The organism is Corallococcus sp. RDP092CA, from assembly GCF_041903675.1.
In the GTDB taxonomy this organism is placed as follows: Bacteria; Myxococcota; Myxococcia; order Myxococcales; family Myxococcaceae; genus Corallococcus.
Genome location: NZ_JAYESI010000015.1, coordinates 115065 through 171284, shown reverse-complemented (window position 1 = coordinate 171284; position 56220 = coordinate 115065). Strand labels below are relative to the sequence as shown.

Sequence of the window (56220 nt, the reverse complement as noted above, 5' to 3'; positions counted from 1 at the left end):
CCTAGATGTAGTCGCAGGAGTTGAAGCCTTACTCAGCTCTTTCTCTGCGTGATGTCGAGAGCGGACCCGTCAGTGATGGTCACTGAATGCTTAGCTGGCCCGCCGCTACTCTCCTGCTTAATATTTCCTGCGTGAGATCGGAGCAGGACTACCTCCTGGACGGATGGAGCCCCTAGAATTGCCTGGACGTCGCGCGCAAGAGCAAGGTCAGCCATTAACGCAGTCTTGAGCTGCATACGAAGCGCCCCTATTGCATCGCCACTATCCGGCTCTACTGCAAGGACTTCGATGGCATCTTTCGCGCCAGGCCGGGCGAGCAGCTTATCACCGAGACGGTCCCAGAGCTGCTTTGCAGCAGCGAATGCCGTCTCGCCTACTTTCTTCGCCACTCCTTCAGCTGCCTTTGCCCCTAAACCAGCGAGGGTAGGCAGATATGGCGCCATGACCACTAACGACTGAGCAGCAAGAGCAGTCAAATCAAGTTCACTCACAGCACCATCCTTTTCCTGTGCAGGAAGAGCATTTGCAGCTCGTCCGGTGGATATTCCTTGCTGATCTACACGAGCAACAGTCGCTCCACTTGTCGCAAGAACCGCACTGACGGCGTCCACAATAGTTCTATGATCTCCACCGAAGCTACAATGGTCGAAGACTGCTGAAATTGACCATGGCCTCTCGCCAGCAAGCATTCCCAACGGGAAACGCTGAGTATTCGGCTCGGCTAGCGCTGGTGAAATGGTGTTTTTTTTTGAGTGTCTTCACCTGCAATTTGGCTTTGCCAGATACTCGTTATAAGAAAGCGCGGGAAGATGATATTTTCATATTCATCATCATCATCAGCAGCACCAATCTCATTAGTCGGACAGTCGATATATTCGCAGTGATGATTCAAGTACGGCGTTACAGAGCCGGGGCGCCCCTCTGCCAAAACGTGGCGATACGGGCACGTAAGGACGTCAAACTCGCGAAGTCGTCCCTCTTCATCTAAAGCGCGAAGCGCCTCCAGGACTTCCTCATCAGATCCCAGTTCCTGGTCTACGAACAACCCAGGAGTAAACACAGCGCAACCACTCTCGCGATAGGTGTCTTCGATGATCGTTGCGATACTCATGCGAATCGCCTCCGGGGTGCGAGTACCCATGCCCTCCATGATACGCGCTCATCTGACATGTTCGTAAACCATGGAAATCAGGTTATCCATCGCTGGCCGTGTCGCTCTACGGGGAAACCCGAACCTGGTCTGACGCACACCGAAAAGGAACTCAGCCTCACTGACCTCCTCAAACCCGTCTTCTACATGCAAGTACCTGAAATTATAGGTCCGCGACTCGTTTCCTGGGATGTCCTGCGCCTTTACGCGAACGTCGCTCATGTCTAGTTGGGCGCGCTTAAGAGGGGTCGGTGTTTTCCCGGAATAGCCGATTCGGCCCAGCTTGCCTGCCGCGTCAGCGCCACTTACATCCACCCACTCCCATTTTTGCTTGAGCGCAAAAGCACGCAGCTTCAGCTCCGAGATAATTACCGGCCGCATAAACTTAGGCACGCTTGGACCACGCTCAGGAACATCCAAGCCCAGGAATCGTAGGACCGTCCGAAGAGCCTTTCGTCCGTCTGTCTGTGCGCCGAAGACTCGAGCAAGCTTGGAAGGAGACTCGAAGTCGATGACCACCTGAACGTCATAGGTTATCGGAATAGAGATTTCTTCGTCTTCTTGAACGACCGTGATTGTGCGCCGAATTCGCACGATGGCGGACAGGATAGACTCTTTTAGCGCCACCTTGTGGACGCGCTCCTTTGAGAGCACTGGGGCAGCTACTCCGAGCGTTCGAACGCCTGTGATAGTGCCACCGTTGGTCTGTAAGTTGTCGGGTTCGTCGTCGAGACGAGCGACCTCCACCCAATTGCCATCAGACCGGAAGCCCCTTGTGTTCATGCCAACTAACTTTAGTCCCCGGAACAGCTCATTTTTCGCTTCGGTTATCGACCAATCTGCTAGACGGGGCACCTCAAAGAGGAAAAGCGTCTGCCTACCGTACGCTGTCCACAAGTCACGCAAACGCTTGTGAGTTCCAGCCTTGAGGTTTTCGAGTCGATCAATTGCATTCTTACGGGCAATGCCACTCGGGGCATCTGCCTTTAGCGCGGTAATGAGGTCTTTCTTCTCGCCAGGGTCCAGCTCCGCGACGTTGACGAGGTGCAGTAGATGGTCGATGCGCACACGATCCGAGCTCAACGGTCCCCCGAAAAACCCATCCCTTAGGAAGGGCGCTACGTTCAAAATCCGACCTACGCCATCCTTCTGTTTCTAGTCGATCTTAACCATCCGACTCAACGGTCGGAAAATTGGTCCTCGTTATGCGCTGTCGCCACTGTGTGTTCGGGTCGAATTCGACCCATTGGCGAATGGGTCGCCAGACACCTGAGAGTCTCCGCCGGCTGGAGAGGGAGCGCTCTGCATCTGCTGTAGTCCAATAGAACGTTCGGTGAGCATGAAGGCTAGTCGTCAATTGGGTCCTAACGCCATGCAGCTAGGTTCCAATGTTTACGCCGCTTGGTGATGAGGCTGCCCACCTTCTCACGGCCCATTCGTCCAGCACGTCATGACTTTTTCCCGCCTGGGGTAAAGGCCGGCGTGGCGAGGGCCGCGAGCCCGCGCAGCGGCCGGACCTGATCCTTCTTCGGCGCCTTCGGCTTCCGCTCCCTGGGCGCGCGGGGAGCGGCGGCCTCGGACGGCACCGGAGGCGGGGGCGGGGCCAGCGCGTCCTGGGCGCGGACGGCCGCGGCGAGGGCGTCATCCCCCCAGGAGAGCTCCACCAGGACGGACGGCGCCCCCAGGGCCTGGGCGTACACCCAGCGCACCAGCGGCGAGGCGTCGTCCAGGCGCAGCTGCCGCGCCACCTCGTCGCGGATGCTCTTGAGGGCGGCGGGCAGGTTGTCCCCGCTGTCGAGCGTCCCCGGGGACACGCGGGTGAGGCGCACCACCAGGAGGGCGGGGCCACTCCATCCGGGCCACAGCAGGTGGGTGGCGTCGCGCTGCCCCTTGGCGCGCCTGTGCGTCTCCATGTGGTGCTCGCGCCGGTTGGTGATGTTGACGGTGCGCACGGGCACCTCGAACTTGATGCAGCTCACGGACGGACGCCTCCCTCGCGGATCCGCTCGTGCAGGCCGCAGTTGCAGGCGAGCCGCCCGTGGGTACGCGGCAGGCGGCACCCGCGCTGGTGGGCGCCGTACCTGTCCAGGGCCTCGGCGAGGCGGCGGACGCGCGCGGAGAGCTCCTCCACGCGCTCCCGCTCGTGGGCCAGCGCCTTGTCCAGGTCGGGGTGATTCCGGCAGGCCGTCATGACTCCACCTCCTCGGGCAGCGGGACACGCTGGATGCGCAGCCACAGGCGGGCCTCCAGCACGTAGGACTTGCAGCGGCACGACGCGCACTCCACCTCCCGGCCAGGAGGGCCCAGGTGGTCCACCCACTCCGTCGCAGGGTGCTCCGCGGCGTGGGCGAAGTCGCCGAACTCGTCACACCAGGGGCACCGGAGGCTGTCCGCCTCGCCCTCCTGCACCGAAGCCTCGGCGCAGCGCTCGCAGAAGTCCGCATCGTCCAGCGCCGGCGCCGTGCAGCGCTCGCGGGGGCCGCTCTCCGGCGTCCGGACGGTGATGCAGCAGCGGCGCTGAGGAGCTGCCAGGGACGTCATGACGTCACCTCGCGGACGAGGTGCCCGGCTGAGTCCAGGATGAGCGCCCGCCCTGGCCACCCCTCCGCTCGGCACAGGCTCACCATGTGCTTCGTGCCGCGCCCCAGCCCCGGGTCCGTGTGCGCGGCCACCCAGCCCACGCGCTGGCCCTGGGCGGCGAGCGCGCGCAGGGCGTCCCGCATCGCCTCGTTGCGCTGCGGGCCCGCGCGGCTGCCGTCCCGCTTCCAGTCCGCCGGGTAGCGCTCCACGTCCTCCACGCGGAACCAGGGCCACTCCAGGTGGGCCGCCACCTCCCACAGCCGGTCCGCGCCGAAGGCCTCGGGCTCGTCCGTCTTCCGCGCGTCTCCCGCGCCGTGGAGGAGACGCATCCCCTCGTAGCCGGCGAAGCGCCGCATGTACGCGCGCAGCGCCTGCAGGTGGTTCAGCGTCAACCCGCTGCTGCCGCAAGCCAGGAGAATCACCGCATCACCTCCAGGGCGGCAGGGAGTGCTCCACATGCCCGGGACGCCACCCAGCCCGAGACGCTGTCCGTCGTGAGGCGCGGCACGTCCGCTTCCAGCCGCGCCGCGCAGGCCCGGCACAGCGGGTGCCCCCACACAACCAGGGAGGACACCCCCCCGCACCCGGTGGCGCAGGGGGCGCTCGGCTCCTCACCGCGGCCGACGCTCAGTTGCGCGCGGCGACGAGCCTCCGCGGGGGACAGCTGCGCCGCGCCCGCGCTGCCCGCCTCGGCCCCGCCCTGGCCCGGGACGTGCCGGCGCCACACCTCGGCGCCGACGAAGGCTCGGGCGGCGCACACCGGCTGGCGAGCCTGCCCCCAGGCGTCCTCCAGCCACGCCAGCCAGGCCGCGCGCAGGCGCCCCTCGTCGCCTCCAACGGCGGCCAGCGCGTCCGCGTACCAGGTGGCCCAACCCGGCGGGGGTGCCTCGGGGATGGCCCCCGGGAAGCGCCGGCAGCGCTCCTCCTGCGCCCACGCGAAGAGCACCTTGTCCGGGCTCGGCGCGTCGTCCTCCATCCACTTCGGCCGTGCCTTGCGGACGACGGGGGCCACCGGGACAGGGACTGCCGGGGACGTGTCCCCACCGACGGGGGACAGGGGGACAGGGGACATGTCCCCGGGGACATGGGGACGGGGGACAGGGGACGCCTCGCGCGCGCTTTCAGCAGCAGCACGCTTCTTCTGTCGCTGTCTCTGCTTCTTCAACCTCTCATACTCTCTACGCTTTTCGTCTTTCGACGCTGTTGCTGCTGCTTCCCCCCTACCCCCCTTCATGTCCCCCGCTGTCCCCGGGGACATGTCCCCTTTGTCCCCTTTGTCCCCGGGGACAGGGGGGACAACCAGGGGGACAGCGGGACGGGACACGCTGGGGACGGGCGCGGGGACGGTGAGGGACGGGGCCAGCAGCGCGAGGGCACGCGCGAGCCCTTCGGCGCGGCCCTCGCTGCGTGCCAGGGCCTCGCGCAGATGGGCCCTCTCCGCGCGCAGGGCGTCCAGTTCGTCGTGCAGCGCCTCCGGGTCGAAGGTGTGCGCGCAGCACGCGCCCACGGGCTCGCGGCGGTACGTGGGTGCCTCGGGCGCTTCCTCGGCGGGCGCGGACTCCTCCGGCCAGCGTGCCTCGGGCGGCAGCTCGCCGGGAATCCACTGGCCCGCCTCCTCCTCGCTGACGAGCTGGCCGGACAGCAGGCGCACCATGCCCTTCGGCACCGACTCCCCCTCGGCGATTTCCGGGGGCGGCGGAGGCACGGGGCGGCGGCGTGGGCGGGCAGGAGGCGTGGGGCAGGTGCTCATGGTGTGGTGTCCTGCGCAGGAAGAAGGGGCGACGCCTCTGGCCGAAGGCAGCAGGCGGGCGGGACGGGCCGGTCCACGCAGTCGGCCAGCGCCACGCGGCCGTGGCGGCAGGTGGGCCAGGGGGCGGGGTGCTTCGCGCGCACGGCCTCCGAGGCCACGCGCGGCGCGTGGGGCGACGGCCTGCCGTCGTCGGTAACGGCGTCGCCCAGGCGGATGGCGCCGCAGTGCTCGCAGCGCACGGCGGGCAGGCGGCAGCGGCTCAAGGCGACACCCCCGTGGCGCAGGTGTGCGGAGGACAGCCGGGCGCGGTGCACCGCCAGGCACGGCACGTGGGGCACTTCGTCATCGCCCTCCGGCAGGCACACTTCCGCAGGACGCGGTCGCGGAGGCTGGCGGGCTCACGGCCCCCGGAGCGCGCCGCGAGGGCCTCGTAGGCCGCCCAGCGCGCCGTGTCCGCCTGGACGACGGCGCCGAAGGCGAGGCGCACGCGGGCCAGCACCGGCGAGGGCACCTCCCACAGCGTGTCCGCCGGGCCGGGCTCGCAGGCCACCGGCTCCGGCAGCGCCACCACGTCCTCCAGCCACAGCCCTGCCGGGCCCACGTACCAGCGCGACTGCCGCTCGCCGTCCGGCCACAGCGACACCGCGGCGACGCGCGCCACCGCCACCACCGCGCTGGTGGGCAGCTCGTCCGCGGGCGGGGCGCTGACACCCGGGCCAGAGGGCGAGGCCATCCAGGCCTTGAGCTCCGGCACGTACTCCGCCGCGCACACCGCGACGTAGGCGCCCAGCACGTCCGTCGGTGGCGCCCGGTGCAGGTTGAGCACCGGCGCGTTGCGGACCTGCACCGCCCAGGCCCACGGCTGGGGCGCGGTGACGCCGAAGATGGGGACGCGCATGGGGGCGTCGCAGGGGCTCACCGGGCACCTCCAGTCATCAGCGAGTGGAGCGGCAGTTCCGGCTCAACCTCTTCGTCCGGTTCCGGCAGGTCCTCGGGGTAGTTGCTGAGGAAGCGCACCCATCGCGTCTTCGAGCCGAGCGAGGGCGTGTTGCGCGGGCGCGACGGCGTGTTCCACGAGCGCTCCTCGACGGCTTCGCGCACGCCCCACCAGCCGGCGCCTCGAAGGCTCGCGCCCGCCTCCGCGTCCAGCGTGTACGTGATGATGGCGTAGTACCCCAGCGCCTGGGCGACACGCGCCGCCGCGCCATAGAGCATGCTGCACGCGTTCGGAGTGCCGTCGGTGCAGCACCGGCTCACCTCAACGACGCGCTGCTCGTCGAAGCCGCGCGCCTTGGGGCTCTCGACGATGGCCACGCCGCACAGGCAGTTCCGGCTCGTGTCCCAGAGACCATGGCGCCATCGACACACCGTCACCGGGTCGTGGTGGCGGTGGTGCTTTTCCACGAAGGCGTTCGCCTGGTCTAGCGTCACAGGCACCAACCGGAGTTGAGAGGAGCACCTACTCACCGGGCACCTCCCGCGAAGTTGGCGAGCGGCAGCCCATGGAGCGGATCCGCCCGTGGCGCCAAGCAGTGAGGGCTGAACCAGATGCGCTCGCGCTGGGCGTTCTCGTGGTTCCCGCGCGCGGCCGCATACCCGCCCGGTGCCTTCCAGGACACGCAGCGCCACGTGGACGGCATGGAGTGCTCGCCCTCGTAGCCGCACAGCGCGATGCGCTGGCGGGGGTTGTCTCCGTTCTCCAGCGCCCACTCGCGCACGCGGTGGGCCACCTGCAGGTCCTCCTCCGCGTAGATGCTGGGGTCGCGGCCGGCCGCGTCGCTGTACGGCGGGTCCAGCAGCACGCCCGTCACGCCGATGCGCTCAGTGACGTTGGGCGAGAGGATGCGGCTCCAGTCCCCGCAGCACACGCGCACGTAGCGCAGGCGGTCCGCCAGGGTCTGCATCCACTCGCCGATGCCGCCCTGCTTCCCGCTGGCATGGACGCCTCGGCCAGCGGCGCCCGAGTCGCCCGACAGCACCGGCATCTGCTCCGGCAGCCCACGGCCATGCACACCCCGCCCGCCGCGTCCCAGGCTCGGTCGCTTCTCCCAGCCGGACGCGAGGCCCAGGTCCCGAGCTCGCTGCGCGTGCTCGGACGTCGCCGCGCCGCGCACGCGACGCCCGTGGATGCCACGGAGCCCGTTGCCTGGATGGGCGCGGCCCTCCCACGCCACGGCGTTCACGAGGGACGGACCCGGGCGCACCGCGAGCTGGTGGATGCCCCGGCCTGGCTTGTCGAGCATCGGCCGCTTCGCATACTCGGCCGTGGCAATGCCGCACGTCTTCTCGGCGCCAGCCGCCTCCTGCTCCTCCCACGCGGGCTGCGCGCACCAGCCGCTGCCAATCCACTGGCAGATGCCCCACACCCACCACCCCGCGATGCGCGCGTCGAAGTACTCCGGGTCCTGCCGCATCCGCGCGCGGAACTCCGCCTGGCCCACCAGCCACCGGTGCCGGGCGTGGAGGTCCGCCTCGTTCACCGGCCAGTCCGCGTGCTTCGCCACCTCTTCCGGTGCGAGCCGCACCGCGCGCCAGAAGTTGGCCAGGTACGTGTCCCGGTCGTTCACTGTCTCCACGCCGGCGGGCGTGGGCCGCCCCAGCATCACCGCGAGGCTGCCGGCGAAGGGCTCCACGTAGTTGGGGCAGTCGCCGAAGGCTTCCCACACGAGGTGGGCCGCACGGCTCTTCCCTCCAAACCAAGGAAAGGGAGCGCGCAGGGGAGTCATGCCGCCCTCCGGTTCTTCAAGAAGGCCTCGGCCAGCTTCCGCACGCGCCCCTCGTCCGTCTCCAGCCGCTCCATGAGGCTGGCCTGCGGATCGCGGATGCCCTCCATCTGGTTGCGCTTGATGCCGAGGACGTCCGCCACCACCGGGTCGGAGCCGGAGTCGGACACCAGGAAGTAGGCCATGACGGGGTCCGGCTGGCCGTCGCGGTGGACGCGGCCACACGCCTGCTCGTGCACGCCGGGGCTCCAGTCCAGCTCGCCGAACACCACCGTGCGGCAGCAGTGCTGGAGGCCGTCGAGTCCCGCGCCCGCGCGCAGCGACATGATGAGGATGGGCGTCTGGCCCGTCTTGAAGCGCTGGGCCTGCTCCTCCTTCTGCGCGGGGCTCTCCTGGCCGGTGAAGAGGGCCGGGGCGTACTCCGCGAGCCTCTCCCTCCAGATGCTGTACACCTCGTGGTGCCAGCCGTAGAGCAGCACGCGCTCTCCGTTTTCCACCAGCATGCGGACGAACTCGGCGACGAAGGGCGCCTTCGCGATGCCGGTGGCCTGCCGCAGGCGCCAGGACAACTCCCCCGACGCGTGGAGCCGCTCCTCGGGCTTCACCCCGCCCTGGGCGAGGATGATGCGGGCGAGCTCCGCGGCCTTGTCCTGCACCTCGTCGAGCACCCGCGTGTCCGACTCGACGGTGTGCACGTCGCGCGAGAGGGATGGCAGCTCCCGCCCGACGTCCTGCCGCGTGCGGCGCAGCATGAGGCCCGCGTCGCGCAGATACGTGCCGAAGGCGCGCGGGTCCTTGAAGTTGAGCTTGTCGTCGACGCCGGTGCACCACTCCCGGCTGAACTCCTCGCGCGTGCCCAGGACGCCGGGTTTGATTGCGTCGAGGACGTGAAACATCTCCCCGCCGTAGTTGTAGATGGGGGTGGCGGACAGGCCGATGACGAAGGGCGTGCGCTCCGCCAGGTAGTGGGCGGCCCGGTACTTGTCCGACTCCGGCCCGCGCCGCAGCTCCTGGCACTCGTCAAAGACGATGGCGCGCACGCCCGCGTTGGCCAGCGTGTCCGCCCAGCCCGACAGCTTGTGGTAGTTGAGGATGAGGACATCCGGCCACGGCAGCTTCCGCCCGCCGCGCCCGCGGGTGACGTCCTCCGGCGTCGCGCGTTTCGCCACGTGCACGCGCAGGCGCGGCAGGAAGCGCGCCAGCTCGCGCTGCCACTGCCGGGGAAGGTGCGTCAGCGTCACCACCACGGCCGGCAGCGTGCGCGCGTCCGTGAAGCCCGTCAGCGCGGAGGCCGTCTTCCCCAGGCCCACGTCGTCCGCGAGCAGCAGGCGCTGCAAGCGCAGCCACATGTCCGCCGCCTTCCGCTGGTACTCGCGGGGCGGGACATTCATCGCGAAGTCGGGTGCCTGGTACTCCGCCGCCAGCAACTGCGCCACCTGCGCCTCGCGCCGGGCGTGCTCTCGCGCGCCGTGCCGGAGGAAGTCCTTCGCCTCCTTCCCCACCACCTCCATGGGGTAGCGCTCCAGGAACCAGTCCAACTCCCGCGCCGTCTCCGCCGTGGCCGCCAGGAGGACTTCGCCGACGTCGCCCTTGTTGATGCGGTCGAAGACGCGCTTCAGGCGCAGGGCCACGTGGGGCTCCGCCTGCACCACCCACGCGGGCCTCTCACCACCGCGGCTGCCCAGCTTCCGCGCCTCCAGGCGCACCGTCCCGTACGTCTTCACAGCAGGCCTCCCTTCAACAGGGCCACGCGCACGGGCTTGCCCTGCATGAGGGCCGGCAAGCTGTCGTGGCGGGCGCGGGTGGTGACGAGCAGGAGGGCGTGGACGTCCTCCCGCTCGGCGTAGCGAAGAAGCTGGCGGGTGACTTCGGACAGGCCCCCGTCCACCTTCACCTCGAGGCCGACGTGGGCCTCCGTCAGCAGGAAGTCGATGCGGCCCGCCTCCCCCAGCCGCACCTCGCGCTGGAAGGGGATGCCCGCCCCCGTCAGCACCTGGGCGAGCGCCTCCTGCAGGAGGGCCTCCCCGGCGCAGCGGAAGCGGTGGCGGGTGACGAGGGCGCGGGCCTGCTCCAGCGCCACCATGGCGAGCGTGGGCGCGCTCATGCCGCGTACCCCTCGAAGCCTGGGCGGAACCAGAAGTCGCTCACCAGCGACCAGCCATGGCCCAGCTTCGACTTCAACGCGGCGAGGAGCTGCTCCTCCTGCCACACGAGGGCGCCAGCCGCGGGGATGCCGTCGCCCACCATGCTGCGCACGCGCGCGTCGCTGCTGGAGACGAACTCCAGCGGCTGCCCGTCCACCACCGGCGGCAGGCCCTGGAGGACGGCCAACTCCAGCGTCGTGAGCGGCCGGTGCCAGCAGCCCGACAGCGGCGAGAGGATGGCGGGGGCCAGCGCGCCCTTGGGCGGCTCCCAGCCCTCGGCGAGCAGCGCCAGGGCCAGGTGAATGCTGATGACGGGCCGAGGCGCGGGGCGTGGGTCCGCGATGGCCGCAGTGCCGTTGTCCACCTGGAGGCTGCCCGTCACGGTGCGCGCGGGCGCGTCCCACTCCAACACGCCGTAGAAGCCGTTGCGGCAGGTGGGCCCGACGCCCAGCGCGTCGAGCGCCGCCACCGCGCGCGAGTCCGCGAGCGCGGCCGGCGTGTTGCTGCTGCTCACCGTCGCGGAGCCGGAGACGGTGGGCGCCGGGGCGCGCTCGTCCATGACGCCGAAGAGTCCCGGGCGCCCGTGGTAGCTGTCCGCGCCCGTGGCCGTCTGGCCCAGGCCGACGAGCTCGAGGACGCGCTGGTCCGCCACCGAGGGGGCGCCGCTGCCCGGGCGCGAAGCGGCAGTCACCGTGCCCGCAGGCCCGGCCCAGTCCGTCACCGCGTACTTGTTGCGGTGGCGCAGGGGGTTGTCCGTCCCCATGGCGATGCCATCCAGCCGTGGGTCGGCCACGGAGACGGGCGTGCTGCCACCGGAGACGTAGGGCATGCCGATGACGGTGCCTGCGGGTTCGCGCCAGTCGATGACGCCGCAGGTCCCCGCGCGGCCGTCCGCTCGCAGCGCCAGCGCGTCCAGGGGGCGGGCGTCAGCCACCACAGCCGCGCCGGCCTGGACGTCCGTGGTGCCCGTCACCGTCTTGCCCGGAGCGGTCCAGTCCTGCACGCGGTACTGGTCCGCGAAGCGCTCGCCACGGGCATGCGTGAGGGCCAAGCCCTCCAGCCCGCGCGGATCCTCCACCGCGCACAGTCCCGCGCCCCCGGGCCCGGCCACCGTCGGCGCCGGCTCCGCCCAGGCCTGCACCGGGTGCCGGCGGTGCACCTCGCGCCGCTGCTGGCCCTGCCGCACCGGCGTGCCGAGCTGCTCCTCCACCAGGGCGCGGAAAGGGCCCGTGTCCACGCCCGCCGGCCACAGCCCGCGCGCCTCCAGCCACGCCACCACGCCCCCGCGCGGCGGCAAGTCCCTCCAGTCCCCGCCCGGCGGCACGAGTGCCAGGCGCACCGCGTTCAGCCACTCAATCTTCGGCAGGCGGTGGTGCTTCCCCGCGCGCGGGTCATCCGGGAAGGGCAGCGGCCCGAGCACCTCGCCGACGCCGCGCAGGCGCTTCTTCGAGGGCATCGCCACCGGCACCGGGCAGCGCTTCGCGTCGCGCCAGCAGATGGTGAGGCGCTGGCGGCGCTGGGCCAGCCCCGCCTCCTCGCCCAGGTCGTGCTCGACGACGGACACCTCGTAGCCCGCGCGGCGGCCCAGGCGCAGCACCTCCGCGAGGTTCTCCGGGCAGCGGTGCCGGTACGCCGGCACGTTCTCGATGACGACCATGACGGGCCGCTCGTCGCCCTTCCACGCCGCCAGCACCTTGCGCGCGGCCTTCACCGCCAGCCGGTTCATGTCCTGGTACTTCTTCGTGGCCGCGCGCTCCTTCGAGGTGAGGCGGCTGGCCCCCTTGCACGGGGGGCTCCACTTCATGAAGTACGGCGCGCGCTCGCCGAAGAAGGCACGCAGCTCGCGCGGGCGCATGCGGCCGATGTCCGCGCACAGGGACTTCGCGCCCGTCAGCTTCGTGAAGGTGTCGCAGCGCTCCTGCTCGAAGTCGATGCCGCCCACGTTGCGGACGGTGGCGCGGTGGCCGTCCACCTCCACCTGGGCGCAGTCCGCGCCGTACGCGCCGACGCCCGCGCCGCAGAAGAGGTACCCGACGGTGAATTCGTGCTCCTGGATGCAGCTCATGGACGGCTCCGGACGACAGCGACGGCGCAGAGCGCCGCGAAGAGGAAGAAGAGGGAGGCGCCCGCACGCAGCTCCACGCGGGCGAGGAGGTCGCCGGCGCACGTGCCGGCCAGGAGGAGGCGCGCAGGGCTCACGGCTACGCGCTCCCTGCGGCAGCGCCCGTCTCGACTGCGACGATGCGGACGCACTCGGGGCACATCGCCGCCCGGCGAACGAATGCGTTCGCCCAGTCCTGGTAGCGCCGGACATGCTCCACCTCGTCGCGGCGCAGCCCACATCGAACGATGAAGCTCAAATCCGCGCCCAGAGAGGGGAAGGAGTCCGGTTCGGCATGAGAGAAGTCGCCGCCAAAGTGGAGGAGGACGGCGCTCATCGCGTGCCCTCCACCGGGCGCATCTCCACCCGCCACACCCAGTCGTTGCGCTCCCACGCCTCCGCGCCGCCGGGCAGCGTCACGAAGTAGGCGATGAAGGCGTCCCGCGCGCTGTTGTGGATGGGCTCGCCGGTGAGGACGTCCAGCCACCGCACCCACCGCAACGGGCCCTGGTAGCGCTGCATCCCCTCCAGCCGCGCGTCCTCCTCGGTGATGTCGTGCAGGCGCTCTGCACGCACGGACACCACCTCGTCCGTCAGCCGGCTCACCCAGCGCGGCATGTGGATGGAGGGGCGGTAGCGGAAGCCGCGGTACTCAACGGACTCCGACTCCTCGCCATACATGGCGGCGTAGAGCACCACCCAGCCGTTGCCAGGGTGCTTCTCCGGCAGCGCGCCCTCCCAGTCCTGCCAGGCTTCGACGCAGCCGTCATCCGTAATGTCCGGGCGGACAAGCGCCCATGTCTCGCGCGCCCAGAGCTTGTCCCCGGGCTGGTAGGGACAGTCCTTGAGCATCGAGTCCGGGGGCGTGCCGTTGAGGCTCCAGCCGCCGCAGAACGTGCGGCCGAACCAGCGCCACGCGGCGATGATGTCCGACTGCTCCGGCTGGGGCTTGAGCAGCCGCCGCGTGACGGTCTTCCGGCCGTCAAGCCGCGCGCGGATCATCGGCGTGCTGTAGAGGATGGGCCGCTCAGCCACGGGACACCTCCGGCTCATCGCAGACGGGGCAGACGTCGCCCATGGGGCAGCCGTGCGGCTGGGGAGTGGTGGGCTTCGTCTTGGCGGGCGGGGCGGCGAGGGCGGCGAGCAACGTCCGGCAGTCCCCGACCGTGATGGCTGCCTCGCTGTCGCCGTCGCGCAGCGCGAAGACAACGTGGTCATCGCTGCGCTCCTGCAACACCGCGATGACCATCGCCTTGCGCGCCACGGCCGCGAAGGGAGCCATCTGCGGCCGGACCGAGTCGATGGGGGTTGCGTCCTGAAGCGCGGCGCGGAGCTCGGCCTTCTGCTTGCGGAGAGTGGCCCAGGCCGTCGCCTCGGACTCCACCGCGCGCTTCACCTTCTCCTCGGCAGCCCGCAGCAGCGCCTCCGGCTCCGTCAGCTCCGCCACCCGGGCCTGGAGCGCATCCACCATGCCGAGCAGGTCCTTCGTGTCCTGCCAGGACGCCGCGATGAAGCGCGCGTCCGGGTGGTTGATGTCGGTAACGCGGCCGCGCCCCGGCGTCGTATCGGGCACCGCGAGTTTCGACGCGTCGTAGAGGAGTCCGCGCGTGCAGAACTGCGGCTGCGCGCCGCTCATCCCCCATCGCTTGAACTCCATCACCGAGTCGCCTCGGCGGACACGCAGCGAGACGTCGTGCGAGCGCAGGTAGCCGAACCACATCCACGGCCCCTTCGTCGCAGCGGCGTGCCGCGCGCGGATGGCCTCCAGCTTGTCGTCCGTCTCAGCCATGGCGCTTCGCCTCCTCGCGCTGCGTGGAGAGGCCACCGGGCACCACGCGCAGCACGGGCCGGCCGGTAGTGGGGGTGGGCGTGGCGGGCGCTTCGTCGCGGTCCACCAGGTCGAGGAGCGCGGCCACGCCCCGGAGCGCGGCGAGGGCGACGAGGATGCCGCCCACGGTGAGCAGCTCACGCATGGCGCACCTCCGGGGCTCGCGCGAAGGTGGCCAGCAGCGCGGCCTTCGCGCGCTGGTGGAGCGAGTGCTCCCGGTAGAGCAGCCGGAGCCAGACCTGCTGGCAGCGCGGGTCAGCGCAGGTGGCCGCGGGGCGCTCCTTCACCTCGCCGAGTTGCATGTGGCGCGGCCGCAGCGTCCAGCACACCGCGCACCGGGCCTTGAGCCCGCCGTACCCGGCATCCTCCGGTGACGTGGGCGTCTCCTGGTAAAGCCGCAGGCGCAGCAGGCCGCGCTCGCGCTTCGGGCATGTGCGCACCAGCGCGCGAGCCTGCGCCAGGCGCTCCTCGGGCGTGGGCAGCGGGCTACCCATGGGACACCTCAGCCAGTTCCGGGTGCACACGGAGGTACGCCTCGGCCACCGCCTCGCCCGACGCCGTGAGGCAGGAGGAGCGGTGCACAAACGGAGCACGCGTCAGCAGCCGGGCCTTCTCCAGCCTGTCGAGGTAGTCGTAGGCGGCCGCCTTGTTCGACCATCCGAAGCGCTCGCACAGGTCGCTCGCGGCCGGGGCGATGCCGTTGCGCTTCTTGTAGACGTGGACGTAGGCCAGCACCTCCTGCTGGCGCAGCGTCGGGGCGCCCCCGGAGGGGCCGTGCTCGGGAGGGGGACGGCAGCTCATGCAGCACCAGCCTTTCGGGTGCGCCGGTGGGGTTTCGCCGCGCGGCGCTCGCGGTAGAGGGCGCCCAGGTGCTGCGCGAGCAGGGCCACCTCCTTGGGGGTGTTCTGGATGTCGTTCCACCGGCGGTCGCCGGCGGGGAAAGCCCAGGTGCCGGACGTCCAGGCGCAGGCGTCGCGCACCAGCGCGAGCTCGCACTCGAAGTCCGCCTGCGAGGGTGCGGCGTTGCCTTCCTGCGCGAGGAACTGGCACGCGGCGTCCATGAGGAGCGCCAAGGCGCGCACGCCCGCGCCGTGCGACAGACGCGACTCCTTGGGCTGCCGCGCCCACGCGCCCGGCCAGGTGCTGGCGACGGCGGCCCACCACGCGGACACGCGCGCCACCATGGCGTCCACGCCCGCGCCCGCGCGCTCCATGTCGTAGAGGGTGCCGTCCGCGAGGGAGTCCTCCAGCGCGGCCAGCAGGGACGTGTCCTTGATGACAGCCGTCCAGCCTCCGCCCGCCTTGCCCTTCGCGGCCGGGCACGTCTGGGTGATGACGAGCCCGCGCAGGCTGCTGCCCTCATCCAGGTTGAGCCGGGCGAGGAGCTGCGACGGCAGCCGCTTGCGCTCCAGCGCCGCGGGGAGCGCCGCCGTCGTACTGGGCAGCAGCTCGTGGATGAGCCCCTTGGGCAGAGGCTTCGTGGAGTTGACCAGGATGAACTGCTCCGCCTGCTGGCCGACCGTCTCCGCGATGAAGCCGGTACACGCCAGAGGGAAGGCCGTCACCGCCGCGTCGCGCACGGCGGCCAGGCGCTGCTGCCCGTCCACGATGAAGCCCGGAGCGTCCGGGCCGGCCTGGAGCGGGATGACGAGGTGCCCGTGGCGCGCCCCCTCCGCTTCCTCGGACAGCGCCTCGAAGCGCACGCGCGAGTCGAAGGCCAGCACCACCGCGTTGGGCACCAGCGCCCCGGCGCTCTCCATGTACTCGCGGATGGCGGCTACGTGGTTGAGCACCTCGGGGCGTTGGTAGCCCTCCAGCACGCCGCCGGTGCGGCGCACCCGCGAGACGGTGGCGAAGGAGGGCACCCGCTTGCCGTCCACCGCGAAGAGGTAGAGGCGCCGGCCGGACGGCTGCTCCACCTCCAGCGCAGGCACCCGCAGCGGAGCTCGCGCCGCCGCGCGCATCCGACTCGCCTCCGCGAGGATGCGCAGGCGCGCGCCCTGGCTGGCGCCCTTGAGCGGCTCCACGAGCGTCCAGCCTTCGCGCGGAGAGGCGGCGAGCGCGTCCTGGAGAGGCTCCGCGTACGCACGCCCCGCATAGACAAGCAGCTCGACGGCGCCGGCCGGGTAGCGGCGCGCGAGCGACTCCACCACCTGCCGCCCCCAGGCACCGCGCTTCTCGCCCGGCATGCCCCGAAGGGTGACGTCGTAGGGCTCCACCTCCTCGTCCAGGGTGAGTAGCCCGTGGAGGGCCGACAGCACGTAGACGTGCGACGTCGTGGCCTCGGCCTCGGCCAGGTGTGCGCTGAAGAGGTTGCCCGTGTAGAGGTGGCGCGCGGGAGCGCGGTGCTTCCGCTTCGCCTTGCCGCACCCCACCAGGGCCACCTGGACGGGGGGGCTCATCGCGTGGCCCTCCGGCTGACGGCGGAGGTGCAGGCGCTGGAGTCCCGGGCGGCGGCCTCCCGCTCGCGCTCGCGGCGCACGCGCTCCAGCTCGTCGGCCTTCGCCCAGGCCTGCCGCGCGTCCGCGTCCCAGACGCTGACGACGACGCCGGTGGGGTCGCTGATGGAGACTCGGTGGCCCGTGCCGCTGCGCAGCGACACCTTGGCGACGCGGGCGGGGTGGGTGCTGGTAGCGCTCACGCGGCACCTCCAAAGAGGTGGTGGAAGCGCTCCACGAAGCGGGCCTTCGCCTCCGCCTGGGACCAGGGCGTGATGATGTAGGGCGCAGGCAGCGGCTCGCCGTGCCACGTCCACGCCGGGTGCACTCCGGGGAAGAGGTCGCGAGCCTCCGTGTAGAGGAGCCGCATGTCCGCCTCGCGGACCTCCGCGGGCTCCTTCGGGCAGAGTCCGAACCGCTCGATGATGGCCGCCATCACGAGCGCCTCCGCCTCGCGGTAGGGCGCCATTCCCGGCAGGCGCTTCACCGGACGCGCAACGTCCACGAGGTATGCCTCGGACGCGTCGTGCAGCAGGCCCCAGCGGGCCACCAGCACACGGAGAGCCGCCGGTGCGATGCTCTCCGCGTACTCGCTCACCCGGACGCTGTGCTCCGCCACCGAGTAGAAGTGGTGCACGTGCCCGGTGAAGCGGCACATCATCGACAGCGCGTGGGAGATGTCCTCGATGGCCACGTCCTCGGCGCGCGGGTCGAGCGGCCAGAACTGGCGCAGCGAGTACGTCTGAATCCAATCCCCGAAGCGAGGGGTGACGATGGGCGCGCTCACGCGGCACCTCGCACCGTCTCCGGGGCCTCCCCGGGCACACGCACCACCAGGGCGGTGCAGTTGTCGCGGCTGCCGGCGGCGAGCGCGGACTCCACCAGCGCCTGGGCGGCCACCCGGGCGTCGGCGCCGTCCGTCAGCACCGCGGCCAGCTGCTCCGGCGTCAGCGACTCGTGCACGCCGTCCGTGGACAGCAGCCACACGTCCCCGGGCTGGACGTCCGTCTCCAGCACGTCCGGCGTGCAGTCGTCCGCCGTCGCACGCTCGCTGCCCAGGCTCCGCGTCAGGACGTGCCGGCTGGCACGGTGGTCCTCGGTGAGCTGCTCCAGCCTCCCCGCGCGCAGCCGGTACACCCGGCTGTCGCCCACGTGCGCCACCACCGCGCGCGCCCCGGCCACCAGCACCAGGGCCAGCGTCGTCGCCCCCGGCTTGCCCAGGGCGTCCATCTCACGGCGGATGTTGCGGTGCGTGTCCTCCACCGCGGTCGCCGCGTAGAGGGGCAGGTCGCCACCGTCCACGAGCGCCAGCGCCGTGCTGGCGATGGCGGACTCAACGGCGAGCACCGACGCGCGGTCGCTCCCCTCGTAGCTGCCCACCCCATCCGCCACCACGCCGAGCCACCCGGCGGGCCCCTCGCAGAACCCCACCGCGTCCTGCTGGTAGTCCCGGCGGCCCTGCTTGGAGTCCCAGCCCGCGTAGAGAGAGCGGCTCATCGGCCACCGCCCTTCTTGCCGCGCCGGGCCCTGGCGTCCGTCTTGGTGGACGGCAGGCTCCCGGTGGAGACGGGCTTCTTCGCCAGACGGCAGAAGGCGTCGCAGAACGCCTCATAGGCGTAGTGCCCCTTCCCCGTGGATGCGCCGGAGGCAACCCATCCGCCACCAGGGGCGCGCTTGAAGGTCAGCGTGAACTCATCAGGGATGGGGGACTGCACGTGGTTCACTGCATTGCGATTGGACGGCATGACGTGTTTCTCCTGGCCGCGCCCAGGGCGCGGTCCGAACGGGCGGCGGGCGGGCTACAAGAGAGAGGCGTTGACGGAGGCGACCGGGAGGCGGCCGACAACAACGTGGGTGGAGTTGACGCAACGCTGACTGCCGCAGGTCGGCGCGACCGGCATCGGCGGCAGCAGGACACGGTCGGTCTCAAGCTCGAGCGAGAGCCGGTGTGTAGACACGTCCGTCCCAGCCTCAAGCATGAGGCGCGGGGTGTCTCCCTTATCGATGCACCCCTGCCCCATCCAGCAGGCATCAGGGTCAGCCCGCCTCACGAGCAGACAGACGCGCCGCTTCAGGTCAGAGGATTTGCAGGCCTTCTCTTGAAGAACACGCTGCCAGCAAGCCCTGGGGGGCTGTCCGCATACGATGCTGGTGTCGCAGAGGGGGTAGCCCGTGACGCGCGAGGCGCGCAGTCTCAGGGCTATGGCTGAGCCCAGACGGAGGGAGGGAGATCCCTCCGAACTCACCCTGGACTCACCGCCCTGTTCTGTCGGGGAAGCCCCGCGCCCCGGCTCCGACGAAATCCTCAGTCGGAACAGGGGGTTGCGGAGTGACCCCGACAGGAATCGAACCTGTGGCCTGCGGTTTAGGAAACCGCCGCTCTATCCAACTGAGCTACGGGGTCGGAAGGTGGCCGGCGTTATAGCAGGCGACCCGGTGCGCGCAACGGGTCTGATGCCCGTCCGGGCCCGCGCTGTCCACCGCCTCCTCGAACGGACCCTGGAGCCGACGGGCGCTCCTCCCAAGTTCAGCCCGCAGTTGCTGGCTCCCGCACCCGAAGTGTCTGTCTTTGACGGGCGTGCCTCGGGACGAAACGGGCACGTCAAGTGAGATCCGCGCCCCACCCCGCTTCCGCGCCTGGCCTGGAAGTCAGCACCTTGAGTTCAGGCGCGGAATCATCAACATTGGCGACTCACGCGTGCTTCCGGGCTTGCCCGGGAGCCTGCTTGCCCACACTGGCAGCCACATCCCGCGCCGGGTCCCCTGGTTCCGGCGGGCGCCCTCGCGAGAACTCCATGCTCGACCGCCCGATGTACCTGAAGCCCGATGTCGCCATCGAGCCGCTGTTCAACCAGTGGTACGTCTGGTGGTACCTCATCTCCCCCGCCACCGCGCCGCTGTTCATCTCGCGCCTGCACCTGAAGCTGATGCAGTCGTTCGTCGCGAACCCGGACGTGCACGTCGCCGCGCTCCAGAACCCGGCGCTCATGGGCGGCCCCTTCATCAACCACCCCGTGTCGCGCGTGAACGAGGTGAAGGCCCTGCTCGAGCGCACCACCCGCGAGCAGGCGGACATGCTGGCCTACACCAAGGCCGTGTCGGACCTGGAGCAGCTGCTCGCCAGCGCCAAGGGCGACTCGCTGGAGCCGCTCTACGCCAAGGTGCCGGACATCCTCCGCGGCTACGTGGAGCTCCACTACGACCTCGCCCACCGCGCCAACGCCCGCATCATGGAGCCGCTGCTCTACCGCAGCGGCTTCTACAAGGAATCGTCGCAGAGCATCTCGCTGATGCGCGTGACCGGTGACGCCCGCAAGTACGTCTTCAGCACCCCGCGCCTGGAGGGCGATTCGCCCCTGTGGCTCCAGGTGCCCTACCGCCACGAGGGCATCGACGCCCTCTTCCGCATGCGCCACACGCCGGGCAGCCCCGGACAGGTCGCGGAGCTGCTGGGCGTGCCCTCCTCCGCCGCGGACGCGTTCGCGGACCTCTTCACGGAGCAGGCCCCGCGCAAGCCCGAGCCGTACACCGGCCCCGGCGTGCGCGTGCGCTACTTCGGCCACGCGTGCGTGCTGATGGAGACGCGCGAGGTGTCCGTCCTCACCGACCCCGTCATCAGCTACGAGTTCCCCACCTCGCAGAACCGCTTCACCCACGCGGACCTGCCCGAGAAGATCGACTACGTCCTCATCACCCACGGCCACGCCGACCACCTGATGATGGAGACGCTGCTCCAGCTGCGTCACCGCATCGGCACCATCGTCGTGCCCCGCGCGAACGCGTACTCGCTGGCGGACCCCTCGCTGCGCCTCGTGCTGGAGAAGACGGGCTTCCGCAACGTCGTGGAGATCGACGACCTGCAGGAGCTCCAGATCCCCGGCGGGTCGCTCATGGGCATCCCCTTCATCGGCGAGCACAGCGACCTGGCGGTGCAGGCGAAGACGGCGCACCTGGTGCGGCTGGCCGGCCGCTCCCTGCTGATGGCCGCGGACTCCAACGCCCTGGAGCCGCGCATGTACCAGCACCTGACGGAGCTGGTGGGCCCGCTGGACGCGCTCTACCTGGGCATGGAGTGCGAGGGCGGCCCGATGAGCTGGATGTACGGCCCGCTGCTCACCCAGCCCCTGCCGCGCAAGATGGACCAGTCCCGGCGGCTCAACGGCTCCGACAGCGCTCGCGCCACGGAGATCCTCAACCACCTGAGCCCGAAGGAGGTCTTCATCTACGCCATGGGCCAGGAGCCCTGGCTGCGCCACGTCATGGTGCTCCAGTACGACGAGTCCGCGCCCCAGATGATCGAGTCCAACAAGTTCATCGACGTCTGCAAGGGCCGCGGCATCCCCGCCGCGCGCCCCTTCCTGAGCATGGAGCGCATCCTGGAGTAACCGGCGGCCCTCCGCAGGGCGCCGGCCCTTGACGCGGGCCTCAGCGCTTGCGGCGCTGGAGCCTGCGCAGGCCCGCGAGCAGCGCCTCGCCGTCCGGCGTCCCCAGCCCCGTGCACGCGTTCCACAGCGTGGCGTCGCTGGCGAAGTACGCGCCGTTGCCCCCCTGGGTGATGCGCCGGACGACGGGCTCGCCCTCGGTGACGAGCGCGTACAGGCGGGGGTGGAGGAAGCCCACCCGCCCCCCCAGCGCCTCGTTGAGGCGGACGATGAGCGCGGCCCACATGGGCGCCGCGGCGCTCGTGCCCGCGGCCACGCCCTGCTGGCCCTTGAAGACGATTTGATAGCCGGTGTGCAGGTCCGCGTTCGCCGCGACGTCCGGCACGCCCCGGCCGGTGCTCCGGGAGACCGCGAACGCGCCGTTCTTCCATGACGACCTCACCAGCTCCGGCACGCCCATGCCCTGCTGGTACAGCGGCAGCGCGTTCATGGAGCTGACCCCGCCGCTGCTCGCGCCCGCGGCCGTGGACATGCTCCCGATGACGCCCATGGACATCGCCTCGCCCAGCCGGTTCCACACGCGCTCGTGGTGGAGCTCCTCCCCCGCTGCTTCCAGGGTCGTGCCGCCGCACCCCAGCACCAGCGCGCTCGCGGCGGGGTAGCTCGTCGCGGCCAGGGTGATGGCGCCCGTGGGCGAGCGGGCATTCACCGGCACCTGCGAGCCCAGGTCCCCGGACGCGGCGCACACGGTGATGCCCAGCAGCGCCGCCTCGACGAAGAGCCGCTCGAAGGCCAGCTCCTCGCCCTGCTGGATGAGCGACCCTTCGTAGAAGGACCAGCTGGTGGTCAGCACCGACGGCCGGTGCTCCCGGTCGCTGAGGGCGACCGCCAGCACGCGGTGGTAGTCGCGCAGCGAGTAGTCCTTCGAGCCGGCGTTGTAGACGACGACGCGCGCCGCCGGACACACCGCGGCCACCAGCTCCACGTCCATGGTGACCTCCGCGTCGGAGGCCGTGTTGAGGACGCTCGTCTTGTTCGGCCCCACGTTCACCACCGGCGCCGTGCGCTTCACCCCCACGGACTTCAGCGACGCCTCCAGGTCCGCCGGCCTGTAGCCACCCGCCAGCTCGATGATGCCCACGCACTGGCCCTCCCCCTCGTTCCGGGGATAGCGATAGAGGCGGGCCACCTGCGGCGCCGTGTACGAGCGCACTCCAGCCCGCAGCGCCATCTCCCGGGAGAGCGGCAGGGCCGCCACGTTGTGGGTGACGAGCGGCCGGGTGTCCAGGCCCAGGACCCACTCCGCCACGCCCTCCAGCGCGCGCGGCAGGGTCACCGGCTTCGTGTGGGTCAGGTAGGACATCCGCCCGTGCGTGATGCGCCGCAGGTCCACGCCAAAGGCCTTGCGCATCGCGGCCGTGGAGCCGCGGAGCGTGACGCAGGCGCGGTCGCGCTGCTCGGAGGTGACGGTCAGGCCGTGGGACTTCGCGAAGCGCCGCACGGCGGCCAGGTGCCTGGGGTTCGCGCCGTACTTCGCCTCGAACTCCTCGTGCGTGAGCGGGCGGCGCGGAGGACTCGCGCACAGCTCCTTCACCGTGGGCAGCGGCGAGCCGTGGCGCAGGAGCAGGGTCACCTCCAGGGTGCCGGTGGCGACGCGGCTCCGAAGCGGGGGGTGGAGGGACGCCGGGGACACACGCGCGCTCTGCGCCAGGGGGATGCGGGGGGCCATGGGCGTCGTTCTATCACGCGGCGTCCGGGTCCCCGGCAACCGGCCCCCCCGTCGTATCCAGGGACGCGGGCCCCGGTTAGGCTCGCCCGCCTGCTCATGGACCGCGTCCTCCGCATCAAGCCCCACCTGCGCGCCGAGGTGCTCGACTCGCGGCGCGTGTTCCTCGTCGGGGAGCGCGCCCAGTTCCTGCTGGAGGGCGAGCTGCACGCGAGCATCGTGCCCCTCCTGGATGGCAAGCGCACCCTGGCGAGCGTCATCTCCGCGCTGTCCGGGCGGGCCTCCGCGCCAGAGGTGCTCTACGCGCTGTCGCTCCTCGAGGAGCGCGGGCACGTGGAGGAGGCACATGACGTGTTCGACGCCAGCGTCGCCGGCTTCTGGGAGTCGCTGGGCGTGGGCGCGGCCACCGCCGCCGGGCGGCTCCTGGACATGTCCGTCGCCGTGCGCGCCGTGGACGGCGAGGACGCGGAGCGGCTGGCCGAGGCGCTGCGCGACACCGGCCTGGACGTGCGCGACGACGCCGGGCAGCACGCGCTGCTGGTGGACGACTACCTGTCGCAGGAGGCGCTCGCGCTGGCCCGGGAGGCGCGGCGCGCGGGCGCCGCGTTCCTCCCGCTGAAGGTGTCCGGCACCGCGTGCCACGCGGGCCCGGTGGTGGGCCCCGAGCGCGCCTGCTGGGCGTGCCTCACCGCGCGGCTGTCGGACAACCGCCCCATCGAGAAGTACCTCGCGCGCAAGGGCCTCTCCCCGCGCGCCACCCGCCCACCGCGCACGGGCCTGCCCACCACCGCGCAGGCGGGGCTGTCCTTCGCGGCGACGCTCGTGGCCCGCTGGGTGGTGGACGGCCCCGGCGGCGCGGGGCAGACGCGGCTGTGGACGCTGGACTTCGCCACCTGGAAGCTGGAGTCGCACGGGGTGACGCGCCGTCCGCAGTGCCCGGACTGCGGCGACCCACACTGGATGGAGGCGCGCGCGCGGGCGCCCGTGGAGCTGACCTCGCGCCCCAAGCGCTTCACCGACGACGGCGGCCACCGCATCCTCACGCCGGAGGAGACCTGGGAGCGGCACCGCCACCTCATCAGCCCGGTGACGGGCGTGGTGAGCGACCTGCGCGCGGTGCCAGGCGACGCGCTCCTGGGCCACATCCAGTCCGCCGTCTTCCGCGTGTGCCCGTGGACGGACGCGCCGGCCCCCGACGACTTCCACCGCGTGGCCAGCGGCAAGGGCCGCACGGAGGCCCAGGCCCGCGCGGGCGCGCTGTGCGAAGCGCTGGAGCGCTACAGCGCGGTGTTCCAGGGCGACGAGCCCCGCGTCCACGCCACGGCGTCCCAGCTGGGCAGCCAGGCCGTGCACCCGGACCTGCTCCAGCACTTCAGCGCCGCGCAGCTCCAGTCGCGGACCGAAGGCGGGGCCCGCCGCGACATGCGCACCGCGGTGCCCCGTCCCTACGCGGATCAACCCATGGACTGGAGCCCCGCGTGGTCGCTCACGCACGGGGTCCACAGGTACGTGCCCACGTCGTTCGCGTACCTCTTCGCGCCCACGCCCGCGGACGGGCCGTTCTGCCTCTTCAACTCCAACGGGAACGCGGCCGGCAACTGCGTGGAGGAGGCCATCCTCCAGGGCTTCCTGGAGCTGGTGGAGCGCGATGCGGTGGCGCTCTGGTGGTACAACCGCCTGCGCCGTCCGCGCGTGGACCTGCGCTCCTTCGACGAGCCGTGGTTCACCTCCGTGGCGGCGCACTACCGGTCGCTCGGGCTCCAGCTGTCGGTGTTGGACCTCACGCACGACCTGGGCATCCCGGTGTTCGCCGCGCTCGCGTGGTCTCCGGAGCACGGCCGGGCCTGGGCCGGCTGCGGCTGCCACTTCGACGCGAAGCTCGCCGTGCAGCGCGCGCTCACGGAGGTGGCCCAGTGCTACGACCCGAAGGACCTGTCCCCGTCGCCCTGGCACTCCGGCGCGCACGAGGACGTCACCTGGCTCTTCCCCGACGACCGGGTCCCCGCGCGCGTCCGCGCCGACTTCCCCCACCAGGGCCACGACGACCTGCGGGACGACGTGCGCGAGTGCGTGGCCCGGGCCGCGCGCGTGGGGCTGGAGACGCTGGTGGTGGAGCAGTCCCGGCCCGACGTGGGCGTCTCCGCGGTGAAGGTCATCGTCCCGGGGCTGCGGCACTTCTGGCCCCGGCTGGGCCCCGGACGGCTGTATGACGTCCCCGTGCGGCTGGGGTGGCTGAAGGAACCGAAGACCGAAGCGCAGCTCAACCCCGTGCCCTTCTACTTCTGAGCGATGGCATCGCTTCTCGAGCCCAGGCCCCGCATCCTCCTGGTCCAGTGCGGCCCCGACCGGCGCCACGTGGACCGCGAGACGGAGGACTTCGACCCCGAGCGCGGCCTGGTGAAGCGCGCGACGATGACGCCGCTGGCCTGCGCGACGCTCGCGGCGCTCACGCCGGACACCTTCACCGTGGACATCTGGGACGAGGAGCTGCACGGCCAGGTGCGCGCGGACACGGAGCTGCCGGACTACGACATCGTCGGCGTGTCGGTGATGTACTCGGCCCTCACCTACCAGGCGCGCTTCCTGGGCGGGCACTTCCGCGACCGGGGCGCCACCGTGGTCGCGGGCGGCCCCGCCGTCTCCGCCGCGCCCGAGGACTACCGCGGCTTCTTCGACGCCCTCTTCGTCAACGAGGCGGAGCGCACCTGGCCGCGCTTCCTCGCGGACTGGCTGGGCGGCGAGTACGCGCCCGAGTACCGTCAGCTGGACAAGCCGTCGTTGAGCGAGAGCCCCCTGCCCCGCTGGGACGCCGTCGCGGCGGACTTCCCGCGCTACGCGTGGGGCTCCGTGCAGACCACGCGCGGCTGCCCGTTCGACTGCTCGTTCTGCGACGTCATCTACCTGTACGGCCGCAAGCAGCGGCACAAGCCGGTGGAGCGCGTGCTGGAGGAGGTGCGCGCCCACGCGGCGCTCGGCGCGGAGGGCGTCTTCTTCGCGGACGACGAGTTCATCGGAGACGCGGCGTACGCGAAGGAGGTGCTCGCGGGGCTGGTGCCCCTCAACCGCGCCCTGCCCCGCCCGCTGCGCTTCTTCACCCAGGTGACGATGAACCTGAGCCGCGACAGCGCGCTCCTGGAAGGCATGGCGGACGCCAACTTCTACACCGTCGTCCTGGGCATCGAGTCCTTCGACCCCGCCGCGCTCAAGGAGGCGCAGAAGCACCAGAACGTGCGCGCGGACCTGGTGGGCGACCTGCTGCGCATCCAGGCGCACGGCATCGGGCCCCGGGGCAGCTTCATCGTCGGGTTCGACCACGACACGCCCGCCGTGTTCGACACCCTGCACGCGAACATCCAGCGCACGCACCTGCCCTGGGTGGTGGTGGCGCCCCTCCAGGCCCCGCGCGGCACGCGCCTGTGGACGCGGCTGCGCGCGGAGGGCCGGCTCGCCACGCCCCGGAGGGCGCCCGCCAAGGACCGGGGCGCCATCGTGCTCAACGTGCTGCCCCTGGGCATGACGCGGCCCCAGCTGCTCGAGGGCTTCCGCGACCTGGTGGAGCGCCTGTCCACCTGGGACGCCGCCTGCGACCGCATCCGCCGCTTCCTCGCCGACATCCAGCGCCCGCCCCGGGTGGAGGAGGCCCCCTGGCCGGAGGCCGTCACCGACCGCTTCCTGCGGGAGGCCACCGCCGCCTGGGCCCTGACGCCGCCGGAGCGCCAGGCCCTGGGGGACACGCTCGCGGAGGTGCGCCGCGCCGCCCCGGCGATGCTGCCGCGCGCGGTGTTCTTCCTCGCGCGCAACCAGAACGAGCGCCGCCGGCACGAGCGCCTCTTCACGGACTTCGACGCGGTGCTCGCCGCAGAACGAAGGGGCGACCTCGTCCCGGACACGCAGCCCGTCTACGTCCCGCCCGGCTTCGCCAGGGCGATGCGCGACGTGTTCCCGGATCTCTTCGTGCGCCTGAGCCGCGACCTGCCGGACCGCCGCGACGTGCCGGAGGCCTCGCGCGACGTGCTGGTGGACTTCGTCGCCCGCTGGGGCGAGGGCTTCCAGGCGCTCCAGCCGCAGCACCACGACTTCCTGCGCGAGCTGTGCGACCGCGAGGTGGCGGCGCGCGGCGGACAGCCGGGCACGCTGGAGGACGCGGAGGAGCAGGCCCTGCGCACCCAGGCCCGGCGCACCGGCCTGCTGGAGGCGCTGCTCAAGGACGTGCGCGACGAGCTGGCGAGCTGGGGCCCCTGACGCATGCGCGACGGCCTTCGCATCTTCGACGCGGACCGGCATGTCCTGGAGCCGCTCAACCTCTGGGCGGAGCAGCTGGAACCCGCCCTGCGCCGCCACGCGCCCCGCCTGGGGCGCCTCCCCGAGGAGCCCCTGGAGGCGCGGCTGGAGCGGCTGGGCCCCCAGGGCCTCCTCCCCGTGCTGCCCCTGCCCGAGGTGGACGGCAAGCCGCTGTGGAACCACATGCCGGAGAAGGCGTGGGTGGAGTTCTCCGCGCGATCCTACGCGCAGCTGGGGCGCAATGAACTGCTGCAACGGCCGGACGTGTACCTGGCCCAGATGGATCGCGACGGCGTGGACATGGCGGCACTCTTCCCCACCTATGCGCTGCTCCTGGAGGGCTTCTCCCCGCTGAAGCCCCACGTCGCCACCGCGTTCGCGTCCGTCTACAACACGTGGCTGCACGGCTTCTGCGCGCACGCCCCCGAGCGCCTGCGGGGCGTGGGGCTCATCAGCCGACACGAGCCGGAGGCCATGGTCGCGGAGGTCCGCCGCGTCGCCGGCTTCGGCTGGCGCGCCGTGATGGTCCGCCCCAACCCCATCGGCGGCCGGCTCCTGTCGGACGCCGCCTATGAGCCCTTCTGGTCCGAATGCGAGCGGCGCTCACTCGCGGTGGTGCTCCACGGCAGCGGCCACGTCTACGTGCCGTCCGCGGGCGCGGACCGCTTCGACACCCGCTTCGCCAACCACGTCTGCGCCCACCCCCTGGAACTGATGATGGGGCTGCTCGCGCTCCTCCAGGGGGGCGTGCTGGAGCGGCACCCCGCGCTGCGCATCGGCGCCATGGAGGCCGGCTGCGGCTGGCTGCCGTATTGGGCGTGGCGGCTGGATGAGGAATATCGCGCTGTGGGTGCAGAGGTCTCCGCCACCATCCGACAGCTCCCTTCCTCCTACCTGCGCCGGCACTGCTTCGTTTCCGTGGAGCCGGATGAGCCGTACCTGGCTGACGTGGTGCGCCACCTCCCGGAGGACCGCCTCGTCTTCGGGAGCGACTTCCCGCACCTGGACCACGGCGAGGACGTGCTGGGGTCCCTGCTGTCATTGCGTGACGTGATGACCGAAAGTCGTCTACGAAAGGTTCTCTGGGAAAACCCGACTCGGTTCTACGGTGTGGAACCGTGAGGCCGCACGAATGAGACTGTCGCTCGCCGAAGGTGTGGCGCTGCGTTGCCCTGACGCGGAGGACGCGCGCGTGGAGGGTCCTGGCCGCTCGCTGCGGCTGGGGCCGCTGGCCCCCGGTGTGCGCGCCGTCTTCGAGTCGCTCGCGGACGGAGGCATCCATGAGTCGGAGGTGCCCGACGTCGCGGGCCCGGACACGACGCTCGCGTGGTACTGGCTGGACCTGGCCGGCGACGGCGGCCTGCTGTCGTGGACGGTGGAGGAGCGGGGCAACCTGCTCCTGACGCTCACGCCCGCGTCCGCGTCCTTCGTGCGCCACCGCGCGACGTTCGACGCCACCCAGGCGCTCCAGCTGTCCCGCTTCGCGCACACCCGCATGGCGGAGGGCTGCGCGGTGCTGGACTGCCCCACGGTGCACGCCACCGCCGCGCTGCATGACCGGCGCGTCGTGTCGCTGCTCTTCGACATGGCCCGCCCCACGCTGCTGGCGCGGCTCAACCAGTTCAACACCGGCATCGAGTCCTTCACGCTGCGCGAGCTGGTGCGCCTCCTGGCGGAGACGGGCATCCTGGTCCCCAACGGGCTGGACGTGCCGGCGTCGGAGGAGACGCAGACGGCGCTGAAGCAGTGGGAGCCGCACGACCTGCTCTTCCACCTGCGCTCGCGGGGCTGGGGCCACCAGACGCGCGCGGGCGCCACGTACCGCTTCCGGGGCGAGCTGCCCAACCCGCCCGCCCTCAAGCCCTCCGTCATCCAGGAGGCGGTGGAGCTGTACCGGCCGGACATGGAGGCGCTGCGCGCCGCGGACCGCTCCTTCACGGAGGTGCTGGAGGCGCGCCGCAGCCTGCGCGGCCGGGGCGCCAGCCCCCTCACCGTGCGACAGCTGGGGGAGCTGCTCTACCGGGCCGCGCGCGTGCGCGACGTGCGCACCACGCAGGACGGCGAGGTCACCGACCGGCCCTACCCCGGCGCGGGCGCGGTGTACGCGCTGGAGCTGTATCCGCTGGTGGGCGAGTGCCAGGGCCTGGCCCCCGGCGCCTACCACTACGACCCGCTGGGACACCGCCTGGAGAAGCTGAGCGCCCCCACGCCGGAGTTCCACGCGCTGATGGACGAGGCCCGCGCGCCCGCGGAGCCCTTCGAGCGGCCGGAGGTGCTGATGGTGGTGGCCGCGCGCGTGCCCCGGCTCGCGTGGAAGTACGAGACGCTGGCGTACTCGCTGGTGCTACAGGACACGGGAGCGCTGGTGCAGACGCTCTACCTGGTGTCCACCGCGCTGGGCCTGCGGCCCTACGCGCTGGGCCGGAGCGACCCGGACTTCTTCCAGCGCGTGGCGGGCGTGGACGGCTTCGGCGAGGCCTCCGTGGGCGCCTTCGCGGTGTCGGGCGGAGACGCTCCCGCCCTGGGCCGCTGAAAGCGCCCCGCGGCGCCCTCACGCCGGTGTCAGCAGCAGGGGCTGCCGCAGCAGTGCGAGCGGCCGTAGGTGTCGGTGAGGCTGGAGAGCGCCACGGCGTGGTCCGCCACGTCCGCCGGCTTCTTCGGCAGGTGCAGCTCCACCTCCGCGCTGTTCACCTTCCAGGTGCCGTCCGTCGCCGCGTTCTTCTCCGTGGACGGGATGACCTTCAGGTGGATGCTGGCCGGCAGGTCGAAGTCGAAGCGCTTCTTGAGGGCCTCGCGCGGGTTCTTCTGCAGCGCCGCCTCGAACTCCGGCTCCTTCCACGCGAGCGCCACGGCGCGCATCCACACGGCCTGCCAGTCATTCACCGAGGCCTGGGCCCCCGTGCTCCGCGTGGGCTTGCGCGCCACCGGACGGGCCCGGGCGGGCGCGGCCTTTGACTCCGGCTTCTTCCTGCTCATGTCAGCACTCTCCTCCCAGCGCTCCCAACAGCGCGCGGGCCTCCGAGATGGGCGGGGTTCCCCAGCCTTCGGAGAAGGTACTGTAGACCGTTTGCAGCCGCCGCCGGGCTTCTTCCTGCCGTCCGGACGCCTGGAGCAGCCGCGCCAACGCGGTGACGGCCTGCAGCTCCCGCATCCGAGCCCCCTGCGCGTGCGCCACCTCGGCCGCCTGCCGGAAGCACGTCTCCGCGGAGAGTGCAGTGTTTCCATCCCGCTGGAGCAGCACCCGGCCCTTGACGCAGAGCAGCTTGGACTCGTGGTAGGCCTCGCCCAGGGCCTGCGCGCGCTGCCGGCCGCGCTCCACGGTGGCGAGCGCCGCCTCCAGGTGGCCCAGCTCCAGCTCCAGCTCCGCGAGCATGGCGTAGTAGGCCGGCTGGTCCATCTCCGTGCCGAACGCCTCGCGCAGCGCCACGCTCCGCCGCGTCGACTCCAGGTCCTTCATCGCCCACCCCCGCAGGATGCCCACGTAGGCGGACTGCTCCAGCAGGCCATGGCGGTGGGACAGCTCCGAGTGCTGCGCGATGAGCTGGAGCGCCTCCGTCCGGTCGCCGTGCTCCTGGGCCATCAGCAGCAGGTAGATGAACGACAGGCCGATGCTGGTGCCGTGGTTCAGCTCGCGGCCCCACGCCACCGCGGCCTCGCCGTGCGCCTTCGCCTGGTCCGGGAAGCCCAGCAGCCACAGCCCGCGGCACAGCACGGACTCGCCGCCCACGCGCGTGTCCTGGCCGTACAGGATGCGGTGCATCCGGTGCGCGACCGGGTCGAACAGCGCCAGGCACCGGTCCGCCTTCGCCTTCGCCTCGCCCAGGCGGCCCTCCAGCAGCTCGATGTTGGAGAGGATGGTGAGCGCCACCGCCTCCTGCCCCGCGTCGCCGGTGCGCTGCGCCAGCGCCACCAGCCGGTCCAGCAGCCCGCGCACCCGGCGCTGGTCTCCGCCCAGGTGGTAGTAGATGGAGAGGACCCACAGGGTCGGGGCCGCATAGGGGCTCTCCCCCACGGAGGAGAGCAGCTCCAGCGAGCGCTCGGCCACGGCGCGCAGGTCCTGCGAGCGCCAGCCCTGCGTGGACATCAGCGCCGGCGCGAGCACGCCGTTGAGGCTCAGCTCCAGCGGCGTGCGCTCCGCCGGCTCGTCGATGGCGTCCAGCCACGACAGGCCCAGCCGGGCGAAGAGGATGGCCTCCAGGTAGGCGGAGCGCACCAGCGCGGCGAGCGCGGCCTTCTGCGCGTAGACGATGGCCTTGCGCTTGAGGTTCGCGGCGGCCAGGTGGTGCGCGAGCAGGTCCGGCCGGGCCTCCACCTGCTCCGGGAAGTGCGCCTCCAGCGCCTCCGCCGTCTTCGCGTGCACCTGCTGCCGGTACCGCTTGAGCATGGAGTCGTAGGCCGCGTCGCGCACCAGCGCGTGCTTGAAGAGGTACACCGGCCCCTTCGGCCGGCGCTTGCGGTGCAGGAGCCCCGAGCCCACCAGCCGCTCCAGGTCCGCCTCCAGCGCCTCGGGCGTCAGCGGGCTCACGTGGCGCAGCAGCTCGTGCGTCAGCTCGCGGCCCAGCACGGAGGCCACCTGCGCGGTCTCCTTGGCGCGACCCAGCCGGTCCAGGCGCGCGACGAGCAGGTCGCGCAGCGTGCCCGGCACCGCGGGCCCCCCCTTGCCCGCCTCCAGCGCGATGCGCCCCTCGCGCTCCACCAGCGCGCCGGACTCGCGCAGCGTGCGCACCAGCTCCTCCACGAACAGCGGGATGCCGTCCGTGCGCGTGGCGATCTCCTCCAGCGCCTCCGGCGACAGCGGGCCGCCCGCGGCGGCGGTGGCCAGCCGCTCCACCTCCGCGCGCCCCAGGGCGCCCAGCTGCACCTGCGTCACCGACGACGCGGCCCAGGGCGGCTCGAACTCCGGCCGCGCGCTGAACACGGAGAGCAGGCGCGACGAGGACACCTCCTCCACCAGCGCCTTGAGCAGCTCCAGCGTGGACGGGTCCGCCCAGTGCAGGTCCTCCAGCGCCAGCACCACGGGCTGGCGCTCCGCCATGGCGGCGAGGAGCGAGAGCAGCGCGTCGCGCGTGAGCTCCCGGTGCTTCAGGGGCGACACGTCCAGCGGGGCCCAGCGCTCCGGCGGCAGCGGCAGGGACAGGAGCGGCGCGAGCAGGGGCACCGTCTCCGGCAGCTCGAAGCTATAGCCGGACAGGAGCGCCTCCAGGCCCGTGAGCCGGGCGTCCGGCGACAGGTCGCGGTTCGGGTCCAGCATCCGCGTGAGCAGGTCCACCACGGGGGCATACGCCTGGCCGGAGGCGTCCGCCGTGCAGCGGGCCTCCAGCCACGTGTGGGGCTCCGCGCCCAGGCGGTCCCCCAGCTCGCGCATGAGGCGCGACTTGCCGATGCCCGGCTCGCCGGAGATCAGCACCGCCTGCCCCTGCCCCGAGCGCACCTGCTCCCAGCGGGCCAGCACCAGGTCCAGCTCGCGCGAGCGCCCCACGAGCGCCAGCGCGTCGTCCGCGCCGCTCCACGTCGCGTCGGCGCCCTGGAGCACGAACGTCTCCAGGTCCGGGGGCAAGAGCTCGTTGGGGGCCGCGGGCACGCGCTCCAGCGGGAAGTGCTTGCGCACCAGCTGCTGCGTGTCGCCGGTGACGAGGATGGCCCCGGGCTGCGCGGAGGTGGACAGCCGAAACGCCAGCTTCGGCGTGGTGCCCACGACGAAGCCCAGGCCGGAGAGCGTGGGGTCCCGCTGCTCGCGCGCCACCACCAGGCCCGTGTGCAGGCCCACGCGGAGCTCCACCCGCGTGCCGCGCTCCGCCTCGATGGCGCGGCCGCGCCGCTTCACCTCGGCCACCATGTCCAGCGCCGCCTGCGCCGCGCGCCGCGCGTCATCCTCCCGCGCCGCCGGATAGCCGAAGTAGAAGAGGACGATGTCGCCCAGCGCGCTGGCGATGTGGCCGTTGTAGCGCCGGGCGATCTCGATGCAGACCTCCTGCTGGGCGCCCAGCACGTGGTCCAGCTCCTCGATGTCCACCGGGCCCGGCGCCGTCTGCGTGGCGGACAGCGTGCAGCACACCACCGTGAGCTGGCGGCGCTCGCCCTCCGCCCACCGGCGCGAGCGCGTGGACAGCGCGTTGGGCGTGCGGCTGGACAGCTCCACCGTCGCCGTCTCCGCGTTGGGGGCCGCGGGCTGGATGCGCACCGGCGCCGGCCGGCGCGGCAGGTTGGACACGTCCACCGCCTCCAGCTGGCGCAGGAGCACCTCCGCGGACACGGTGCGCTGGGACGGGTCCTTCGCGGTGACGCGCTGGAGCAGCCTCCCCAGCGGGTGCGCGGCGATGGCCGGCGGGAGGGGCACCGGCTCCGTGGACAGCTGCTGGAAGATGACCTCCGCCACGGTGGCGCCCTCGAAGACGCGCCGGCCGGTGAGGCACTCCAGGAAGACGAGCCCCCACGCGTACAGGTCCGAGCGCGGCGTGGGCGCCTGCCCGCGCAGCTGCTCCGGCGCCGCGTAGGACGGCGTGCCCAGCGACTCGTTGGTGGACGTGATGCGCGGCTGCCCCTCGCCGCGCGAGAGCTCGTCCGTCACCGACCCGATGCCGAAGTCCAGCACCAGGGCGTTGCGCCGGGCGCCGGTGGGCACGACCATGATGTTCGCGGGCTTCAGGTCGCGGTGCACCACGTTCTGCGCGTGCGCGCACGCCAGCGCGTCCAGCAGTTGGAGCAGCAGGTGGCGCGCCTCCACCGGATCCAGCACGCCCTCCTCCGCGAGCACCTGCGCCAGGTTCTTCCCCGGCACGAACTCGAAGATGGAGTACACGGCGCCGCCCTGCGTCCGGCCCGAGTCGATGAGCCGCACGATGTTCGGGTGGTGCATCTGCGCGCACAGCTTCATCTCGCGCTCGAAGCGCGCGCTGCGGCGCTCCACGGACTCCGGCGTCGCGCCGTCCGTGAGGCGGAGCAGCTTCACCGCCACGCTCTGGCCGGTGGTCACCTGGCGGGCCTTGTAGACGCGGCCGAAGCCGCCCTCGCCCAGCTCCGACAGGAGCTCATACCGGCCCTGGAAGGCCTCCAGCAGCGCAGGATCCATGGGGTTCTTCATCGCGTTCCCGAGCCTCGCTCCATTGCTGACCGTCCTCCCCGCCTGGGCAGGGTGATGACGAACTCCGTGAACTCACCCGGCGCCGTCTCCATGCGGAACGTGCCCTGGTGGCCCTGCACGATGATGTCATGACTGAGCGACAGCCCCAGGCCCGTCCCCTGCCCAGGCGGCTTCGTCGTGAAGAAGGGGTCGAAGATTCTTCCCGCGCTCTCCGCGGGGATGCCCGGCCCGTTGTCGCGCAGCCGGAGCTCCACCTGCTCTGGACGCGCGAGGGTGCGAACCTTGAGGACCGGCGCGTAGGTGGCGCCCAGCGCCTGGCGCTTCTGACGCATGGCGTAGAGCGCGTTGTCCACGACGTTGATGATGACGCGGCCCACGTCCGCGCGGCTGAGCTCCAGCCACCCCACGGCCGGGTCGTACTCGGCCTCCAGGCGGACGGCCAGGGGCTCGCCGCGCATGCCGCCCTGCCCCAGGGCCACGCTCTCCGCCACCAGGGCGTTCAGGTCCACCGGCTCGCGCGGGCCGGGGGAGCGGCGCGCGTGCTGGAGCATGCCCTGGATGATCGCGTCCGCGCGGCGGCCGTGCTCGCGGATCTTCTGGACGTTGGTGCGCAGGCTCACGAGCGCCTCGTCCACGTCGCGCACGGCGTCTGGCGTCAGCCGCTCGCGCTGCGGCTCCAGCACGCCGGCCAGGTCCTCCGCGAGGCCCACGGAGAGGCCGGCGAAGTTGCTGATGAAGTTGAGCGGGTTGCGCAGCTCGTGCGCCATGCCGCCCACCAGCGTCGCGAGCGAGGCCAGCTTCGCGTCCATGATGAGCTGCATGCGCTGCACCGTCTCCTGCTCGATGCGGCGGTAGAGCCGGGCGTTCTCCAGCGCGAGCGCCGCCTGCCCGGCGAAGGCGACGAGGAAGTCCAGGTCGTCCTCGGAGAAGCTCTTGGGCGTGGAGAGGTTGTCCACGTACAGCACGCCCAGCACCTCGTCGCGCGGCTTGAGCGGCACGCACATGGAGGCGCGGATGGAGCTGAAGATGACGGACTCCGCGGCGCCCAGGCGCGGATCATTCACCGCGTCGGAGAAGAGCGCCGCCACGCTCCGGCGCAGCACGAAGTCCACGATGTTCTGGCTGTAGATGGGCCCGCGCACGGCCGCGCCCTCCGCCGTCTTGGTGACGCGCGGCTCCAGCTTCCCGGTGGCCTCGTCCACCAGCAGGATGACGCCCCGGTCCACGTGGAGGATCTGGAACGCCAGGTCCAGCACCTTGCCGGGCAGCGCCTCCAGGTCGTCGGTGACGGACAGCAGCTTCGCCACCTCCTGGAGGATGCGCAGCTGCTCGCGCGAGCGCGCGGCCGCGCCCGGGGCCTCCACCGGGGACTGCTCCGCGCCGGACACCGCCTGCACCAGCGTCTTCAGCGGCACGCGGGTGAGCGCGCGCGTGAGCTGGGGGCGGGGCTCGTCGGGCGACGCGCCGGGCGGGCCCGAGGGCGCGGCCGGGGGCGGCTCGTAGGTGAGCAGGAAGACGAGCTCGCCCAGCGTCAGCGTGTCGCCGGGGCGCAGCTCCTTGCGGCGGATCTGCACGCCGTTGACGAAGGTGCCGTTCTTGCTCTGGAGGTCGGTGACGAAGAAGCGCCCGTCGGAGGGCTCGATGCGGGCGTGCTGGCGCGACAGGCTGCGGTGGGGGATGCAGATGCCCTGGTCGTCCGCGCGGCCAATGGTGATGGGCGCGTCCCCCAGCGGGTAGGACAGCTCATCCGGCTGCCCTGGGTTGTAGACGAGCATCAGCACGGCCTGCGGACCCCCTCCAGGGCCGCGAGCCTAGCCGAAAAGCGGCGGCCGTCTCAGGCGGCGCTCGCGGCGGGGGCCAGCAGCCCCCGGTCCCGCAGCGTGTCGAGGATGCGCTCCAGCCCCACCTCCACCGTCTCCGCGTCCGAGCGGACGATGATTTCGGGGGCCTCGGGCGGCTCGTAGGGGTCCGACACGCCGGTGAAGTGGGGGATCTCCCCGGCCAGGGCCTTCTTGTAGAGCCCCTTCACGTCCCGGGCGATGAGCGCGTCCAGGCTGGCCTGGACGTAGCACTCCAGGAACGGGATGCCGGCCTGGGTGGCCAGGGCGCGCACCTCGTCCCGGGAGCTCTTGTACGGGGAGATGGCGGCGGTGATGACGCCCACCTCGTGCCGGGCCAGCACCCGCGCCACGTAGCCGATGCGCCGGACGTTCTCCTCGCGGTCCGCGCGGCTGAAGCCCAGCCCGCGGGAGAGGTACGTGCGCACCTCGTCCCCGTCGAGCAGCTCCACGCGCTGCACGGGCGCGAGCTGCCGCGCCACCGCGGTGGACAGCGTGCTCTTGCCCGCGCCGGACATGCCAGTGAACCAGAGGATGAAGCCCGGACGCTGTTGCATCGCCACTCCCTACCTGTCCACCGCGGGGCCGTTGATCATCCCCGCGCCCACGGTGGCGTTGGTGCCTTCGTCGATGAGGATGAAGCTGCCGGTGCTGCGGTTGCGGCGGTACTCGTCGAAGAACAACGGCACCGTCGTGCGCAGCGTCACCCGGCCCACCTCGTTGAGCTTCAGGCCCGGGCTCTGCTCGTCGCGGTGCAGCGTGTTGACGTCCAGCCGGTAGTGCAGCTGCTTCACCATGGCGCGCGCCACGCGGGTGGTGTGCTTGATGGCCAGCCGCGAGCCGCTGTTGAGCTGCGTCGACTCGGACAGCCAGCACACCATCGCGTCGATGTCCTGGCTCGCGGTGGGGGGGTTGCCCGGGCGGCACAGCATGTCGCCGCGGCTGATGTCCAGCTCCTCCTCCAGCGACACGTTCACCGACATGGGCGGGAACGCCTCCGTCAGCGGCTTGCCGGCCAGCTCCAGCGCCTTGATGCGCGTGGTGAAGCCGGACGGCATCACCATCACCTCGTCGCCCGGGCGCATCACGCCGCCCAGCAGCTGCCCGGAGTACGCGCGGTAGTCGTGGAACTTCTTCGCGGACGCCGGCCGGATGACGCCCTGCACGGGGAAGCGCAGGTGGATGAGGTCCCGGTCGGACGCGATGTGCACGTTCTCCAGGTGGTGCAGGAGCGTGGGGCCCTGGTACCAGGGCATCTTCTCCGAGCGCGTCACCACGTTGTCCCCGCCCAGCGCGGAGATGGGGATGAACGACAGGTCCGTCACGTCCAGCTTCATGGAGAACTGGCGGAACTCCTCCCGGATGCGATCGAAGACGGCCTGGTCGAAGTCCACCAGGTCCATCTTGTTCACGCACAGCACCAGGTGCGGCACGCGCAGCAGCGACGCGATGAAGGCGTGGCGGCGCGTCTGCTCCAGCACGCCCTTGCGCGCGTCCACCAGGATGAGCGCCAGGTCCGCCGTGGACGCGCCCGTCACCATGTTGCGCGTGTACTGGAGGTGTCCGGGCGTGTCCGCGATGATGAACTTGCGCTTCTGGGTGGAGAAGTAGCGGTACGCCACGTCGATGGTGATGCCCTGCTCGCGCTCGGCCTTCAGGCCGTCCAGGAGCAGCGCCAGGTTGACGTACTCGTCGCCCCGGGCCTGGCTCGTGCGCTCCACCGCGGCGAGCTGGTCCTCGAGGATGGACTTCGTGTCGTACAACAGCCGCCCGATGAGGGTGCTCTTGCCGTCATCCACGGAGCCCGCGGTCGCGAATCTCAGCAGTTCCACTAGAAGTATCCCTCGCGCTTGCGGTCTTCCATCGCCGTCTCAGAGAACTTGTCGTCCGCGCGGCTGGCGCCACGCTCCGTCACGCGGGAGGCCGTCACCTCCGCGATGACCTGCTCCACGGTGGACGCGGTGGACGGCACGCACGCGGTGCACGTCATGTCCCCCACGGTGCGGAAGCGCACCGTCTCCGTCGTCACCGTCTCACCGGGCAGCATGGACATGAAGGGCGACCAGGCCATCAGCATGCCGTCCCGGCGGAACACCTCGCGCCGGTGCGTGTAGTAGATGGACGGCAGCGCCACGCTCTCCCGGCCGATGTACTGCCAGATGTCCAGCTCGGTCCAGTTGGACAGGGGGAAGACGCGCAGGTGCTCGCCCCGGCGGTGGCGGCCGTTGTAGAGCGCCCACAGCTCCGGCCGCTGGTTCTTCGGGTCCCACTGGCCGAACTCGTCGCGGAAGGAATACACGCGCTCCTTCGCGCGGGCCTTCTCCTCGTCGCGCCGGGCGCCGCCGAAGACGGCGTTGAAGCCGTTCTTCTCGATGGCCTCCAGCAGCGGCTGCGTCTGCAGCCGGTTGCGGGACGCGCGCGGGCCCTTCTCCTCCGTCACCTTCCCGGCGTCGATGGCCTCCTGCACGGACGCGACGATGAGCCGCGCGCCCAGCTCCGCCACCCGTTCGTCGCGATACTGGATGACCTCCGGGAAGTTGTGCCCCGTGTCCACGTGCATCAGCGGAAACGGCAGCGGCGCGGGCCAGAAGGCCTTCACCGCCAGGTGCAACATCACCGCGGAGTCCTTCCCACCGGAGAAGAGCAGCACCGGCCGGTCCAGCTCCGCCGCGACTTCCCGGATGATGAAGATGGACTCGGCTTCCAGCGCCTCAAGATGTGAAAGCTCGTAGCTCACGGCCCGGGAAGCTAGCACATCCCTCCCCGGGCCCAACCGTGCCCATGAAAGTTTCCGCGCCCTCCGGCCTTGAGACACCGCGGATGCGACATGCGGGAGGGGGCGGTGAAACATGGCCGGGCAACCCGCCGGGATGGATGTCTCACGCGGCCCCCGGGCCGCGTCCGGGGCCTTCTCCGGGAGCGCGGGAGGGGATTTTCGCGCGGGGGGCGCGTGGTATAGACGGCCGCGCCATGGCAAGCGCAACCCCTCCCGTCCTCGACCGCTGGTTCCCCTCCCGCAAGCCGCTTCCGGAGCCGCGCCTGCGCCTGTTCTGCCTGCCCTTCGCCGGCGGCAGCGCGGCCATCTACACGCCGTGGCTGCATGCGCTGCCCACGGGAGTGGAGCTGTGCGCGGTGCAGCTGCCCGGGCGCGAGCGGCGCCTGATGGAGCCCGCGCTGAAGACGCTGCCGGCACTGATGGAGGTGCTGATGCCGGCGCTGACGCCGCTGCTGGACCGGCCCTTCGCGCTGTTCGGCTACAGCATGGGGGCGCGCATCGGCTTGGAGGTGGCGCGGACGCTGCAGCGCCAGGGCGGTCCGAAGCCGCTGGGCTTCATCGCGGCGGCGGCGCCCCCGCCGGCGCACAACGACCGAGAGGCCATCCACACGCTGCCCGACGCGGGCTTCATCGCGAAGCTGCGCGAGTACGACGGCACGCCGGAGGAGGTCCTCCAGCACAAGGAGCTGCTGGAGCTCATCCTCCCCACGCTGCGCGCGGACTTCGCGCTGGCCTGGTCGGACAACGGCGCGGACACGACCCCGCTGGACATCCCGCTGTCCGTGTACGCGGGCAAGGGGGACAAGCACGTGGGGCTGGACATGATGGAGCACTGGCGCGAGGAGTCCACCGCCGACGTGCGCATCCGCCACTTCGAGGGCGGCCACTTCTTCATCCGCACGCACGGGCCGCCGGTGCTGGCGGCCGTGCGCGAGGACCTGACGCGCTGGATGACCGCGCAGCCCTAGGCCGTCTTGACGAGGGGGGCCATGTCCCCGGCCAGCGGCACGGTGTGCTGCCAGCGCACCGTGAACGGCCCGCCGCGGGGCCTGCGGAAGGCCACCGCCGCCTGATGCCGGGGGGACGGCCTGTGCTGCATGAACTGCCACACGTCCGGCAGGTCGTTCATCCGCGGGTCGAAGTGGATGCGGGGCATCTGCTCCGGCGCCAGGTCGAAGGCGAACTGATCCAACGGCAGGGACAGGCCCGCGCCGCGCGCCTTGATGTAGGCCTCCTTCAGGGTCCAGTACTCGAAGAAGCGCTCGCGCTGGCGCTCCTTCGGCAGCGAGCGCAGGGCCTGCACCTCCATCTTCGCGAAGTAGTGGTCGGCGATCTCCACGGTCTCGCCCGGCCGCTCCGCGTCCTCGATGTCCGCGCCCAGGTCCACGTCGCGGCCCACCGCGACCAGGGCCATGCCGTCGGTGTGGCTCAGGTTGAAGCGCAGCCACTGGCCCTCCGGGCCCACGATGGCGGGACGGCCGTACTCGTTGGGGACGAAGCGCCAGGCCTCCGGCGCGACGGGCGCGTAGCGGGACAGGGTCAGCCGCACCAGCGCATGGGACACCAGGTACTGCCGCTGGTGCCGCTCGAAGTGGAAGCGCCGCTGCCGCTCGCGCTCACCAGGGTCCAGCAGGGCCTTGTAGGCCTCCAGGAGGCGCGGGTCGTCGATGCGCTCGGGCTCGACGATCCACACGTGGACCTCGTCGGGACGCAGGTCGAGGGGCGTGGAGGAAGGGGGCACCGTCATGGCTCCCAGGCAATCAGGAACCGCCGCGCCTGTCACGGGGGCTGGCCCGGCCGCTCGGCGGGCGCGTAGGCTCCGCGGCCCGGGCGCGGACGCCGGGCGGAGCGAGGCTCCGGGGGAGAGACACGCATGGACCTGTCCACCGCGACGACGAAGCTCCAGGCGCTGCGCCGGGAGATGACGGGCCACACGGACCGCGACGACGAGCGCCGCATCCTGGACCTGCTGGAGGGCGCCACCCGCGAGGAGCTGAACCACCTCCTGTCCAACGTGGATCTGGTGCACCTCCTGTCGGACCTGGACGACCGGCTGGTGGGCCCGGCCCACCACACGGCGCTCCTGGACCTGCTGTGCACGCGCCGGGCGGCGGAGCTGTCCCTGCCGGTGCGCGCGTCGCTGGCCTCCGCGCTCCAGCAGGGCGCCACGCCCACGCAGGCGGAGCGCCGGCTGCGCGACCTGTTCCTGGGGCTGAAGGGCCGCGAGCTGACCGCGTTCAAGAACCTGCTGGAGGCGGGCGGCGAGTCCCACGACCTGCACAAGCTGGTGTTCGACGACGTGGACGACGGGGCGGTGCGCGCGGAGCTGCTCGCCCACTTCGAGCGCGAGGCCCGGGCGTTCCCCAGCGGGGAGAACAAGGTCCTGAGCGACATCGACGACACGCTCTTCGTCAACTGGGTGGACAGGCGCTACCCGCCAAAGACGGTGTACCCGGGCGTGCTCGCGTTCTACCAGGAGCTGGACCGGGGGCCGGGCATCATCCCGAGCCGCGCGGGCGACCTCGTCTTCGTGAGCGCCCGTCCGCAGGACCCGCTGGGCCTCATCGAGAACGCGACGCTGGACTCCCTGCGCGAGCGCGGCGTGCCGCTGGCGGTGATGCTCTCCGGCAGCTTCTTCTCCCTGCTGGGCAACACGCGCATCGCGCGGAAGAAGCTCGAGAACTTCGAGCAGTACGCCCGCCTCTTCCCCGAGTACGGCTTCGTCTTCGTGGGTGACAGCGGCCAGGGCGACGTGGAGTTCGGCGCGAGGATGCGCGAGGCGCTGCCCCAGGCGGTGCGCGCCGTGTTCATCCACGACGTGGTGGCGACGCCCCAGGAGCAGCGCGACGCCTGGCGCGAGCGGCACGTCTTCTTCTTCGACACCTATGTGGGCGCGGCGGTGGATGCCTTCCACGCGGGCGTCATCTCCCGGGACGGAGTGGACCGCGTCGCCGCCGCCGCGCGCGAGTCGCTGGCGGCCATCGCGTTCCCCTCCCCCGACCAGCGTCAGGCGCGGGAGGCGGAGCTGGAGCGCGACCTGGCCCGGGCGTCAGCGCTGCCCCCGCGTTGGCCTGACGGGCAGTGACGCCCGCCCCCCGCGCCCGCCTGGGGAACGGGAAATCGCGAGGATGAAGGCTCGCGGACAGCCCCCGGCCCACCGGTCCCGGACAGTTGGCGGGACGTACGAAGCACCCCAACCTTCCGGCGCTTCACATGGGTGGAGCGGCCGTCTGGGGACGGGAGGAAGGGCTCCGGGAGGTTCCCGGGGCCCTTCCGGGGCGTAGGGGGCGCGCGGGGCCGATGGAACTGTTTCCCATCCATTTGCTGTTCATCGTCGTCTTGATGAACCGCTACATCCTCGGCCCCTTCCTGCGGCGGCTGAAGGGGCGGCGGTTCGAGCGCGTGGACGACACCTACCGCCCGAAGGTCGCCATCGTCGTTCCGCTGTTCAACGAAGGCCAGGGCATCTACCACACCGTCAAGGCGCTGCTGGATCAGGACTATCCCCGCGAGCTGACGGAGATCATCGTCGTGGATGACTGCTCGCGCGACGACAGCGTCGCGTGGGCGACCAAGGCCGCGGAGGGCCACCCCAACGTCCGGGTGATGCGCAACCCGGAGAACATGGGCAAGCGCAAGGGCATCAACCGGGGCGTCCGCGCCGCCGAGGACGCGGAGATCATCGTCTCCGTGGACTCCGACGTGGTGGTGGAGCGCAGCGCCGTGCGTCAGCTCATCCGCCGCTTCGTGCACCCCAACGTGGCCGCCGTGGGCGGGCGCACCTTCGTCATCAACCGCCACCAGAACTGGCTGACGCGGATGATCGAAATCAAGTTCCACTTCGCCCAGAAGTGGCTGAAGGACCTGGAGCGCTCGTTCCGCCAGGTGATGTGTCTGTCCGGATGTCTGACGGCCTATCGCCGCTCCGTGCTGCTGGAGCTGGAGCCCATCCTGGAGGCGCGCGCCATCGCGGGCATCCCCATCAAGTACGGCGAGGACCGCTTCCTCACGCGGCAGATCGTCAAGCACGACTACGAGACGGTCTACACGCTGGACGCGTACTGCTTCACCGCCGCGCCGTCCACGCTCGCGGGCTACTTCAGCCAGCAGCTGCGCTGGCGGCGCTCCAACCTGGTGGACCTGATCTGCGGCCTGTCGCACGCGTGGCGGCTGCACCCCGTCATCACCGTGCACTACGTGTCGCAGCTGGCGCTGCTGCTGTCGTATCCGGTGGTCATCGTCCACAACCTGCTCAACGGCGAGTTCTGGGACATCCTCGCGTTCCACTTCCTGGTGATTGGCCTGCTGGGCTTCATCTACCGGATGGAGACGCGCTACCTGCCGGAGGACCGGCGCGTGCATCCCGTGAGCTTCCTGCCCATGGCGCTGCTCATGCCGGTGACCTACGCCCTCTTCACGCCCCTGGCGCTCCTGACGCTGGACTCCGGGAGCTGGGAGACGCGCGGCAGCGCCACGCCGGCCCCGACCCCGACCCCGAACCCGATGCCGGTCCCGAGGCCCGTCCCGGTCGCGGCTCCGGTCCCGACTCCGGCGCCAGCCCCGGCCCCCGCCCCCACCCCCGCGAACCTCACGTCCAACTCCGCAGGCGAGGGAACCCCGTCATGAACCAACAGGTCGCCAACCGGCTCAACTCCGTCGCGGTGTCCGCCTACAAGTTCATGGGATCGGTGCTGCTGACGCTGATCCTCCTGGGCCTGATGTCGTTCCTCGCGGTGCAGGGCTTCTTCCTGGCGAGCAACAGCTGGGCGGCGCCCACCATCCTGTCGCCCACCGACCCCAACGTGCTGTCCCTGAACGCGCAGGCGGCGCAGCAGGAGTCGGAGCGGGACGGGCTGGTGGCGAAGCGGCGCGAGGCGTCCGACCGCCTCCAGGAGGCCGAGCGCACCGCGAACACGGAGCGGTCCTTCCAGCAGCGCTTCATCGTGGCGCTGAAGGGAGAGAAGGCCTCCCGCGACCGGCTGGCGAGGCGGCTGGGCGCGCTGCGCCAGGAGTACCTGCGCGCGGGCGAGGAGATCGCCGAGTCCAACCGCGCGTACAGCGGCCTCGCGCGCACGCGCACGACCGCGCTCTATGGCGCGAAGCTGATGGAGCGCGAGGACGTGCTCACCACCAACCACCACCTGGCGCAGATGGCGCAGAGCAACCTGTCGCTGGCGCAGGAGACGGTGGACCTGGACATGCGGCTGGACACGCTCCGGCGCGAGAGCCAGGGGCTGACCGCCGCGGAGAACGGCCTGGGCCGCGACGACACCGCCGAGGGACTGACGACGGACACGCTGCTCCTGGAGCGGGAGTACACGCAGTCGGTGCTGGCGCTGGCCCGGGCGCAGGCGCAGCACAAGAGCCTGGAGGCGGACCTCCGCGCGCTGGATGACCGCATCCACCGCTTCGACCACCTGCTCCAGGTGGTGCACGCCTCGCCGTACCTGAAGGCGCTGGAGCAGAACCTCACCGTGGCCTTCGTGCCCTACGAGAACCTGCCGAACGCCCGGGCGGGCACTCCGCTCTACACCTGCGCGCTCAAGATCTTCTGGTGCCGCGAGGTGGGCGTGGTGGGGTCCGTGCTGGAGGGCGAGGTGTCCCAGCAGCACCCCATCCGCCAGTACCACTTGCGAGGCGTGATGGTGGAACTCCAGCTTCGCGACGCTCCCAGCGCGCGCGAGCCGCTGCTCCACCTGGGCCGTCCTCCGTTGATGCTGTGAGCCCCGTCGTCGAACCGGAAAGGAAGCGGAGGATGCAGACGAGCCTCGCGAGGGGAGCCCTGCTGGGGCTCGGGTTGTGGGCGGGCCTGGCACCGGCGGAGGAGGAAGCGGAGGCGGTGCGGGCCCGGGGCGACCTCGCGAGGGGCTACTGTGAACGCATGCGCGGCACCGCGAGCGCGGAGGCCGCCCTGGAGTTCGCTCCGGAGGTCTTCGCCAGCATCGGCGCGGTGAACGCGGGCGACGCGGTGGGCGGCGCGGACGAGACGCCCCTGGGGTCACCCAAGCTGCGCCTCACCGCGGGGCTGGGCTACGACTTCGTGGGCATCTATCGCGGCCGCACGCTGCGCTCCCGCGCGGAGGCCGAGTGCCGGCGCTACCAGGCGCTCGCCGCGCTCCAGGCGGCCGTGGAGCAGGGCTCGCGGCTGGGGGAGGCGTCCGCGCTGGACGCGCGGGCCCGGGCGCTGGCCACCTCCCTGCCCCGCGCGGAGGAGCTGGTGTCCCAGCTCCGGGACGAGCTGCGCGACGGCAGCGCGACGCTGGAGGAGCTCAACGCGGTGCAGGTGCGGCTGGACCATCTGCGCTCACTGGCGCATGACACGGCCAGGGCCCGCGAGCAGCTGGCGCTCGAGCCCGCGCTGCCGGAGGGACAGACGCTGAGCGCGCTGCTCAGCGACTTCGAGGCCGCGGACGATGAGGTGGAGTCCCTGTCCGGCGGCCTGCGCAGGGCCGGCGCCTGGCGCCTGAGCGTGCGCGGCGGCTACGACGAGGTCTTCGACGTCCAGCAGGACACGCCCCTCTTCGGCCAGCTGACGCTGGGCTACAACCTGGGTCACCTCTGGCAGGGCCGGGCCAACGCCCAGGCGCGCGAGGGCCGGCGCCAGGAGGCGCGCGACGCGGTGGACGGCGCGCCCCGGCGCGTGCGCCAGTTGCTGGGCGAGCTGCGCATCACCGAGCGGAGCGAGCAGCAGCGGCTGGGCGATCTGTCCACGCTGGTGTCGGACCTGGAGGGGCAGCTGCGCGAGGTGGAGCAATTGCAGACGCACCAGGTGCGCCGCTTCCGGGGCTACCTGCTGCTGGAGCTGGCGAGGCTCCAGGCCGAGCAGGCCTACCTGGGCGCGCACGTGGAGACGCTCCGGACGCTCCTGGGGGGCACGGGGCCATGAGGGATGCGAGACACCGGCGGTGGGTGGCGCTCGGGACGTCGGGCGCGTTGATGCTGTGGGCGGGAGCGCTGCTCCTGAGCCACGGCGCCTGCAGCAGCGCGAGGCCCCCCATGGAATCTCCCGCGTCCTCCAGCGAGCGAGCGCCGCGCTCGGACCCGCCCGCGTCCAAGGGCCTGGCCCCCGTCACGCGACAGCAGCTGCACGTCACGGAAGGACGGGTCGTGAGCCCTCAGGACGAAGCGCCGGACGGGACGTGGTTCACCATCGAGGGGCCGAGGCAGCGCGCCATCGCCCCGGAGACGACGGGCGACGAGGCGGAGCTGAGCTTCACCTGGCTGGGCGTCACCTCGGACGTGATCCCCCTGGCGTCCGGTCAGCGGCGTGAGCAGGTGGGCCTCAAGCTGCGCGCCCGGGATGGCTGCAACGTCATCTACGCCATGTGGCGCATCGCGCCCTCCGCGGGCATCGTGGTCCAGCTCAAGTCCAACCCGGACGACCACGAGAGCAGCGAGTGCGGCAACGCCGGCTACACCACCGTGCGGCCGCGCTTCATGGAGCCGCTGGACCGGCTGTCCCCCGGTGACTCGCACGCGCTGCGCGCCCGCATCGACGCGAACGTGCTGACCGTGTACGCGGACGGCCAGCGCGTCTGGGAGGGCGTGCTGCCCGCGGACGCGCTCGCCCTGGAGGGCCCCGCGGGGATGCGCACGGACAACGCGCGCATTCGCTTCGAGCTGCTCGTGCCGCAGGCGGCCGGCCCCACCTCCCGTCGCTGACCCGACCGCGCCTCCACGCGGCCGGCCCACCTCGCGTCGTGGACCCGACCGCGCCTCCACGCGGCCGGGACCGGCTGGAACCTCAGACCCGCGGCGACTCGACGGGCGCCTTGTCCACGGCGGGCACCGTGTCCGCGGGGGCCTTGTCGCCGCCGCGCTCCACCTTCTCCGGCTTGTCCGCGACGGGCTCCGCGCAGAGCGAGGAGTTGTTCGTCTTGCACGTGCCGCCGTTCTCCAGGTCGAACTGCCAGCGGTGGCGCGGGCACACCACGTAGCGGCCCTCCTCCACCCAGCCCTCGGACAGGTCCGCGCCCTGGTGCGGGCAGAAGCGCAGGATGGAGAAGCGCTTGCCGCCCGCCTCCACCACGGTGCGCTCCTTCTGGGACTCCGTGGCCCGGATGCCGTCGCAGAACTCGCGGATGTCCTCCACCTCCACGCCCAGGAAGCCGTGCAGCACGGGCTCGTAGACGTCCGGGTTGCGAGAGAGGCGCAGGCGGAAGGACAGGAGGAAGTCCTCCCAGTTCAGCTTCCTGTCGAGCACGCGCACGATGTCGCACGCGTTCACCGTCATCGCGTAGCGCGTCTTGTCGCGCATCTCCGTCACCTCATCCACGCGGCGGCTCTTGAAGTCCACGCGCAACAGCCGCGTGGGCGCCTCCGTCAGCTCCACGTAGAACGGCATGCCCACGCGGTCGTGCAGGTCCAGCAGGTCCAGCTTGCGCTGCAGCTCCACGCGCAGGCGGGCGTGGATGTCGTCCACCTCCTCGCGCATCAGGTTGCGGCGGCGCTCGCGGAAGACGTAGGCCATGTCCTTGGCGTAGGCGTGGAGGTAGTCCTTGAAGTTCTCCGTCGTCACGCGCTCTGGCACCTGGGACACGAACTCCAGCGAGCCCGCGTCCAGCACGTCCCCGGGCATGGGCTCCAGGTAGCGGGTGGGCAGCGCGGGCACGCGCTTCTCCAGGTAGGAGAAGAGCACCGGCGCGCGCGGGAAGATGTTCACGTCCTCGAAGTTCAGGCGGAAGAGCGCGGGATCCAGGAAGGCCGCCGGCCCCGCCGCCGCGATGTACGCGCGGGGCTGCACCACCTCCAGCGCGCGCGCCACCGCCTCGAACTTGCTGTCGCGCTTCTTCAGGCTGATGGCCGAGTACGTCTCCTGCGGGTACTCGTAGCAGGTGGGGTGCCAGATGGCGCCGGAGAACTGGGCGGAGAAGACGTCGATGGGCCCCTCCTCCGCGATGACGCGCGCCAGCCGGTCGTGCATCTTGCAGTCGTTGATGTTGAGGAAGCACTGCCCGTCGCCGCGCACCATCACGCTGGAGTCGCGGTTGGTGCCCTGCTCGGACACGAAGAGCTTGATGTAGCCGCCCTTGATGGGGATCTCGCGCGAGTCCTCGCACGCGATGACGCGCTTGCAGCCGTACTTCTCGAAGATGTCGCGCAGCTCCGAGCGCCGGAACTTCGGCACCAGCACGGTGAAGTCCCGCCTGGCGATGGTGGCCAGGAACTCCGGGTCGAAGTGGTCCTTGTGCTCGTGGCTGATGTAGAGGAAGCGCTCCTTGCCCGGCGTCTCCAGGAGCTCGCGCACGCGCGGCGCCAGGTGGTGGTTGCGCGGCAGCTGCATCCACGCGGAGTCGAAGGCCCCCTGGGACGTCAGCCACGGATCCATGACGACGAGCGCTCCGGCGGTCTCCACCGCGAAGCCCGCATGACCCAGGAAGGTGATCCGCATGAACGTCGTCCCTCGTGTGGAGGACACGGCCGGGACGGCCGCGCCCTGGAGTGGCTGTGCGCGGGCGGCCCAAGGCCCCGCCGTCAGCTAGGCTGCGAAGCTAGGGCGTCTCCCGCCAGCGGCACCCCGGCGCCCCCCTGCTGTCGGAAAGCCCACGCGCGCCACGTCGGGCCGCGAACAAAAAAGAGGGAGGCCCCGCGAGGCCTCCCTCTCCACTCCAGGCGGCGCAGCGTGCGGCCCGCCTAGGGCTGGATCTCCCGGACGCTCAGCCACTTGAAGTCCACGTCCGTGGCGTTGTCCCAGCGGAACGTGGCGATGGGGCCCCCCCACGTGATGGGCATGGCGCTCACGGAGCCGCCGCAGTGCTCGGCGTCACCGCCCCAGGTCCCGTCGTCGGTGTGGTCGTAGACCTTGGTCCACGTCACCTTGTCGGCGTTGTCATTGAGGTACAGCTCCAGCTTCACGGCCTCCGCGCCCGCGGCGCCGGGCACGTTGCGCATCACCGCCTTGAAGCCCACCCAGCGCCCCATCAGCGCGGAGGTGGCCGGCTTGTAGGGGGTCTGATCGTAGGACACGTGCCAGGTCTCCTTCTCCCAGCGCACGCGCCCGTCGTAGTGCAGGCCGCCCTTGTAGCTGCTGCCCTCGCAGCCGGAGTGGTTGTCGTTGTGCTTCCCGCCGCGCGCGTACCACGCGAAGTTGTCCTGGCTGTTGTTCACCGCGTTGACCTTCACGAAGCCGGTCATCTCGATGTTCTTCCAGTCGTTGGGCGCCTGCATGTAGCCGCGGCTCGCCAGCACGTCGCGGTTGTACGTGTCGATCTTCTTCGCGTCGTAGCCCGAGGACGGGAAGGCGCTCATGCGCACCTTCGTGCCCTTCATCTTCCAGGAGCCGTCCGCGTTGCGGGTGATGGTGGCCTGCGGATCGAAGCGCGGGTCGGCGGTCGCGTCGTCCGCGAGCGCCCAGGCCTCACCGTTGGGCAGCGAGGGGTAGAGCATCGTCACGCCGAAGCCATCCACCCCCGTGGGCGTGGGAGCCGGCTCGGTCTCTGGCGGGGCGGTGGGCCCGGGCGTGGAGGGGTCCTGCGGGGGCTCCGTCTCCGAGGGGAGGGGCTCGGGGGTGCCCTCTGGCTCCGAGGGGGCGGGCTCGGGCGTGGTGCCGTCCGGCTCGGGGGCCGGCACGGTGGGCGTGGGGAGGCCAGGCGCGGGCGGGCTCACCTCGCTGGTCGGGGGCGTCGTGTCGGCTTCGGGGCTCGCGCCACAGCCAGAGGCATGGAGCGCCACCAGGAGCGCGCTGGACGTGAAGACAAGTCGGTTCCGCATCGGGCAGGGGGTTTCCGTGCTCGGGGGCCCTCGAGGTTGGGCAGCGGCCGCGACGCCTTCGCCAGCGGCGCGCTTCACCCACGCCCAGGCCTCCTGGCTCACGGGCCACGGGAGGTTCGGGCGCTCGGCTGGTCTCGTGGGCCCGGTGAAAGCGTCGTTCAGCCGGGACGGGTGAAAACGCTAGCCGAGGTGAACACTTCCCCTGGCGACAAGGGCCCCCAAAGCCCCCGGCCGGCCGGCTCCCCTACCCCCGGGTGTCTCCCGCTTCACGTGAGACTTCCGTTTTCCCGAAGCGTCGCGTCCGGATTCTCTATTTGTCGAAGATATCCGGGGCTCCTATTTGAGGGGGGTTGGCTCCCCGTGCCTTCCCCAGGTGAACGCCTTGGACTCCTTCCAATCGATAGGAAGCCCCCTCATGTGGGGCGGCTTCATTGCCTTTGTCTTCGCGATGCTCGCGTTGGACCTGGGCGTGTTCCACCGGAAGGCGCACACGGTGAGCTTCAAGGAGGCGGGGGCCTGGAGCGCGGTGTGGGTGAGCCTGGCGCTGACGTTCAACGGCCTCCTGTGGTGGCGCTACGGCGCCGGGCCGGGGATGGAGTTCCTCACCGGCTACCTCATCGAGAAGTCGCTCTCCGTCGACAACATCTTCGTCTTCGTCGTCATCTTCTCCACGATGAAGGTCCCGGCGCTCTACCAGCACCGGGTCCTCTTCTGGGGCATCCTGAGCGCGCTGGTGCTGCGCGCGGCGATGATCTTCGCCGGCGTGGCGATGCTGGAGCGCTTCCACTGGCTCATCTACGTCTTCGGCGTCTTCCTCATCCTCACGGGCCTGAAGCTCTTCATCCAGCGCAACCAGGAGGAGCACCCGGAGGACGGCTGGCTGATGCGCACCGCCCGCCGCGTCATCCCCTCCACGCCGCACTTCAACGGCCAGCACTTCCTCACGGTGGAGAACGGCCGGAGGCTGGCGACGCCGCTGCTCATGGCGCTGATGCTGGTGGAGGCGTCCGACGTGCTCTTCGCGCTGGACTCCATCCCCGCCATCTTCGCGGTGACGCGCGACCCGTTCATCGTCTTCACGTCGAACATCTTCGCCATCCTCGGCCTGCGCTCGCTCTTCTTCCTGATGGCGGGGGCGATGGAGAAGTTCACCTATCTGAAGGTCGGCCTGTCCGGCGTGCTCGTCTTCGTGGGCGCGAAGATGGCGCTGGTGGACGTGGTGCACCTGTCCCCAGCCATCTCGCTGGGCGTCATCGCGCTGGTGCTGGGCGCCAGCATCGTGGCGTCGCTGGTGAAGGCGAAGCACACGCCCCCGCAAGCGCCCACCGGTGAGGCGTCACCGGCCGCGCCGCGGGACACGCCGACTCCGGCGAAGAGCTGACGCCGCCCCGTCAACGAAGAACCTTTCCGGCTGTGGGTCCCATGGGGTGTGGGGCTCCGGGCCCGGGCCCTCGAAGCGCATGAGGGCTCGGGCCTCTTTCTTCCGCCGCCCCGCGCGCCGTCAGTGGGCGCGCGACAGCTCCATGAACTCCAGCCAGGAGCGGATGGCGTCCTCGAACTCCTCCAGGGGCAGGTCCTGGGAGCGGCCGGGGATGGCCACCTCGCTGTGGATGGAGGCCCGGGCCCGGCTGAGCTCCAGGCTCCAGGTCTCCCCGGTGACGTCCCACCGCTCTCGCCGTCCCTGCCGCAGGGCCGCCAGCACGTTCAGCATGCCGTGCGCCCGGCTCGAGTCCGGCCGCAGCTCCTGGGCGAGGTAGTCCGCCAGCACGTCGTCGGGCGGCAGGCCACTCACGACCGCCCGTCCCTGCTGATCCCACGTGAATCGCAATGTCCTGGGCACGCCGTGAAGGTCGCACAGTCCGTGGATCACGGGCCACGCCCCGCCCCTGCCGATTGCTCCGGAACCCGACACTGCGGCCCCGCCGCGTGCAACAGCCAACGGGCGTCTCCGCCCGCCGAACGGCGACTGTTCGGAGGTGGAAAAGAAAAAGGCCGTGAGCCCCTGGGGACTCACGGCCTTTTCCGAGTGGGCGCGGCAGGTTTCGAACCTGCGACCCCTGCCGTGTGAAGGCAGTGCTCTACCGCTGAGCTACGCGCCCTGCTGTCTGCCGCCCGCCGCGCCACCGCTGCGCAACGAACGCGGCGGTAAATGCCATTCGCTCACGCGGGTGTCAACGCATTTTCGAGGAGGACTCTTCCGCGAGCGCCTCCAGCTTCTCGTCCAGTTCGCGCAGGCGGCGCTTGAGGCCCGCGAGCTGCTTCCCCACGGCCTTGAAGTCCCCCTTCGGCGCGAAGTGCAGGGCCTTCATGACCTCTTCCTGTCCCCGGTCCAGGGCCTGTTTGCCGCGCTGGACCCGGCCAATGGCCTGGGCCACGGCCATGGCGCGCTTCTCGTCGGCCATGAGCTTCTCCATGGCCAGGCTGGACAGCCCCAGCGCCTGCTTCTTCAAGTCGTCCCGGATGCCCATGGTGGCGGTGTCCTCTGGTGGCCCCGGCTCAGGCGCCGTCGGGGAACTCGGTCTTCAGCGCGGCGAAGACGCGATCGGCGATGCCCTTGTAGCGCATGCGCTCGATGAGCGGCTGGAGGTCCCCGCGCATGGAGATGCGGCGCTTGAGCACCGCCTCCACGGGGTCCAGCGTGCCCAGCAGCAGCTGCTTCCAGACGGAGTACGGCGCGCGGGCCAGGTACACCGGCTCCAGCTCGTCCAGGTCGTCCGGATCCGACAGCACGCGGGCCCGCTTGATGTTGCAGTCGCCGGGCTCCACGTGGATCACGAAGGGCTTGTCCAGCTTGCCCTTCTCCGCCTCGATGATGGCTCCGAAGTCGCCCTTCCAGCCCTTGCCGGCGATGGCGCACTCCGGATCTGCGTTGGTGAGCCGGACGGCCTCGTCCAGCCACTCCTTCGACGGAAACTTCGGCATCGCGCCTCCCTACCCCCTGCGGAAGATGCTCTTGATGCTGGAGAAGATCCCGCGGTCATCGCTCGGCCCGCTGCTGCTCGACGGAGCAGCCGGCGTGTTGCGCGAGGCGACCTCCTGCAGGGCCTTCTTCAACTGCTCCGGCGTGTCGCGGGTGGCCAGATCCACCTTGCGTGACATGCCGCTCGCGTCCTCCACCTGCACCTGGAGGAGACACTCCTCGGTGAGGCGGAAGTCGATCTTCCGGCCCGCCGCGGCGGCCGGCACGCGGACGGTGCCCAGGTACTCGTTGTCCACCATCAGGTCGCTGTCGCCCTGGTAGATGTCCAGCTCGATGAACTGCGCGCCCGGCTGCTGCGGCGGCGGCAGGCGGAAGCTCTTCACCATCGGGATGAGCGAGTTCTTCTCGATGATGCGCTTCACGCGGCCGTTGGGCATCGCATAGCCGATGGGCATGGACAGCGCGTCCAGCAGCGTCACCGCGTCGATGCTGCCCAGCGAGTCCCCCAGCAGCGCCGCGCCCAGGGCCACGCACTCGTCCGGGTGGACGCCCTTGCGCGGGGCCTTGCCGAAGTGGGCCTGGATCTTCTGCTGCACCAGCGGCATGCGGCTCTGGCCGCCCACCAGGATGATCTCGTCGATCTCCGAGCGGCTGATGCCCTTCTCCGCGAGCACCCGGTCGCAGATCTCGAAGGTGCGGTCCACCAGGTCGCCGGTGAGGTTGTTGAGGTAGTCGCGGGTCAGCGGGATGCGCAGGTCCAGCGGCTTGCCCTTGCGCTCCTCGATGTAGGGCAGGTCGATGACGACGTTCGGGATGAGCGTCAGGTCGATCTTCGCCGCCTCGGCGGCGTTCTTGATGCGCTGGAGGGCGATGGGGCTCTCGGCGAGGTCGACCTTGGTCTCGTCGCGGAAGCGCTCCAGCACGTACTCCATGATGCGGTTGTCGAAGTCCGCGCCGCCCAGGAACGAGTCGCCGCCGGTGGCCAGCACCTCGAAGACGTTGCCGGCCAGGTGCAGCACGCTGACGTCGAAGGTGCCGCCGCCCAGGTCATAGACGAGGACCTTCTGATCCAGCCCCCGGTTGAAGCCGTAGGCCAGCGCCGCGGCGGTGGGCTCGTTGACGATGCGCTTGACGTCGAAGCCGGCCAGGCGCCCCGCCTCCTTCACCGCGTTGCGCTGGTTGTCGTTGTAGTAGGCGGGGACGGAGATGACGGCCGCGTCGATGGGGCCGCCCAGGAACTGCTCGGCGATGGTCTTCAGCTGCGACAGCACGAAGCTGGAGACCTGCGGCAGCGTGTAGAGCTTGCCGCCCATGGTGACGGCGGCGTCCCCGTTGGCGTCCTCGACGATCTCGTACGGGAAGTACCCCTTGAGGTCCTCCACCGCCTTGGAGTGGTACTTGCGGCCGATCAGGCGCTTGGTGCCCCAGAGCGTGTTCTTGGGGTTGGTCACCATCTGGTCCTTGGCGACGCCGCCGACCAGCAGGTCGTTCTTGGCGGACAGCGCGACCACGGAGGGCAGGATGAGGTTGCCGCGGTCCGTGGGGACGATCTTCGGGATGCGGTTGCGCACGGACGCCACCAGGGTGTTGGTGGTGCCCAGGTCAATCCCGACGATGCGAGGTCTGTCCGCCATGAAGGTCTACGTGCACGGCTCAGGGGGAGGCCGCGCCCGTCCTCACTCTCTAGCACGTCGTGCCGTCGCGTGCGCGTTTCTAGGCGGATGCTTCCTCCCTGACTGTAGTTCCGGCCAGCCCGCCCACCAGGGGGGCTGATTCCGGCCGCGCCTACGGCTCCCGGTCCGGATCCGGCCCCAGGTCGCGCAGGCGGATCGGCCCGTCGGGCTCCGGGGCCGGGTGGGCCTCACACACCGCGTCAGGCCCCGCCGGCAGCTCGGACAGGAAGCGGGACGGGGTGAGCAGCAGCCGCCCGTCCTCCCGGGGGAGCGAGGTGTGGGGGTACACCAGCCACAGCGCCTCCCGGGCCCGGGTGACGGCGACGTAGAAGAGGCGGCGCTCCTCCTCCTCGCGCTCCGGGTCGCGCGTGGCGAGCGACAGGGGGAAGCGCCCGTCCGTGAGGCCCAGCACGAAGACGGTCCGCCACTCCAGCCCCTTGGCCTGGTGGACGGTGGTGAGGGTGAGCACGTCGTCGGCGGGCTCGCCGTCCAGGGCCGCGCGGGCGGAGACCCCGGCCACCAGGGCGATGTCGGACAGGAAGCGGGGCACGTCCTCGAAGCGGCCGGCGAACTCCTGGAGCTGGCGCAGGTCCTCCGCGCGGGAGTCCTGCGCGCCTGGCTCGGCCGTCGACGCGCGCGCCGCCAGCACGTCCGCGAGCAGCGCGCCGGGGCCGCCGGGCCGTCCGGCGGACAGGGTGCTCATCAGCGCCTGGAAGCGCTGGAAGCCGGCTTGCGCCTTGCGCGGCACGTGGGCCTGGACGTCCGGGTGGGCCAGCGCGGCCGCGAGGGACAGCTCCGGGGGCAGCGCGGCCAGGGAGGTCCACAGGCGCTCCGTGCTGGCGGTGCCCACGCCGGGAATCCGCCGCGCGAGCCGCTTGAAGGCCAGCTCGTCCGCGCGGTTGTGCGCCCAGCGCAGGTGGGCGAGCGCGTCCTTGACGTGGGGCTGCTCGAAGAAGCGCACGCCGGAGCGCACGTGGAACGGCAGCCCGTGGCGCGTCAGCTCCAGCTGGAGCTCCAGCGAGTGCAGGTGGGCGCGGTAGAGCACCGCCATGGACTCCAGCCGGTGCCCCCGGGCGCGCAGCTCCAGGATGCGCTCGGCGACGAAGGCGGCCTGGGCCTTCACGTCGCGGGTGGGCACCACCTGGGGCACCGGTCCGGGCGCGCCGTCGGACACGAGCGCCTTGGGGAACTGGCGGGTGTTGCGCGCGATGACGGCGTTGGCCAGCCGCAGCACCTGGGGCGTGGAGCGGTAGTTGCGCGTGAGCGGGTAGATGCCGCAGCCGGGGTAGCGCTGGGGGAAGTCGATGATGTGGGTGAGCTCCGCGCCCCGGAAGCTGTAGATGGACTGGCAGTCGTCGCCCACGGCGGTGAGGTTCTTGCGCTCGCCCACGAGCAGGTCCACGAGGTCGCCCTGGAGGCGGTTGGTGTCCTGGTACTCGTCCACGAGCACGCCCTGGAAGCGCCCGGTGAGCTCCGCGCGGACGGACGGGTGGTCCTCCAGGAGCCGCTTCAGGTGCGCGAGCAGGTCGTCGTAGTCCATCAGGTGCAGCTGGGCCTTGCGCTGCTGGAAGCGGCGCGCGGTGGCGAACACCTCCGGGGCCACGGGGAGCAGTTCCCTGCGCCGCTCCACCAGCACCTGCGACACGGGCTGCTGGAGGTTGGTGGCCAGGGAGACCAGGTCCAGCAGCGCGTCCGGGCGCGGGAAGCGCTTGTCGCTGCGCAGCTTCCGCTCCGCCAGGCAGGTGGCCATCAGGTCGCGCGCGTCCTCGCGGTCCAGCACCGTGAAGCCGGTGGAGAAGCCCAGCGCCCCCGCGTGCTGGCGCAGGAGCACGTGCGCCGCGTGGTGGAAGGTGCCGCCCAGGAGGCGGCCCACGTCCGCGAAGCCGCCGGCCAGCGCCTCCACGCGGCGGAGCATCTCGCGCGCGGCCTTGTTGGTGAACGTGAGCAGGAGCAGCGAGGACGGCGGGACGCCCCGCTCCAGCATGCGCGCCACGCGGTACGTGAGGGTGCGCGTCTTGCCGGAGCCCGCCCCGGCGATGACCAGCACGGGCCCCTCCCCCGCTTCGACGGCCGCGCGCTGCTCGTCGTTGAGCGCGCCGTCCAGTTCCAGACGGCGCGC

54 protein-coding genes and 2 tRNA genes (1 of these 56 cut by a window edge) are annotated in these 56220 nt (G+C 71.3%); 12 read left to right on the top strand and 44 right to left on the bottom strand.

Features of this window, described 5'->3' with window-relative positions:
• Window positions 1–32: 32 nt before the first annotated feature.
• The 28 genes from U8525_RS18215 to U8525_RS18080 all read right to left on the bottom strand — a co-directional run bounded on the left by U8525_RS18215 (window position 33) and on the right by U8525_RS18080 (window position 19118).
• Entirely contained in the window at window positions 33–611 is a 579-nt protein-coding gene (locus U8525_RS18215) for a hypothetical protein (protein ID WP_374267360.1), read from the bottom strand.
• A gap of 110 nt (window positions 612–721) precedes the next feature.
• Entirely contained in the window at window positions 722–1150 is a 429-nt protein-coding gene (locus tag U8525_RS18210; protein ID WP_374267358.1) for a hypothetical protein, read from the bottom strand.
• 9 nt (window positions 1151–1159) lie between these two features.
• Entirely contained in the window at window positions 1160–2218 is a 1059-nt protein-coding gene (locus U8525_RS18205; RefSeq protein WP_374267356.1) for a hypothetical protein, read from the bottom strand.
• A gap of 380 nt (window positions 2219–2598) precedes the next feature.
• Complete coding sequence (locus tag U8525_RS18200) at window positions 2599–3129, bottom strand: hypothetical protein (protein ID WP_374267354.1); 531 nt, start codon at window positions 3127–3129, stop codon at window positions 2599–2601.
• Complete coding sequence (locus U8525_RS18195; RefSeq protein ID WP_374267352.1) at window positions 3126–3341, bottom strand: hypothetical protein; 216 nt, start codon at window positions 3339–3341, stop codon at window positions 3126–3128. Before U8525_RS18195 ends, U8525_RS18200 begins: the two co-directional genes overlap by 4 nt.
• Complete coding sequence (locus U8525_RS18190; protein ID WP_374267350.1) at window positions 3338–3691, bottom strand: hypothetical protein; 354 nt, start codon at window positions 3689–3691, stop codon at window positions 3338–3340. The genes U8525_RS18195 and U8525_RS18190 overlap by 4 nt, the downstream gene beginning before the upstream one ends.
• Window positions 3688–4152 carry a hypothetical protein gene (locus U8525_RS18185; protein ID WP_374267348.1) on the bottom strand — a complete coding sequence of 155 codons (465 nt, stop codon included), beginning with the start codon at window positions 4150–4152 and terminating at the stop codon, window positions 3688–3690. Before U8525_RS18185 ends, U8525_RS18190 begins: the two co-directional genes overlap by 4 nt.
• Window positions 4149–4742 (bottom strand): hypothetical protein, encoded by a 594-nt coding sequence (locus U8525_RS18180; RefSeq protein WP_374267346.1) that lies wholly within the window; start codon window positions 4740–4742, stop codon window positions 4149–4151. The genes U8525_RS18185 and U8525_RS18180 overlap by 4 nt, the downstream gene beginning before the upstream one ends.
• A gap of 734 nt (window positions 4743–5476) precedes the next feature.
• Window positions 5477–5743, bottom strand: coding sequence for a hypothetical protein (locus U8525_RS18175; RefSeq protein WP_374267344.1), 267 nt, complete (start codon window positions 5741–5743; stop codon window positions 5477–5479).
• Complete coding sequence (locus U8525_RS18170) at window positions 5740–6399, bottom strand: hypothetical protein (RefSeq protein ID WP_374267342.1); 660 nt, start codon at window positions 6397–6399, stop codon at window positions 5740–5742. Before U8525_RS18170 ends, U8525_RS18175 begins: the two co-directional genes overlap by 4 nt.
• Window positions 6396–6911 carry an XF1762 family protein gene (locus tag U8525_RS18165; protein WP_374267340.1) on the bottom strand — a complete coding sequence of 172 codons (516 nt, stop codon included), beginning with the start codon at window positions 6909–6911 and terminating at the stop codon, window positions 6396–6398. Before U8525_RS18165 ends, U8525_RS18170 begins: the two co-directional genes overlap by 4 nt.
• A gap of 32 nt (window positions 6912–6943) precedes the next feature.
• Window positions 6944–8206 carry a DNA adenine methylase gene (locus U8525_RS18160; protein ID WP_374267338.1) on the bottom strand — a complete coding sequence of 421 codons (1263 nt, stop codon included), beginning with the start codon at window positions 8204–8206 and terminating at the stop codon, window positions 6944–6946.
• Window positions 8203–9927 (bottom strand): DEAD/DEAH box helicase, encoded by a 1725-nt coding sequence (locus tag U8525_RS18155; RefSeq protein ID WP_374267336.1) that lies wholly within the window; start codon window positions 9925–9927, stop codon window positions 8203–8205. The genes U8525_RS18160 and U8525_RS18155 overlap by 4 nt, the downstream gene beginning before the upstream one ends.
• The gene (locus tag U8525_RS18150; RefSeq protein ID WP_374267334.1) at window positions 9924–10307 is read right to left on the bottom strand and encodes a hypothetical protein; all 384 of its coding nucleotides are present in this window, start codon (window positions 10305–10307) and stop codon (window positions 9924–9926) included. The genes U8525_RS18155 and U8525_RS18150 overlap by 4 nt, the downstream gene beginning before the upstream one ends.
• Window positions 10304–12412 (bottom strand): DNA cytosine methyltransferase, encoded by a 2109-nt coding sequence (locus tag U8525_RS18145; protein WP_374267332.1) that lies wholly within the window; start codon window positions 12410–12412, stop codon window positions 10304–10306. Before U8525_RS18145 ends, U8525_RS18150 begins: the two co-directional genes overlap by 4 nt.
• Complete coding sequence (locus tag U8525_RS18140; protein ID WP_374267330.1) at window positions 12409–12546, bottom strand: hypothetical protein; 138 nt, start codon at window positions 12544–12546, stop codon at window positions 12409–12411. Before U8525_RS18140 ends, U8525_RS18145 begins: the two co-directional genes overlap by 4 nt.
• A gap of 2 nt (window positions 12547–12548) precedes the next feature.
• The gene (locus U8525_RS18135) at window positions 12549–12785 is read right to left on the bottom strand and encodes a hypothetical protein (protein ID WP_374267328.1); all 237 of its coding nucleotides are present in this window, start codon (window positions 12783–12785) and stop codon (window positions 12549–12551) included.
• Window positions 12782–13483 carry a hypothetical protein gene (locus tag U8525_RS18130; protein WP_374267326.1) on the bottom strand — a complete coding sequence of 234 codons (702 nt, stop codon included), beginning with the start codon at window positions 13481–13483 and terminating at the stop codon, window positions 12782–12784. The genes U8525_RS18135 and U8525_RS18130 overlap by 4 nt, the downstream gene beginning before the upstream one ends.
• Window positions 13476–14237, bottom strand: coding sequence for a hypothetical protein (locus U8525_RS18125; RefSeq protein ID WP_374267324.1), 762 nt, complete (start codon window positions 14235–14237; stop codon window positions 13476–13478). The genes U8525_RS18130 and U8525_RS18125 overlap by 8 nt, the downstream gene beginning before the upstream one ends.
• Window positions 14230–14421: a hypothetical protein gene (locus U8525_RS18120; protein ID WP_374267322.1), complete on the bottom strand. Its 192-nt coding sequence runs from the start codon at window positions 14419–14421 to the stop codon at window positions 14230–14232. Before U8525_RS18120 ends, U8525_RS18125 begins: the two co-directional genes overlap by 8 nt.
• The gene (locus U8525_RS18115; protein WP_374267320.1) at window positions 14414–14770 is read right to left on the bottom strand and encodes a hypothetical protein; all 357 of its coding nucleotides are present in this window, start codon (window positions 14768–14770) and stop codon (window positions 14414–14416) included. Before U8525_RS18115 ends, U8525_RS18120 begins: the two co-directional genes overlap by 8 nt.
• On the bottom strand, window positions 14763–15077 hold the full coding sequence (locus tag U8525_RS18110; protein ID WP_374267318.1) for a LexA family protein: 315 nt from the start codon (window positions 15075–15077) through the stop codon (window positions 14763–14765). Before U8525_RS18110 ends, U8525_RS18115 begins: the two co-directional genes overlap by 8 nt.
• Window positions 15074–16678: a DGQHR domain-containing protein DpdB gene (gene dbpB / locus U8525_RS18105; protein WP_374267317.1), complete on the bottom strand. Its 1605-nt coding sequence runs from the start codon at window positions 16676–16678 to the stop codon at window positions 15074–15076. The genes U8525_RS18110 and dbpB overlap by 4 nt, the downstream gene beginning before the upstream one ends.
• On the bottom strand, window positions 16675–16917 hold the full coding sequence (locus tag U8525_RS18100) for a hypothetical protein (RefSeq protein WP_374267315.1): 243 nt from the start codon (window positions 16915–16917) through the stop codon (window positions 16675–16677). The genes dbpB and U8525_RS18100 overlap by 4 nt, the downstream gene beginning before the upstream one ends.
• Complete coding sequence (locus tag U8525_RS18095; protein ID WP_374267313.1) at window positions 16914–17501, bottom strand: hypothetical protein; 588 nt, start codon at window positions 17499–17501, stop codon at window positions 16914–16916. Before U8525_RS18095 ends, U8525_RS18100 begins: the two co-directional genes overlap by 4 nt.
• Window positions 17498–18211 (bottom strand): PP2C family serine/threonine-protein phosphatase, encoded by a 714-nt coding sequence (locus tag U8525_RS18090; RefSeq protein WP_374267311.1) that lies wholly within the window; start codon window positions 18209–18211, stop codon window positions 17498–17500. Before U8525_RS18090 ends, U8525_RS18095 begins: the two co-directional genes overlap by 4 nt.
• Complete coding sequence (locus U8525_RS18085; protein WP_374267309.1) at window positions 18208–18459, bottom strand: hypothetical protein; 252 nt, start codon at window positions 18457–18459, stop codon at window positions 18208–18210. Before U8525_RS18085 ends, U8525_RS18090 begins: the two co-directional genes overlap by 4 nt.
• Window positions 18460–19044: 585 nt before the next feature.
• Window positions 19045–19118: transfer RNA gene (locus U8525_RS18080), tRNA-Arg, on the bottom strand.
• A 391-nt stretch (window positions 19119–19509) separates the two neighbouring features.
• On the opposite strand from U8525_RS18080, the gene U8525_RS18075 reads away from it, so the two are divergent.
• Entirely contained in the window at window positions 19510–21099 is a 1590-nt protein-coding gene (locus U8525_RS18075) for an MBL fold metallo-hydrolase (protein WP_374267307.1), read from the top strand.
• Between the two features lie 40 nt (window positions 21100–21139).
• Here U8525_RS18075 and U8525_RS18070 read toward each other — a convergent pair whose 3' ends face one another.
• Window positions 21140–22825, bottom strand: a complete 1686-nt coding sequence (locus tag U8525_RS18070) for a protease pro-enzyme activation domain-containing protein (protein ID WP_374267305.1) — start codon at window positions 22823–22825, stop codon at window positions 21140–21142.
• Between the two features lie 96 nt (window positions 22826–22921).
• Between U8525_RS18070 and U8525_RS18065 the strand changes: the two genes are divergently transcribed.
• The 4 genes from U8525_RS18065 to U8525_RS18050 are packed head-to-tail and all read left to right on the top strand — an operon-like array spanning window position 22922 to window position 29636.
• On the top strand, window positions 22922–25108 hold the full coding sequence (locus U8525_RS18065; protein WP_374267303.1) for a TOMM precursor leader peptide-binding protein: 2187 nt from the start codon (window positions 22922–22924) through the stop codon (window positions 25106–25108).
• Between the two features lie 3 nt (window positions 25109–25111).
• Window positions 25112–27064: a radical SAM protein gene (locus U8525_RS18060; RefSeq protein WP_374267301.1), complete on the top strand. Its 1953-nt coding sequence runs from the start codon at window positions 25112–25114 to the stop codon at window positions 27062–27064.
• Window positions 27065–27067: 3 nt separating this feature from the next.
• Window positions 27068–28225, top strand: coding sequence for an amidohydrolase family protein (locus tag U8525_RS18055; RefSeq protein ID WP_374267298.1), 1158 nt, complete (start codon window positions 27068–27070; stop codon window positions 28223–28225).
• A 10-nt stretch (window positions 28226–28235) separates the two neighbouring features.
• On the top strand, window positions 28236–29636 hold the full coding sequence (locus tag U8525_RS18050) for a SagB family peptide dehydrogenase (protein ID WP_374267296.1): 1401 nt from the start codon (window positions 28236–28238) through the stop codon (window positions 29634–29636).
• Window positions 29637–29665: 29 nt separating this feature from the next.
• On the opposite strand, the gene U8525_RS18045 is transcribed toward U8525_RS18050, so the two are convergent.
• Genes U8525_RS18045 through cysD form a run of 6 tightly spaced genes read right to left on the bottom strand, consistent with a single transcriptional unit; the run spans window position 29666 to window position 38759 of the window.
• Window positions 29666–30079, bottom strand: a complete 414-nt coding sequence (locus tag U8525_RS18045; RefSeq protein WP_374267294.1) for a BMA_0021/BMA_0022 family TOMM bacteriocin — start codon at window positions 30077–30079, stop codon at window positions 29666–29668.
• 1 nt (window position 30080) lies between these two features.
• Window positions 30081–34172 carry a TOMM system kinase/cyclase fusion protein gene (locus tag U8525_RS18040; RefSeq protein WP_374267292.1) on the bottom strand — a complete coding sequence of 1364 codons (4092 nt, stop codon included), beginning with the start codon at window positions 34170–34172 and terminating at the stop codon, window positions 30081–30083.
• Window positions 34173–34180: 8 nt separating this feature from the next.
• Window positions 34181–35959, bottom strand: a complete 1779-nt coding sequence (locus U8525_RS18035; protein WP_374267423.1) for an FHA domain-containing protein — start codon at window positions 35957–35959, stop codon at window positions 34181–34183.
• A gap of 59 nt (window positions 35960–36018) precedes the next feature.
• The gene (gene cysC, locus U8525_RS18030) at window positions 36019–36579 is read right to left on the bottom strand and encodes an adenylyl-sulfate kinase (protein ID WP_374267290.1); all 561 of its coding nucleotides are present in this window, start codon (window positions 36577–36579) and stop codon (window positions 36019–36021) included.
• A gap of 9 nt (window positions 36580–36588) precedes the next feature.
• On the bottom strand, window positions 36589–37854 hold the full coding sequence (locus U8525_RS18025; protein ID WP_374267288.1) for a sulfate adenylyltransferase subunit 1: 1266 nt from the start codon (window positions 37852–37854) through the stop codon (window positions 36589–36591).
• Window positions 37854–38759, bottom strand: coding sequence for a sulfate adenylyltransferase subunit CysD (gene cysD / locus U8525_RS18020; RefSeq protein ID WP_374267286.1), 906 nt, complete (start codon window positions 38757–38759; stop codon window positions 37854–37856). The genes U8525_RS18025 and cysD overlap by 1 nt, the downstream gene beginning before the upstream one ends.
• Window positions 38760–38992: 233 nt before the next feature.
• Between cysD and U8525_RS18015 the strand changes: the two genes are divergently transcribed.
• On the top strand, window positions 38993–39766 hold the full coding sequence (locus U8525_RS18015) for a thioesterase II family protein (RefSeq protein WP_374267284.1): 774 nt from the start codon (window positions 38993–38995) through the stop codon (window positions 39764–39766).
• Here the strand turns inward: U8525_RS18015 and U8525_RS18010 are convergent.
• Window positions 39763–40545, bottom strand: a complete 783-nt coding sequence (locus tag U8525_RS18010; RefSeq protein WP_374267282.1) for a 4'-phosphopantetheinyl transferase superfamily protein — start codon at window positions 40543–40545, stop codon at window positions 39763–39765. The genes U8525_RS18015 and U8525_RS18010 overlap by 4 nt on opposite strands.
• A 126-nt stretch (window positions 40546–40671) precedes the next feature.
• Between U8525_RS18010 and U8525_RS18005 the strand changes: the two genes are divergently transcribed.
• The 5 genes from U8525_RS18005 (at window position 40672) to U8525_RS17985 (ending at window position 46460) form a co-directional block, all read left to right on the top strand.
• Window positions 40672–41883 (top strand): phosphatase domain-containing protein, encoded by a 1212-nt coding sequence (locus U8525_RS18005; RefSeq protein WP_374267280.1) that lies wholly within the window; start codon window positions 40672–40674, stop codon window positions 41881–41883.
• Window positions 41884–42098: 215 nt separating this feature from the next.
• Entirely contained in the window at window positions 42099–43424 is a 1326-nt protein-coding gene (locus U8525_RS18000) for a glycosyltransferase family 2 protein (protein ID WP_374267278.1), read from the top strand.
• Window positions 43421–44521, top strand: a complete 1101-nt coding sequence (locus U8525_RS17995; RefSeq protein ID WP_374267276.1) for a hypothetical protein — start codon at window positions 43421–43423, stop codon at window positions 44519–44521. Before U8525_RS18000 ends, U8525_RS17995 begins: the two co-directional genes overlap by 4 nt.
• A gap of 32 nt (window positions 44522–44553) precedes the next feature.
• A complete protein-coding gene (locus U8525_RS17990) occupies window positions 44554–45684 on the top strand; it encodes a hypothetical protein (protein WP_374267274.1) in 1131 nt (376 codons plus the stop codon).
• Between the two features lie 110 nt (window positions 45685–45794).
• A complete protein-coding gene (locus tag U8525_RS17985) occupies window positions 45795–46460 on the top strand; it encodes a hypothetical protein (protein WP_374267272.1) in 666 nt (221 codons plus the stop codon).
• An 82-nt stretch (window positions 46461–46542) separates the two neighbouring features.
• On the opposite strand, the gene U8525_RS17980 is transcribed toward U8525_RS17985, so the two are convergent.
• Together U8525_RS17980 and U8525_RS17975 are read right to left on the bottom strand one after the other, a co-directional pair.
• Window positions 46543–48189, bottom strand: coding sequence for a Rieske 2Fe-2S domain-containing protein (locus tag U8525_RS17980; RefSeq protein WP_374267270.1), 1647 nt, complete (start codon window positions 48187–48189; stop codon window positions 46543–46545).
• Between the two features lie 242 nt (window positions 48190–48431).
• Window positions 48432–49508 carry a carbohydrate-binding protein gene (locus U8525_RS17975; protein ID WP_374267268.1) on the bottom strand — a complete coding sequence of 359 codons (1077 nt, stop codon included), beginning with the start codon at window positions 49506–49508 and terminating at the stop codon, window positions 48432–48434.
• Window positions 49509–49923: 415 nt separating this feature from the next.
• Between U8525_RS17975 and U8525_RS17970 the strand changes: the two genes are divergently transcribed.
• Window positions 49924–50889 (top strand): TerC family protein, encoded by a 966-nt coding sequence (locus tag U8525_RS17970; protein WP_374267266.1) that lies wholly within the window; start codon window positions 49924–49926, stop codon window positions 50887–50889.
• 120 nt (window positions 50890–51009) lie between these two features.
• On the opposite strand, the gene U8525_RS17965 is transcribed toward U8525_RS17970, so the two are convergent.
• From U8525_RS17965 to U8525_RS17940, 6 genes are all read right to left on the bottom strand, one after another.
• Window positions 51010–51300, bottom strand: a complete 291-nt coding sequence (locus tag U8525_RS17965; protein ID WP_374267264.1) for a hypothetical protein — start codon at window positions 51298–51300, stop codon at window positions 51010–51012.
• A 235-nt stretch (window positions 51301–51535) separates the two neighbouring features.
• Window positions 51536–51607: transfer RNA gene (locus U8525_RS17960), tRNA-Val, on the bottom strand.
• 72 nt (window positions 51608–51679) lie between these two features.
• Window positions 51680–51976 (bottom strand): hypothetical protein, encoded by a 297-nt coding sequence (locus tag U8525_RS17955; protein ID WP_374267262.1) that lies wholly within the window; start codon window positions 51974–51976, stop codon window positions 51680–51682.
• Between the two features lie 28 nt (window positions 51977–52004).
• Window positions 52005–52430, bottom strand: coding sequence for a hypothetical protein (locus U8525_RS17950; protein WP_374267260.1), 426 nt, complete (start codon window positions 52428–52430; stop codon window positions 52005–52007).
• A gap of 9 nt (window positions 52431–52439) precedes the next feature.
• Window positions 52440–54062: an Hsp70 family protein gene (locus U8525_RS17945; protein WP_374267258.1), complete on the bottom strand. Its 1623-nt coding sequence runs from the start codon at window positions 54060–54062 to the stop codon at window positions 52440–52442.
• 151 nt (window positions 54063–54213) lie between these two features.
• Window positions 54214–56220 carry the 3' portion of an ATP-dependent helicase gene (locus U8525_RS17940; RefSeq protein WP_374267256.1) on the bottom strand. It continues 48 nt past the right edge of the window, so only the last 2007 of its 2055 coding nucleotides appear in the window; its start codon lies off the right edge, out of view; the stop codon is at window positions 54214–54216.

Coding starts and splice junctions, on each gene's coding strand:
- U8525_RS18210 (WP_374267358.1), bottom strand. CDS start 1,150: ATGGAGGGCATGGGTACTCGCACCCCGGAGGCGATTCGCATGAGTATC.
- U8525_RS18195 (WP_374267352.1), bottom strand. CDS start 3,341: ATGACGGCCTGCCGGAATCACCCCGACCTGGACAAGGCGCTGGCCCAC.
- U8525_RS18190 (WP_374267350.1), bottom strand. CDS start 3,691: ATGACGTCCCTGGCAGCTCCTCAGCGCCGCTGCTGCATCACCGTCCGG.
- U8525_RS18160 (WP_374267338.1), bottom strand. CDS start 8,206: ATGACTCCCCTGCGCGCTCCCTTTCCTTGGTTTGGAGGGAAGAGCCGT.
- U8525_RS18150 (WP_374267334.1), bottom strand. CDS start 10,307: ATGAGCGCGCCCACGCTCGCCATGGTGGCGCTGGAGCAGGCCCGCGCC.
- U8525_RS18145 (WP_374267332.1), bottom strand. CDS start 12,412: ATGAGCTGCATCCAGGAGCACGAATTCACCGTCGGGTACCTCTTCTGC.
- U8525_RS18135 (WP_374267328.1), bottom strand. CDS start 12,785: ATGAGCGCCGTCCTCCTCCACTTTGGCGGCGACTTCTCTCATGCCGAA.
- U8525_RS18125 (WP_374267324.1), bottom strand. CDS start 14,237: ATGGCTGAGACGGACGACAAGCTGGAGGCCATCCGCGCGCGGCACGCC.
- U8525_RS18120 (WP_374267322.1), bottom strand. CDS start 14,421: ATGCGTGAGCTGCTCACCGTGGGCGGCATCCTCGTCGCCCTCGCCGCG.
- U8525_RS18115 (WP_374267320.1), bottom strand. CDS start 14,770: ATGGGTAGCCCGCTGCCCACGCCCGAGGAGCGCCTGGCGCAGGCTCGC.
- U8525_RS18110 (WP_374267318.1), bottom strand. CDS start 15,077: ATGAGCTGCCGTCCCCCTCCCGAGCACGGCCCCTCCGGGGGCGCCCCG.
- dbpB (WP_374267317.1), bottom strand. CDS start 16,678: ATGAGCCCCCCCGTCCAGGTGGCCCTGGTGGGGTGCGGCAAGGCGAAG.
- U8525_RS18090 (WP_374267311.1), bottom strand. CDS start 18,211: ATGAGCCGCTCTCTCTACGCGGGCTGGGACTCCAAGCAGGGCCGCCGG.
- U8525_RS18085 (WP_374267309.1), bottom strand. CDS start 18,459: ATGCCGTCCAATCGCAATGCAGTGAACCACGTGCAGTCCCCCATCCCT.
- U8525_RS18075 (WP_374267307.1), top strand. CDS start 19,510: ATGCTCGACCGCCCGATGTACCTGAAGCCCGATGTCGCCATCGAGCCG.
- U8525_RS18070 (WP_374267305.1), bottom strand. CDS start 22,825: ATGGCCCCCCGCATCCCCCTGGCGCAGAGCGCGCGTGTGTCCCCGGCG.
- U8525_RS18065 (WP_374267303.1), top strand. CDS start 22,922: ATGGACCGCGTCCTCCGCATCAAGCCCCACCTGCGCGCCGAGGTGCTC.
- U8525_RS18060 (WP_374267301.1), top strand. CDS start 25,112: ATGGCATCGCTTCTCGAGCCCAGGCCCCGCATCCTCCTGGTCCAGTGC.
- U8525_RS18055 (WP_374267298.1), top strand. CDS start 27,068: ATGCGCGACGGCCTTCGCATCTTCGACGCGGACCGGCATGTCCTGGAG.
- U8525_RS18050 (WP_374267296.1), top strand. CDS start 28,236: ATGAGACTGTCGCTCGCCGAAGGTGTGGCGCTGCGTTGCCCTGACGCG.
- U8525_RS18045 (WP_374267294.1), bottom strand. CDS start 30,079: ATGAGCAGGAAGAAGCCGGAGTCAAAGGCCGCGCCCGCCCGGGCCCGT.
- U8525_RS18040 (WP_374267292.1), bottom strand. CDS start 34,172: ATGGATCCTGCGCTGCTGGAGGCCTTCCAGGGCCGGTATGAGCTCCTG.
- U8525_RS18035 (WP_374267423.1), bottom strand. CDS start 35,959: ATGCTCGTCTACAACCCAGGGCAGCCGGATGAGCTGTCCTACCCGCTG.
- cysC (WP_374267290.1), bottom strand. CDS start 36,579: ATGCAACAGCGTCCGGGCTTCATCCTCTGGTTCACTGGCATGTCCGGC.
- U8525_RS18015 (WP_374267284.1), top strand. CDS start 38,993: ATGGCAAGCGCAACCCCTCCCGTCCTCGACCGCTGGTTCCCCTCCCGC.
- U8525_RS18010 (WP_374267282.1), bottom strand. CDS start 40,545: ATGACGGTGCCCCCTTCCTCCACGCCCCTCGACCTGCGTCCCGACGAG.
- U8525_RS18005 (WP_374267280.1), top strand. CDS start 40,672: ATGGACCTGTCCACCGCGACGACGAAGCTCCAGGCGCTGCGCCGGGAG.
- U8525_RS18000 (WP_374267278.1), top strand. CDS start 42,099: ATGGAACTGTTTCCCATCCATTTGCTGTTCATCGTCGTCTTGATGAAC.
- U8525_RS17995 (WP_374267276.1), top strand. CDS start 43,421: ATGAACCAACAGGTCGCCAACCGGCTCAACTCCGTCGCGGTGTCCGCC.
- U8525_RS17990 (WP_374267274.1), top strand. CDS start 44,554: ATGCAGACGAGCCTCGCGAGGGGAGCCCTGCTGGGGCTCGGGTTGTGG.
- U8525_RS17985 (WP_374267272.1), top strand. CDS start 45,795: ATGGAATCTCCCGCGTCCTCCAGCGAGCGAGCGCCGCGCTCGGACCCG.
- U8525_RS17980 (WP_374267270.1), bottom strand. CDS start 48,189: ATGCGGATCACCTTCCTGGGTCATGCGGGCTTCGCGGTGGAGACCGCC.
- U8525_RS17975 (WP_374267268.1), bottom strand. CDS start 49,508: ATGCGGAACCGACTTGTCTTCACGTCCAGCGCGCTCCTGGTGGCGCTC.
- U8525_RS17970 (WP_374267266.1), top strand. CDS start 49,924: ATGTGGGGCGGCTTCATTGCCTTTGTCTTCGCGATGCTCGCGTTGGAC.
- U8525_RS17955 (WP_374267262.1), bottom strand. CDS start 51,976: ATGGGCATCCGGGACGACTTGAAGAAGCAGGCGCTGGGGCTGTCCAGC.
- U8525_RS17950 (WP_374267260.1), bottom strand. CDS start 52,430: ATGCCGAAGTTTCCGTCGAAGGAGTGGCTGGACGAGGCCGTCCGGCTC.
- U8525_RS17945 (WP_374267258.1), bottom strand. CDS start 54,062: ATGGCGGACAGACCTCGCATCGTCGGGATTGACCTGGGCACCACCAAC.